At 36.7% G+C, this 57,671-nt stretch carries 66 protein-coding genes, 1 pseudogene, 1 riboswitch and 1 other annotated feature (2 of these 69 cut by a window edge); of the genes and pseudogenes, 56 read left to right on the top strand and 11 right to left on the bottom strand.

What is annotated here, in order from left to right:
- The 6 genes from T479_RS15890 to T479_RS15870 form a co-directional block, all read left to right on the top strand.
- A protein-coding gene (locus T479_RS15890; protein WP_025220195.1) for an SH3 domain-containing protein crosses the window boundary here: on the top strand, positions 1 to 109 show its 3' end. The gene continues 1,100 nt to the left of window position 1, outside the view; only the last 109 of its 1,209 coding nucleotides appear in the window; its start codon lies beyond the left edge, outside the window; the stop codon is at positions 107 to 109.
- 169 nt (positions 110 to 278) lie between these two features.
- Positions 279 to 995, top strand: a complete 717-nt coding sequence (locus tag T479_RS15885; protein WP_025220194.1) for a hypothetical protein — start codon at positions 279 to 281, stop codon at positions 993 to 995.
- 15 nt (positions 996 to 1,010) lie between these two features.
- A complete protein-coding gene (locus tag T479_RS23795; RefSeq protein ID WP_158497899.1) occupies positions 1,011 to 1,178 on the top strand; it encodes a hypothetical protein in 168 nt (55 codons plus the stop codon).
- Positions 1,179 to 1,407: 229 nt separating this feature from the next.
- On the top strand, positions 1,408 to 1,785 hold the full coding sequence (locus tag T479_RS15880) for an SET domain-containing protein (protein WP_024363222.1): 378 nt from the start codon (positions 1,408 to 1,410) through the stop codon (positions 1,783 to 1,785).
- A gap of 570 nt (positions 1,786 to 2,355) precedes the next feature.
- Positions 2,356 to 2,559 (top strand): cold-shock protein, encoded by a 204-nt coding sequence (locus tag T479_RS15875; RefSeq protein ID WP_024363221.1) that lies wholly within the window; start codon positions 2,356 to 2,358, stop codon positions 2,557 to 2,559.
- A 395-nt stretch (positions 2,560 to 2,954) separates the two neighbouring features.
- Positions 2,955 to 3,368: a YugN family protein gene (locus T479_RS15870; RefSeq protein WP_025220193.1), complete on the top strand. Its 414-nt coding sequence runs from the start codon at positions 2,955 to 2,957 to the stop codon at positions 3,366 to 3,368.
- A gap of 136 nt (positions 3,369 to 3,504) precedes the next feature.
- Here the strand turns inward: T479_RS15870 and T479_RS15865 are convergent, their stop codons facing one another.
- Positions 3,505 to 3,918 (bottom strand): NUDIX hydrolase, encoded by a 414-nt coding sequence (locus T479_RS15865; RefSeq protein ID WP_025220192.1) that lies wholly within the window; start codon positions 3,916 to 3,918, stop codon positions 3,505 to 3,507.
- A 243-nt stretch (positions 3,919 to 4,161) separates the two neighbouring features.
- On the opposite strand from T479_RS15865, the gene T479_RS15860 reads away from it, so the two are divergent.
- Positions 4,162 to 4,584 (top strand): universal stress protein, encoded by a 423-nt coding sequence (locus T479_RS15860; RefSeq protein WP_025220191.1) that lies wholly within the window; start codon positions 4,162 to 4,164, stop codon positions 4,582 to 4,584.
- Between the two features lie 144 nt (positions 4,585 to 4,728).
- Here T479_RS15860 and qoxD read toward each other — a convergent pair whose 3' ends face one another.
- The 6 genes from qoxD to T479_RS15830 all read right to left on the bottom strand — a co-directional run bounded on the left by qoxD (position 4,729) and on the right by T479_RS15830 (position 11,015).
- Positions 4,729 to 5,010 (bottom strand): cytochrome aa3 quinol oxidase subunit IV, encoded by a 282-nt coding sequence (gene qoxD, locus T479_RS15855; RefSeq protein ID WP_024363218.1) that lies wholly within the window; start codon positions 5,008 to 5,010, stop codon positions 4,729 to 4,731.
- Positions 5,010 to 5,609 carry a cytochrome aa3 quinol oxidase subunit III gene (qoxC, locus tag T479_RS15850; protein WP_024363217.1) on the bottom strand — a complete coding sequence of 200 codons (600 nt, stop codon included), beginning with the start codon at positions 5,607 to 5,609 and terminating at the stop codon, positions 5,010 to 5,012. Before qoxC ends, qoxD begins: the two co-directional genes overlap by 1 nt.
- Before the next feature lies 1 nt (position 5,610).
- The gene (qoxB, locus tag T479_RS15845) at positions 5,611 to 7,554 is read right to left on the bottom strand and encodes a cytochrome aa3 quinol oxidase subunit I (RefSeq protein ID WP_024363216.1); all 1,944 of its coding nucleotides are present in this window, start codon (positions 7,552 to 7,554) and stop codon (positions 5,611 to 5,613) included.
- 27 nt (positions 7,555 to 7,581) lie between these two features.
- Positions 7,582 to 8,520 (bottom strand): cytochrome aa3 quinol oxidase subunit II, encoded by a 939-nt coding sequence (qoxA, locus tag T479_RS15840; RefSeq protein WP_024363215.1) that lies wholly within the window; start codon positions 8,518 to 8,520, stop codon positions 7,582 to 7,584.
- Between the two features lie 768 nt (positions 8,521 to 9,288).
- Positions 9,289 to 10,131 (bottom strand): DUF2785 domain-containing protein, encoded by an 843-nt coding sequence (locus T479_RS15835; protein ID WP_025220190.1) that lies wholly within the window; start codon positions 10,129 to 10,131, stop codon positions 9,289 to 9,291.
- Between the two features lie 416 nt (positions 10,132 to 10,547).
- Positions 10,548 to 11,015, bottom strand: a complete 468-nt coding sequence (locus T479_RS15830) for a hypothetical protein (protein WP_025220189.1) — start codon at positions 11,013 to 11,015, stop codon at positions 10,548 to 10,550.
- A 180-nt stretch (positions 11,016 to 11,195) separates the two neighbouring features.
- On the opposite strand from T479_RS15830, the gene T479_RS15825 reads away from it, so the two are divergent.
- The 24 genes and pseudogenes from T479_RS15825 to T479_RS15710 form a co-directional block, all read left to right on the top strand.
- Positions 11,196 to 12,185, top strand: a complete 990-nt coding sequence (locus T479_RS15825) for a DUF3196 family protein (RefSeq protein ID WP_025220188.1) — start codon at positions 11,196 to 11,198, stop codon at positions 12,183 to 12,185.
- A gap of 273 nt (positions 12,186 to 12,458) precedes the next feature.
- The gene (gene tig, locus T479_RS15820) at positions 12,459 to 13,748 is read left to right on the top strand and encodes a trigger factor (RefSeq protein WP_024363211.1); all 1,290 of its coding nucleotides are present in this window, start codon (positions 12,459 to 12,461) and stop codon (positions 13,746 to 13,748) included.
- Between the two features lie 602 nt (positions 13,749 to 14,350).
- On the top strand, positions 14,351 to 15,622 hold the full coding sequence (gene clpX / locus T479_RS15815; RefSeq protein WP_024363210.1) for an ATP-dependent protease ATP-binding subunit ClpX: 1,272 nt from the start codon (positions 14,351 to 14,353) through the stop codon (positions 15,620 to 15,622).
- Positions 15,623 to 15,854: 232 nt separating this feature from the next.
- Entirely contained in the window at positions 15,855 to 18,179 is a 2,325-nt protein-coding gene (gene lon / locus T479_RS15810; protein ID WP_024363209.1) for an endopeptidase La, read from the top strand.
- Positions 18,180 to 18,183: 4 nt separating this feature from the next.
- On the top strand, positions 18,184 to 18,765 hold the full coding sequence (gene yihA / locus T479_RS15805) for a ribosome biogenesis GTP-binding protein YihA/YsxC (RefSeq protein WP_025220187.1): 582 nt from the start codon (positions 18,184 to 18,186) through the stop codon (positions 18,763 to 18,765).
- A 198-nt stretch (positions 18,766 to 18,963) separates the two neighbouring features.
- Entirely contained in the window at positions 18,964 to 19,137 is a 174-nt protein-coding gene (locus tag T479_RS23315; protein ID WP_080653334.1) for a YjfB family protein, read from the top strand.
- A gap of 162 nt (positions 19,138 to 19,299) precedes the next feature.
- Positions 19,300 to 20,955 carry a hypothetical protein gene (locus T479_RS15800; protein ID WP_227665367.1) on the top strand — a complete coding sequence of 552 codons (1,656 nt, stop codon included), beginning with the start codon at positions 19,300 to 19,302 and terminating at the stop codon, positions 20,953 to 20,955.
- Between the two features lie 78 nt (positions 20,956 to 21,033).
- Positions 21,034 to 22,482: an S-layer homology domain-containing protein gene (locus T479_RS15795; protein WP_025220185.1), complete on the top strand. Its 1,449-nt coding sequence runs from the start codon at positions 21,034 to 21,036 to the stop codon at positions 22,480 to 22,482.
- Positions 22,483 to 22,499: 17 nt separating this feature from the next.
- On the top strand, positions 22,500 to 25,430 hold the full coding sequence (locus T479_RS15790; protein ID WP_025220184.1) for a VWA domain-containing protein: 2,931 nt from the start codon (positions 22,500 to 22,502) through the stop codon (positions 25,428 to 25,430).
- Positions 25,431 to 25,771: 341 nt separating this feature from the next.
- Positions 25,772 to 27,136 (top strand): glutamyl-tRNA reductase, encoded by a 1,365-nt coding sequence (gene hemA / locus T479_RS15785; protein WP_024363204.1) that lies wholly within the window; start codon positions 25,772 to 25,774, stop codon positions 27,134 to 27,136.
- 222 nt (positions 27,137 to 27,358) lie between these two features.
- Positions 27,359 to 28,186 (top strand): cytochrome c biogenesis protein CcsA, encoded by an 828-nt coding sequence (gene ccsA / locus T479_RS15780; protein WP_024363203.1) that lies wholly within the window; start codon positions 27,359 to 27,361, stop codon positions 28,184 to 28,186.
- Positions 28,187 to 28,204: 18 nt separating this feature from the next.
- A complete protein-coding gene (hemC, locus tag T479_RS15775; RefSeq protein ID WP_024363202.1) occupies positions 28,205 to 29,137 on the top strand; it encodes a hydroxymethylbilane synthase in 933 nt (310 codons plus the stop codon).
- Complete coding sequence (locus tag T479_RS15770; protein ID WP_024363201.1) at positions 29,127 to 29,888, top strand: uroporphyrinogen-III synthase; 762 nt, start codon at positions 29,127 to 29,129, stop codon at positions 29,886 to 29,888. The genes hemC and T479_RS15770 overlap by 11 nt, the downstream gene beginning before the upstream one ends.
- Positions 29,885 to 30,865, top strand: a complete 981-nt coding sequence (gene hemB / locus T479_RS15765; RefSeq protein ID WP_024363200.1) for a porphobilinogen synthase — start codon at positions 29,885 to 29,887, stop codon at positions 30,863 to 30,865. Before T479_RS15770 ends, hemB begins: the two co-directional genes overlap by 4 nt.
- Positions 30,865 to 32,157: a glutamate-1-semialdehyde 2,1-aminomutase gene (gene hemL, locus T479_RS15760; RefSeq protein ID WP_025220183.1), complete on the top strand. Its 1,293-nt coding sequence runs from the start codon at positions 30,865 to 30,867 to the stop codon at positions 32,155 to 32,157. The genes hemB and hemL overlap by 1 nt, the downstream gene beginning before the upstream one ends.
- A 124-nt stretch (positions 32,158 to 32,281) precedes the next feature.
- Positions 32,282 to 32,728: an SRPBCC family protein gene (locus T479_RS15755; protein WP_024363198.1), complete on the top strand. Its 447-nt coding sequence runs from the start codon at positions 32,282 to 32,284 to the stop codon at positions 32,726 to 32,728.
- 141 nt (positions 32,729 to 32,869) lie between these two features.
- On the top strand, positions 32,870 to 33,550 hold the full coding sequence (locus T479_RS15750; RefSeq protein WP_029747283.1) for a hypothetical protein: 681 nt from the start codon (positions 32,870 to 32,872) through the stop codon (positions 33,548 to 33,550).
- 281 nt (positions 33,551 to 33,831) lie between these two features.
- Positions 33,832 to 34,153: a binding site (T-box leader), on the top strand.
- Between the two features lie 179 nt (positions 34,154 to 34,332).
- Complete coding sequence (locus T479_RS15740) at positions 34,333 to 36,978, top strand: valine--tRNA ligase (RefSeq protein ID WP_025220182.1); 2,646 nt, start codon at positions 34,333 to 34,335, stop codon at positions 36,976 to 36,978.
- Positions 36,979 to 37,102: 124 nt separating this feature from the next.
- A riboswitch (cyclic di-GMP riboswitch) is annotated at positions 37,103 to 37,204 on the top strand.
- An 87-nt stretch (positions 37,205 to 37,291) separates the two neighbouring features.
- Positions 37,292 to 37,693 (top strand): hypothetical protein, encoded by a 402-nt coding sequence (locus T479_RS15735; RefSeq protein WP_024363195.1) that lies wholly within the window; start codon positions 37,292 to 37,294, stop codon positions 37,691 to 37,693.
- 141 nt (positions 37,694 to 37,834) lie between these two features.
- Positions 37,835 to 39,127 carry a bifunctional folylpolyglutamate synthase/dihydrofolate synthase gene (locus T479_RS15730; protein WP_025220181.1) on the top strand — a complete coding sequence of 431 codons (1,293 nt, stop codon included), beginning with the start codon at positions 37,835 to 37,837 and terminating at the stop codon, positions 39,125 to 39,127.
- Positions 39,124 to 40,389, top strand: coding sequence for a bifunctional folylpolyglutamate synthase/dihydrofolate synthase (locus T479_RS15725; RefSeq protein WP_024363193.1), 1,266 nt, complete (start codon positions 39,124 to 39,126; stop codon positions 40,387 to 40,389). Before T479_RS15730 ends, T479_RS15725 begins: the two co-directional genes overlap by 4 nt.
- Positions 40,390 to 40,804: 415 nt before the next feature.
- Complete coding sequence (locus T479_RS15720) at positions 40,805 to 41,449, top strand: hypothetical protein (RefSeq protein WP_024363192.1); 645 nt, start codon at positions 40,805 to 40,807, stop codon at positions 41,447 to 41,449.
- A gap of 98 nt (positions 41,450 to 41,547) precedes the next feature.
- Positions 41,548 to 42,141, top strand: a complete 594-nt coding sequence (locus T479_RS15715; RefSeq protein ID WP_025220180.1) for a Maf family protein — start codon at positions 41,548 to 41,550, stop codon at positions 42,139 to 42,141.
- A 32-nt stretch (positions 42,142 to 42,173) separates the two neighbouring features.
- Positions 42,174 to 42,554: pseudogene (locus T479_RS15710) on the top strand (UPF0758 domain-containing protein); the annotation flags it as partial.
- 39 nt (positions 42,555 to 42,593) lie between these two features.
- Here T479_RS15710 and T479_RS15705 read toward each other — a convergent pair.
- The 3 genes from T479_RS15705 to T479_RS15695 all read right to left on the bottom strand — a co-directional run bounded on the left by T479_RS15705 (position 42,594) and on the right by T479_RS15695 (position 45,172).
- On the bottom strand, positions 42,594 to 44,024 hold the full coding sequence (locus T479_RS15705; RefSeq protein WP_025220179.1) for a recombinase family protein: 1,431 nt from the start codon (positions 44,022 to 44,024) through the stop codon (positions 42,594 to 42,596).
- Between the two features lie 97 nt (positions 44,025 to 44,121).
- Positions 44,122 to 44,454 carry a hypothetical protein gene (locus tag T479_RS15700; RefSeq protein WP_025220178.1) on the bottom strand — a complete coding sequence of 111 codons (333 nt, stop codon included), beginning with the start codon at positions 44,452 to 44,454 and terminating at the stop codon, positions 44,122 to 44,124.
- Positions 44,455 to 44,533: 79 nt separating this feature from the next.
- Positions 44,534 to 45,172 carry a helix-turn-helix domain-containing protein gene (locus tag T479_RS15695; protein ID WP_025220177.1) on the bottom strand — a complete coding sequence of 213 codons (639 nt, stop codon included), beginning with the start codon at positions 45,170 to 45,172 and terminating at the stop codon, positions 44,534 to 44,536.
- 220 nt (positions 45,173 to 45,392) lie between these two features.
- On the opposite strand from T479_RS15695, the gene T479_RS15690 reads away from it, so the two are divergent.
- Both T479_RS15690 and T479_RS23790 read left to right on the top strand, forming a co-directional pair.
- Positions 45,393 to 45,611, top strand: coding sequence for a helix-turn-helix domain-containing protein (locus T479_RS15690; RefSeq protein ID WP_025220176.1), 219 nt, complete (start codon positions 45,393 to 45,395; stop codon positions 45,609 to 45,611).
- A gap of 126 nt (positions 45,612 to 45,737) precedes the next feature.
- The gene (locus T479_RS23790; RefSeq protein ID WP_158497898.1) at positions 45,738 to 45,911 is read left to right on the top strand and encodes a hypothetical protein; all 174 of its coding nucleotides are present in this window, start codon (positions 45,738 to 45,740) and stop codon (positions 45,909 to 45,911) included.
- Here the strand turns inward: T479_RS23790 and T479_RS15685 are convergent.
- Positions 45,904 to 46,413: a hypothetical protein gene (locus T479_RS15685; RefSeq protein ID WP_025220175.1), complete on the bottom strand. Its 510-nt coding sequence runs from the start codon at positions 46,411 to 46,413 to the stop codon at positions 45,904 to 45,906. The two genes, T479_RS23790 and T479_RS15685, sit on opposite strands and share 8 nt — an antisense overlap.
- A 60-nt stretch (positions 46,414 to 46,473) precedes the next feature.
- On the opposite strand from T479_RS15685, the gene T479_RS15680 reads away from it, so the two are divergent.
- The 23 genes from T479_RS15680 to T479_RS15580 all read left to right on the top strand — a co-directional run.
- Complete coding sequence (locus T479_RS15680) at positions 46,474 to 47,196, top strand: ORF6C domain-containing protein (RefSeq protein ID WP_025220174.1); 723 nt, start codon at positions 46,474 to 46,476, stop codon at positions 47,194 to 47,196.
- Positions 47,193 to 47,354: a hypothetical protein gene (locus T479_RS23785; protein ID WP_158497897.1), complete on the top strand. Its 162-nt coding sequence runs from the start codon at positions 47,193 to 47,195 to the stop codon at positions 47,352 to 47,354. The genes T479_RS15680 and T479_RS23785 overlap by 4 nt, the downstream gene beginning before the upstream one ends.
- A gap of 46 nt (positions 47,355 to 47,400) precedes the next feature.
- Positions 47,401 to 48,231 (top strand): AP2/ERF family transcription factor, encoded by an 831-nt coding sequence (locus T479_RS22955; protein WP_025220173.1) that lies wholly within the window; start codon positions 47,401 to 47,403, stop codon positions 48,229 to 48,231.
- 28 nt (positions 48,232 to 48,259) lie between these two features.
- Positions 48,260 to 48,679 (top strand): hypothetical protein, encoded by a 420-nt coding sequence (locus T479_RS15670; protein WP_025220172.1) that lies wholly within the window; start codon positions 48,260 to 48,262, stop codon positions 48,677 to 48,679.
- Positions 48,663 to 48,815 (top strand): hypothetical protein, encoded by a 153-nt coding sequence (locus T479_RS23780; RefSeq protein WP_158497896.1) that lies wholly within the window; start codon positions 48,663 to 48,665, stop codon positions 48,813 to 48,815. Before T479_RS15670 ends, T479_RS23780 begins: the two co-directional genes overlap by 17 nt.
- Entirely contained in the window at positions 48,799 to 49,158 is a 360-nt protein-coding gene (locus T479_RS15665; protein ID WP_025220171.1) for a hypothetical protein, read from the top strand. Before T479_RS23780 ends, T479_RS15665 begins: the two co-directional genes overlap by 17 nt.
- Positions 49,155 to 49,427, top strand: a complete 273-nt coding sequence (locus T479_RS15660) for an AbrB/MazE/SpoVT family DNA-binding domain-containing protein (RefSeq protein WP_025220170.1) — start codon at positions 49,155 to 49,157, stop codon at positions 49,425 to 49,427. The genes T479_RS15665 and T479_RS15660 overlap by 4 nt, the downstream gene beginning before the upstream one ends.
- An 8-nt stretch (positions 49,428 to 49,435) precedes the next feature.
- Positions 49,436 to 49,627, top strand: a complete 192-nt coding sequence (locus T479_RS15655) for a hypothetical protein (RefSeq protein WP_025220169.1) — start codon at positions 49,436 to 49,438, stop codon at positions 49,625 to 49,627.
- Positions 49,624 to 50,340: a hypothetical protein gene (locus tag T479_RS15650; RefSeq protein WP_025220168.1), complete on the top strand. Its 717-nt coding sequence runs from the start codon at positions 49,624 to 49,626 to the stop codon at positions 50,338 to 50,340. Before T479_RS15655 ends, T479_RS15650 begins: the two co-directional genes overlap by 4 nt.
- On the top strand, positions 50,337 to 50,837 hold the full coding sequence (locus T479_RS15645; RefSeq protein WP_025220167.1) for a siphovirus Gp157 family protein: 501 nt from the start codon (positions 50,337 to 50,339) through the stop codon (positions 50,835 to 50,837). The genes T479_RS15650 and T479_RS15645 overlap by 4 nt, the downstream gene beginning before the upstream one ends.
- A gap of 14 nt (positions 50,838 to 50,851) precedes the next feature.
- Complete coding sequence (locus T479_RS15640) at positions 50,852 to 51,481, top strand: ERF family protein (protein WP_025220166.1); 630 nt, start codon at positions 50,852 to 50,854, stop codon at positions 51,479 to 51,481.
- Between the two features lie 11 nt (positions 51,482 to 51,492).
- Positions 51,493 to 52,338, top strand: coding sequence for a putative phage replisome organizer (locus T479_RS15635; RefSeq protein ID WP_025220165.1), 846 nt, complete (start codon positions 51,493 to 51,495; stop codon positions 52,336 to 52,338).
- Positions 52,338 to 53,573 (top strand): replicative DNA helicase, encoded by a 1,236-nt coding sequence (locus T479_RS15630; RefSeq protein WP_025220164.1) that lies wholly within the window; start codon positions 52,338 to 52,340, stop codon positions 53,571 to 53,573. The genes T479_RS15635 and T479_RS15630 overlap by 1 nt, the downstream gene beginning before the upstream one ends.
- Positions 53,560 to 53,994: a hypothetical protein gene (locus T479_RS15625; protein WP_025220163.1), complete on the top strand. Its 435-nt coding sequence runs from the start codon at positions 53,560 to 53,562 to the stop codon at positions 53,992 to 53,994. The genes T479_RS15630 and T479_RS15625 overlap by 14 nt, the downstream gene beginning before the upstream one ends.
- Before the next feature lie 6 nt (positions 53,995 to 54,000).
- A complete protein-coding gene (gene ssb, locus T479_RS15620; protein WP_025220162.1) occupies positions 54,001 to 54,510 on the top strand; it encodes a single-stranded DNA-binding protein in 510 nt (169 codons plus the stop codon).
- Between the two features lie 25 nt (positions 54,511 to 54,535).
- A complete protein-coding gene (locus T479_RS15615; RefSeq protein ID WP_025220161.1) occupies positions 54,536 to 55,069 on the top strand; it encodes an NUMOD4 domain-containing protein in 534 nt (177 codons plus the stop codon).
- Between the two features lie 12 nt (positions 55,070 to 55,081).
- The gene (locus tag T479_RS15610; RefSeq protein ID WP_025220160.1) at positions 55,082 to 55,507 is read left to right on the top strand and encodes a DUF1064 domain-containing protein; all 426 of its coding nucleotides are present in this window, start codon (positions 55,082 to 55,084) and stop codon (positions 55,505 to 55,507) included.
- Positions 55,508 to 55,523: 16 nt separating this feature from the next.
- Positions 55,524 to 55,931: a hypothetical protein gene (locus T479_RS15605; RefSeq protein WP_025220159.1), complete on the top strand. Its 408-nt coding sequence runs from the start codon at positions 55,524 to 55,526 to the stop codon at positions 55,929 to 55,931.
- Positions 55,932 to 56,003: 72 nt separating this feature from the next.
- On the top strand, positions 56,004 to 56,213 hold the full coding sequence (locus T479_RS15600) for a hypothetical protein (RefSeq protein ID WP_025220158.1): 210 nt from the start codon (positions 56,004 to 56,006) through the stop codon (positions 56,211 to 56,213).
- A gap of 81 nt (positions 56,214 to 56,294) precedes the next feature.
- Positions 56,295 to 56,690, top strand: coding sequence for a hypothetical protein (locus T479_RS15595; RefSeq protein WP_025220157.1), 396 nt, complete (start codon positions 56,295 to 56,297; stop codon positions 56,688 to 56,690).
- Positions 56,691 to 57,047 (top strand): hypothetical protein, encoded by a 357-nt coding sequence (locus tag T479_RS22950; protein WP_025220156.1) that lies wholly within the window; start codon positions 56,691 to 56,693, stop codon positions 57,045 to 57,047.
- Complete coding sequence (locus T479_RS22945) at positions 57,044 to 57,571, top strand: nucleoside triphosphate pyrophosphohydrolase family protein (RefSeq protein ID WP_025220155.1); 528 nt, start codon at positions 57,044 to 57,046, stop codon at positions 57,569 to 57,571. Before T479_RS22950 ends, T479_RS22945 begins: the two co-directional genes overlap by 4 nt.
- Positions 57,572 to 57,585: 14 nt before the next feature.
- A protein-coding gene (locus T479_RS15580) for a class I SAM-dependent methyltransferase (protein ID WP_025220154.1) crosses the window boundary here: on the top strand, positions 57,586 to 57,671 show its beginning. It continues 370 nt past the right edge of the window; only the first 86 of its 456 coding nucleotides appear in the window; its start codon is at positions 57,586 to 57,588; its stop codon lies beyond the right edge, outside the window.

Here is a 57,671-nt window from a genome sequence, read left to right as displayed (position 1 = left end):
AAATATAACAGGTAGTTATGAAACATTTAACAATGTAGTAATCGCAGGCGATTATATTATTGCTAAAGGATTAGTGAAGGGTCGTTACGATTATTGGGTTCAATTGTAACGTGGTCTATTAAGAAAGTCTGTATAAAAATTTATTGATTTAAAAGAAGTATTTCTGTATTGAACGAAAACGCTCTTTTAGTAAAAAGTTGAATTAACAAAAAAATTGAAATATTCCGCAAATAGAATATATAATAATATCAAATATTTTATGGGAGGGATTTTTTTATATGAAACAAAAAATATGTATTTTGTTATCATTAAATTTATTGCTTTCCACATTCTTACCAATGTTTAGCTATGTTGGAAACGCAGAGGCTAATAGTAGTTTTGAGAATAGTATGGAGTTAATCAATCAAGAAATAGAAGAAGTTTTAAATAATCTAAACTTTATTGAAACAAGTGAATTAAAAACTATATTTTCAATTATTGAAGATGACGGAATTCTTTATGAATATGAAAGTTTAGTCTTGAATGAGAATACAAGAGATGAAAAAATAGCTGTAAGTAAATACTTAATCGAGAATGGAGTTAGAACAAAAACAGTAGAGTATTCAGAAGAAGCTGTGTATGATAATCAACCAAACAATATGATTAGGGTAAAAAGAGCAACTTGTCATGGGAAAACTAGTGGCGAAATAACTTGGGCAGGAACTAGAGCTTCTTTATATCTAGATTCATGTATTACAAAGAAAATAACAGATATTATTGATGGAGCTCATGGAGCTACAGCTGCTATTGCTGGTATTGGTGCAATAATTAGAAGAACACATCAACTTGCAAGATTTGTGCCTTATGCCTCAGCTATTGCTGGATTTCTATGGTTTGCTGGAGCTGGATTTAAAGCGATATCAGGCAATGGACAATACGGAGTAGGATATCATATGGCAAGAAATCCTTTAACAGGGAACATCTATGAGCTGGTAGGAATACCTTGGAGACAGTAAGGGTGTAGAAAATAAATGATATATCGATTTTTATTGATAATGGCGACATTAATCTTTATAGTCAATTTATATGTCCTTCCAACATTTTTCTTCATTGAACCAGATCGTACAGGTACTTTTATTGGCTTAATAATCATAGTGGTTATACTTCATCATCTATTAAAAAACAATGCTAAAAATTGATTTGACAAACTATATTTCGTGTAGCGCATTTGAATGGTGATGTGCTGCACGATTTTTTTCCAATGAAAATAGCTACCAGAAGCATTAGATTACCTAATTTTTTGTCTTTTAAAAGACCGTAAATGGTTTAAATTGAAAAAAATTGCCCAAAAGATTAAAAAAATGAGCTCATGGACTAAATTAATGGTACAGTTGTAAGTATATTTTAATAGTGAGTAGGAGAACGAATATGATAGAAATTAAAACATCTCCATTAAGTGATGGAGAATTCAATAGAGGGGTATTTGCTACGTGCGATATCCAAAAAGGAGAGCTGTTGCATGAAGCACCAGTCATTTCTTATCCAAATGAACAGCATCAATACATCGAGCAAACATTGCTTGCTGATTATGCTTTTGAATATGGTATAGGTCAATCTGCAATTCTTCTTGGTTATGGGATGTTGTTTAACCATTCTTATGAACCAAATGCAACTTATGAGATTAATTTTAGAAACCAGACATTTGATTTCTTTGCTTTCAAAGACATTAAGGCTGGGGAAGAAATATGTATTAATTATAATGGTGATGTAGATAATCAAGACCAATTATGGTTTAATGAGAAATAATAAAGAGTGAACAGAAGCTGGGACAAAAGAGAAAAGGTGTTAGATTGATTGCAGTCAATCTAACACCTTTTTTGCTGCGCCATTGTTTGTTCGCTACAGCGGTGCTTTCCGCTCAGCACCGTAAGCCGCAACCCTCGCTAACGCGCGGAATGCCCGCGTCTTACATTGTGTGCTGTTCTGAGCAGGAGTCACCACCTCCGCTACCAACAACTAGTGAACCCTTCTATTGTTTTATTTATTGCAAAAGCAAGAATAGCTAAGTTCTTCATATAGCAAAAATGTATGAACACCTTTCCTCTGTACCTTAAATTTTTTTAGTTATGTCCCAGCCTCTTTTGAAAAGATTTAAAAGAAGATGAATAAAGAAATTGAAAGTTGTTTATACTAGCACTAGACAAAAGAAATTTTGTAGTATATAATGAAATTAATAAGATCGTTTGCGAAGAAACAATGAATTCACATGTTACAAAGAGTAATCGTGTTATTTGTTCGGTACTTTTTGTAATATGTGAATTTTTTTCTTTTGAGGAAATCGGATATTATTAAATACAATTAATGGAGGTCATTTAAATGACACAACAAGGTACAGTAAAATGGTTTAACGCAGAAAAAGGTTTTGGTTTCATCGAAGTAGAAGGCGGAAACGATGTATTCGCTCACTTCTCAGCTATCCAAGGTGACGGTTTCAAATCACTTGACGAAGGTCAAAAAGTGGAATTCTCTGTAGAAGAAGGCCAACGTGGACCTCAAGCTACAAACATCGTTAAACTTTAATTTTTATTAAACTGACGATAGGCATCTTCAACGATGCTTAAGACTGTAGGCAAACCCAAAGCAATTTGGGATTTGTCTACAGTTTTTTTATTTCAGTGTCTTTTGAGATGACTGACAATAAACCTATTCATTGAAGCTTTCTAACAGCATGTATACGCTCTTCTAAACGTTGAATGATTCTTTCCCTTTATATGAAGAGAAAAGGTAATAGGGAGCGTAGAGAAGCGCTTAAAACATATCTGTACTTCTGGAAATGGTTTTATGCAAACAGAGAACTTAACTTTGCTTAAATAAATCGAGTTTAGAATAAAGAAATAAAAAACACTATGAATAAACTTGTTTGTATTTCGTGTCTTTAGGATAGACTGCAATCAACAGCAAAGGAGGGTATCTAATTGTTACAAATTGAATCTAATATCGTCGGAAAAGAAATAAGCTTTGGTTACTTACGTGATCATATTGAAAGACATGGTTTTACAATTGGAGGCAATTGGGAGTATCACAAAGGAAGTTTTGATACGATTTTATCGAGTGAGGGTGGAGAAACCATCTATTTGCGAGTGCCTTTTATTGTAACGCAAGGTGAACTAGATTTTTATGATGCACAAATTCGCTTTCAAAACCCATTCGTTATTAAACATGTAACGAATGTCGGATTGGATTATGATGAGGGCTCTTTGCTAGATGCAACGGGAGCGAGCCAATTCCAAACACCGCTTGATAAGGATGGCTATATACATGATAAAAGTAAATGGATAGAAGTTGGCGAAAAGGTAGTGACTGATAAAGTTCTCCCTTATTTTCACTAGTCTTTACACCAATTGTTTTACGCTAGTCACACTTTTAAAAAGTAGTGGCTTTTATTATGCCTATGAACTTAGTGACAAATCTTCTTAAAATAGTTTTTTAATTTATAGTGGTCATGTATCGTTAAATGCCAGCTTGTTAGATTGTACCTTGGTCGTAGTAGAGCGCGTGATTTTCATAAAGTTTGTCAATTCCTTCTCTATAATAAGGCATTCTACTGTTAGCAATTTCAATAGGTACCCATTCGATGTTGGTTATTTCATTGGGCAATGCTATTTCTTCAACCCCACTTATAATTTGCGCTTCAAAAGTGAAAAATAAAGCGTGATGATTCCTGCTTGTTAATTTTGATTCATTTACCGCGAGTAATTTACCTACTTCTACTAGATAACCTGTTTCTTCATGGACTTCACGGATTGTAGCTTCTATCAGCGTTTCATCTGTTTCCACTTTTCCACCAGGAAGCGACCAATGCCCTTCATGATTATGAACCATTAATATATGATAATCGACATTTTTAATTAATGCATAGACGACTTTAACTTCTTCCATTAGCCTCTCCTTGTCTATCTTCGTATAGTTAAATACATACATAATAGCGTATTGGAACATATTTGGAAAGGGCATATTGTGAATGGGTTATTTCGAGTCTTGGCTGAATCGAGATATAGTAGTAGACGGTCAATATCTTTATTTTACTAGTTATGCTACAGATAGAAGGGGGGATCCATTTTCTTTATGATATAATGATTGAGAAAACTCTGAATGTGTAAGAAAAGATGAGGGGGATTAATGATGGCTACGAATTATAAAAGAATCGCTGTAGCAATAGATTTTTCTGAACAGTCGTTGAAAGCGTGTGAGCGTGCGGTAAAATTGGCAAAAGAATATGGCGCAACATTACAACTAGTGAATGTGATTGATACGAAGTCGTTTGGTGCTATCACTGCATATGACTTAAAGTATGCAGAGAAATTGAAAGCGGAACATCTTACTAAAATCGAAAAGTTAAGATTAGAGGCTCAAACAGCCGGCGTAACAGAGGTATTGGCTGTTGTAGAAACGGGTTCACCAAAAAGCATTCTTACGCAACTGCCTACTGTAGACTTAATTGTATGTGGTGCAACAGGCTTAAATCAGTTAGAAAAAATGGTCATCGGTTCAGTAGCGGAGCGTATTGTCCGTTTAGCTACATGTGATGTGCTAATCGTTCGCTAATACGAACTTAATGAACGTATAACAGCCTAGAGCAAGTTCACTATTTTTAAACAAACTAAAGCCAGTTTCGATATTTTCGAGACTGGCTTTTTTGTTGTACTTTAAAAGCCGAGAAAATGAGGATCATTTTCTCGGCCATTTTTATTAGTAACCCCAGATCATTGCAAATAATGTACCAAGGATTGTCACAACAGCTACGAATACTGAATATAGAATTGTTGTATATAACGTTTTCTTATCCTCAGATTCACCGATGTGCATGAATAATACTAATTGAACAGTTGCTTGCGCAAGTGCAGTCACTACTAGGATTGCAAATGCCATATTGTAAGACATATCAAATTTCACAACTGCTAAAGCGATAATTGTTAATAATAGTGAGAAGCCGAAGCCCATCACATGTTGTTTTGGGAATAGTTCCTTCATCAGCTAATCAGTCCTTTCAAGTAGACGAAGCTGAAGATGAAAATCCAAACTACGTCTAGGAAGTGCCAGTACAGTGAGAAGATAAACGCTTTGTTAGCCGTTTGTGGGTTTAAGCCACGTTTTGCTACTTGGATTAAAATTGCAACGCCCCAGAAGAGACCAAATGTTACGTGGGCACCGTGCGTACCAAGTAAAGTCATTAATGAAGATAAAAATGCACTTGTTGTAATTGTTGCACCTTCATGAACATAAGTGACGAACTCGTCAATCTCAATAACTAAGAAGCCAAGACCTAAGATAAGTGTAATGATGAAGAATGTCATCATTGCTTTTTTGTTGCCAAGGCGCATAGCATGAACGCCAAGACCGATTGTAAAACTACTTGCTAGAAGTAGGAATGTTTCTAGTAATACTGGTGTTAACTCGAAAATCTCAGCACCATTCGGGCCACTGCCTGTACGATTGTGAAGCACAAAGTAAACAGCAAAGAGTGTAGCGAATAACATGATTTCGGCGCCAAGGAAAACCCAGAATCCAAAAATCTTTAAGCGGTTTTCTTCTGTACTATATTCTAATGGAAGTGAAGAATCGATTTTCATATTATTTATCACCTCTCAAACTTTTTTCAGTTTCCATAATTTCTTCAACTGAAATGTAACGACCATGATCATCTTCAAATGAACGATGAGCCATGAAGCCAAATACAACAAGCATGCTGATGATGGCTGGAATCCAAAGACTAAATACTGCGAAGAATGCTGCTAGGAATAAGAAACCACTTGTCCAGAAAGGCGTACCTGTGTTGTTAGGCATGTGGATTTTCTCGATTTTACCTGCAGTAATATCGCGACCTTCTTTTTTCGCAAACCAGAACTCATCTAAACGTGTAATTGTTGGTACTACTGCAAAGTTGTATTCAGGAACTGGAGAATGAGTAGCCCATTCTAATGAACGACCATCCCACACATCTGCTTTTTCGTTACGTGGCATATGTTTCCAGCTGTAGTAAATGTTATAGCAAATTAACGCAAAGCCGACTGCAAGTCCAAGTGCACCGATGAACGATAGCAAGTTAAGTGGACCGTAACCAGTAGATTCAGAGTAAGTGTACATACGACGAGCGTAACCATCTAAACCTAAAATGAATAGAGGGAAGAACGCTACGTTGAAGCTGATAGCGATAAACCAGAAACCAGCTTTCCCTAATTTCTCATTTAAACGGAAACCGAACATTTTTGGCCACCAGAAGTGGTAACCTGCAAGTACACCAAATACTGTACCTGGAATTAATACATAGTGGAAGTGGGCAACTAAGAACATCGTATTATGATATTGATAGTCGGCACTTGCCATTGCGAGCATTACACCTGTAACCCCACCGATTGTGAAAATCGGGATAAAGCCAAGTGCATAAAGCATTGGGGTAGTAAATTGAATCTTACCGTGCCTCATTGTGAGCAACCAGTTGAACATCTTAACCCCGGTTGGAACAGCAATCGCCATTGTTGTAATAGAGAATACACTGTTTACCATAACGCCGTGACCCATTGTATAGAAGTGGTGGGCCCATACTAAGAATGATAGTAATGAAATAACAACCATACTCATTACCATTGATTTGTAACCGTATAAGTTTTTACGAGCAAATGTTGCAATGACTTCAGAGAAAATACCGAAGGCAGGAAGAATAACGATGTAAACTTCAGGATGTCCCCAAACCCAGAATAGGTTGGCCCAAAGCATGTCCATACCGCCATCTGTCATCGCAAAGAATTTTGTACCGAATTGACGGTCTAACATCATTAATGCAAGTGCTACAGTTAATACTGGGAATGCAAATACGATAATAACGTTTGTAATTAAAATTGACCAAGTAAACATTGGCATTTTCATTAAAGTCATACCAGGAGCACGCATTTTAAAGATAGTCGTGATGAAGTTAACACCAGTCAATAACGTACCAATACCTGATAATTGTAGTGCTAAAGAATAATAGTTGTTCCCAACAGTTGGACTAAATTCTGTACCCGCTAATGGGAAATAAGCTGTCCAACCTGAATCTGGTGAACCACCAATAATGAATGATAGGTTCAGTAAACCACAACCTGCTGCGAATGCCCAGAAGCTGACAGCGTTTAGACGTGGGAACGCAACGTCACGTGCACCGATTTGTAATGGAATAACGATGTTCATTAAACCGATAACAAATGGCATCGCCATGAATAAAATCATGATTAAACCGTGCGTAGTGAAAATCTCATTATAGTGTTGTGCATCAAGTAGTCCGTTATCAGGGACTGCTGTTTGTGCACGCATTAAAAGTGCGTCGATACCACCGCGGAATAGCATTAAAAGTGCAACGGCGATATACATAATACCGATTTTTTTATGATCGACTGTTGATAGCCAGTTTTTATAGAAGTAGCCCCATTTTTTAAAATACGTAAGGCCTGCTACGACAACTACTGCACCAACTACGATACTAATAGCTGCGCCTAAAATCATCGGTTCTTGCAGTGGATGGAATAATTCTTCCATACTCATAGGATGCGCTCCTTTCAAATTTGGAAATTAGTGTGAATGTGTTTCGGCATCTTTTTTGGAATGGTCCATATTTTCATGGTTCATATCTTCGTCAGACATGTCCATGTCACCATGGTCCATACCTCCCATATCCATATCACCATGTGCCATTGGTGCAGGGCTGAAATCTAAGTGAGTAGAAGAGTAGCTTGAACGACCTACATGTTCAGCTGCTAATAATTCTTTGAATTTTTCTTCAGTTAATGGTTTTTCGTTCGCTTTTACGTCTTTAACCCATTGATCGAAGTCTGCTTGTGTCATAGATTGTGCTTCAAATTCCATTTCCGCAAATCCACGACCATTAAAGTTTGAGTTACGTCCCATGAATGAGCCAACTTCATCAGCTGCAAGGTGAATAGTTGTTAACATGTCACTCATCGCATATTTTTGACCCGCTAACTGTGGAATCCAGAAACTTGTAATTGGTCCGAATGAATACAGTTTGAATTCAATAGGACGATCTGTTGGAATGTTTACATAGTTCACAGTTTCAATACCTTGCTCTGGATAGCTGAAGTGCCATTTCCAGTTTGAAGATGCTGCATAGATAACTAGTGGTTCTTTATTGTCATAACCTTCTGGTGTTGTTTCTACCGTACTAGTAGTTTTTACAGTAACAATTGCTAGGAATGCTACGATAATAATAGGAATAACTGTCCATGTAATTTCTAGTACATGACTACCTTCTTCATGAGGTGGCTCATAATCGGCAGAAGCTTTTGATGCACGGTATTTTGTTAGCATAAATGCAAAAAGCACATACACGACTAGTAAAATAACTGCCATTGTAATAATGGATAAAATAATTGTGTTTGATAATGTTTGAGCATTTGGTCCTTTTGGATTGAAAACAGTTAATGGTTCACAACCAGAAAGGATTGCGATAGCGCCAAATGCTAATAACATTAAGCTAAATTTTTTATTCATGTTTGACTCCTTTCTATAAAACGGCTATTCATAAATTTCATGTGTAGTAGTATTGATTCACATTTATAAATAGTGGGTATTGAGGTCACCTCTTTTATCTGATGTACCAATCAAATACGTTTGCATTAACAATGACAATGGCATGGTTCAATATGAAGCATTAAGTCTAGTAAATGATTGGTCTTTTGCAAGCGTTCACAAACATGATGATGTATGCACCATAAAATGGACAATTCTTCAATGTAGATGGTCGCATCATGTCTTTGTTTGCATATAGGATTATACGCCCGCAGCACCAGAAAAAAAAATATTTAATTATAGAACTGATAATGAATAGGGGGTGATTATGAACATTTTTTGAACAAAAAAAGCTATTTTACTATTGGTATTTTAAGGTTTTGTTAAATTAACACTGTATAAACGTTGAAAATACTGCGTTTGTCGTATTTAACTAAGTAAACAAATTTTTTGTGAAAATTATCATTTCACATTTTAGACGATGTTTTGTAATAAAGTCCATGATGCGACTGTGTTTTTGATACATTTTAGTTGCGTTTTATCTAAAAAAGGAGTATAAGAAAAGTCGGTTTTAGGTACCTGGAAGGATAAATTTTCTATGTAAGGGATGATTATAAAGGGGTATATTGGAACATTGTTGAAATTATGTTAACATAATTAAACGATTTGAAAAATTAACAAATATTAGTATATTAATATTAGTATTCGAAAAAAAGAACATCCAAATGCGTTGGATGTTCTGTCCTTCATTTAGGAACCGAGCTTCAACCACTTTGCAATTTGCAAATACAGTGTGTTTTGAAGTTTTGGTGCTAGGTTATTCATTTTTAACGCGAAATACAAAGTCTTCATTGCGTTCAATGTACAAGTACGCCCACTAAAAAAGCGTTGATTATAGCCTTGTGTTACTAAATGCAATTCGAATTTATCAAAAACTTGCTCTACCCATTCGGATAGTGCTTCCTCAGAATAATTCCTTGCTAATAATGCTTCAATTATATTGACTAAGCGTTCTTCCTCGTCGTTGATAAAAACAACATCTTTCCAAGTTACTAGTTTGAATGCATGTAAAATAGAAGGAGCGTGTTGCAAATCAAATTTCGGATGTTTAATTGTTATTGCCGCTAAATCTGCTCCGTGTGCAACACTGTGTGCCCAGCCTTTACCTTCTATATAACCTCTTGTATCATTTTCAAGTAACAAATAACGCCCTATTTTTTTAAAGAAAAATTGTAAGCTTGCGTCATCTAAAATAAGGAGTTCACTATCTTTTGCCAAAATGCTCGCTACTAGTAAAGCTGAAAAAGAGCGGGTGAAAACACTATCCGTCATTTGCTCTCCAATGTTAGCGTATAAGAAATCTTCACCGGTTGCCGTGTCAAATAAATATTGTAGTTGCTGAGCGCTTAGTAAATTATCACTCAATAAGTCGATAAATATTCTATAGATAAGGTGATCGCGAAGTTCTGCGTCTGTTGAACCGATATGCGCTAACATTTCCTTTAGTAGCCATTCGCCCTCCTTGTTAAAAAATGCTTGTCGTGCTGATAGGGTCATAGATGAAAATGTTTGTAATGCTTCTTTAATCTCCATGATGAATGCCTCCAAAAATAAATCTCTCGTTCATTATACATTTTTACTCAAGAAATTTGTCTGTAGCGAATTATTTAATGGATACTTTCACAATAGGAATACCGCAATCTATAGAAAGCTGATATGATAATAGCGCAAAGGCTGGACAACCATCGTTGATGCACGACAAAAAGACATACTTGTAGTATGCCCAAGGCTCGGTTAAATGTAGTTTTAATGTATAAGACAGGAGTTTAGCTCGTCCTAACGTTTATGATGTTATTTTCATTGCAAGTTTCTCCCTATGTGAGAGCGTAGTTTAAGGTTCCTCGTATGTTTCACTTTATGGGAGAGGGGAAACGCTATTGTAGGCAAAAGTCAAACAACCCTATTATCACTTTATACTCGATATACATAAACGGAATTAGTTTTGCTTCCTATAAAATAACAGCCGATTTGATGCCGAGTGGCCATTCAATCATTGTATTTTGATTTGTTTTTAATTCCATAAGGATACTAGCATTTTTGATGGCATCTAAAAGCCACTCACTATAATAGAGAGTGGGATGAGGATGCTGTAAAATACGTTTCATATCATTAGTGTCAATTTGCAAAAGTTTATAGTTGCATTCAATATGAACGCTTTGGGGAATAATAAAAAGTGACGCTTGATGTTGATGGCCAATAGAGATGGAGCCAGGAATATTCCCATGCATACTTGTAATATGTGTCGTTGCTTCTTTTGTAAATGTATTTAATTTTGTCTGTGTAAAAAATTCAAAGTCAATTGAATAATCTTGTAGCGGACCGTGTGCTGTCGTAATTGATATAACTTTAATAGATAATTCCTCAAAAACGGGGGAGATGCGACTATCAAATTCCATGATTGTATCCATTAATGGCATGTATTACACTCCTTGTGAACAACTTGTATTGGTCTTGCTGACAATGAATATAGCGATGTCTGTTATGAATGAAAAAATATGGGTATTATTAATTATAATTCAATTTATTACAAAATATGAATAGAAATTCAATAGTTTTTGTTAAAAATAAACAATTAGTAAATCTAAAGAGGTGAGAAAATGACAAAGCATAAGCGTCATGTTATTAAACATGACAATATTGTTGTTTTTCCTGGTGCCATCCAAACATTAATTCGAGAGGGTCATATGTTTGCGGAAAAATACCAATATGAAGATGCGGTCGCATGCTTTGAAAAGGCGTTTTTATATGAAAGTGGAGATGAAAAAGCCTTATGTGCCTATGCCTATGCTTTATATGAGCTGAAGGGCTATGTGAAGGCAAAAGAAGTGTGTGAACAACTGCTAGCTCTAGGCACCTCAATGTATGTGGAAGTAATGGAACTATACATTACAATATGTATGCAATTGAAGGAATACCATCAAGTGGAGTCCATAATAACTACTTTGATAGAAGAAAAAGTACTTCCTGAAGCACAACTAGAAAAATTCGAACGCTTAAAAAGTATAAATAGTGAAGTGGCTAAAAAGTTTCAACAAAGAGAGGCTGTACAAGAACTTATTGAAGAACAAGAATATGACTTGGAGAAGTTTAGTGCACTAACACCAAATGAACAATCGTTGCGACTGCATCGTTTAATGGATACGAATGTACGACAATTAAAAAAAACCTTAAAGGCTATTATCGAATGTGCTGATATCCACCCATTTGTGCAAAGTCTTGCGTTAATATTACTTGTTGAGCAAGAAGTTTCGATTGATATCATCGTTTCAAAATTTAAACAAACAAAAACGGTCAATCCAATACATCTGGCACTGCCAAATCAATTAAAACAATATAATGACATAAAAAAAATCATCGAATCTAAATTAGAACAAGACCCATCAACGTTGGAAATGGTACAATATTTAATGGCTAAGCATGCTATTGTTACTTATCCATTTGAATGGTTTCCTTTTGAAGCCGATGATATTGCATATAGCTATATAGATTTTGTACAATCGATGCTTGGTAAGGTTCAGGAAATGGACTATGAAATCATTGACTTTTTACAAATGTTAGAAAAACTAACAGAACTCCATGAAGTATGAAATAAGTTGAAACTATACGCATCTATGATATACTAAAATGGTTGTCAAAATCGTAGTTACGAATAAATTGTCTAACATTTAAAATTGATCAACCCAATCCTCTACTTCACATGAGTAGGCGGATTTAATGTCAATGGCTTTAACTTTCTAGTAGGGTATGAAAACTTGAGCTAAATGTTAAGTCGCTGGCATATGTTGCGGATTTTTCAAACAAATCCGGACGCAATTACGTCAAGCGTGATTGAAATTAGATTATTTTGGAGGTATTTATACATGTCAGCAAAATGGGAAAAACAAGAAGGTAATATCGGTACTCTAACAATTGAAGTACCAGCTGCAGAAGTAGACGCAGCGATGGACCAAGCATTCAAAAAAGTTGTAAAACAAATTAACGTACCAGGTTTCCGTAAAGGTAAAATGCCTCGTAAAATGTTTGAACAACGTTTTGGAATTGAATCTTTATACCAAGATGCTTTAGAAATCATCGTTCCAGATTCTTATGCAAAAGCAATCGACGAAGCGGGTATTATGCCAGTTGATTACCCAGAAATTTCTGGTACAGAAAACTTCGTACATGGTCAAGATTTCTCATTCACTGCACAAGTAACAGTGAAACCAGAACCAAAACTAGGCGACTACAAAGGCTTAGAAGTTACAAAACTTCCAGTTGAAGTAACAGACGAAGAAGTTGAAGCGCAAATCCAAGAGCAATTAGCTCGTAAAGCTGAACTTGAAATCAAAGAAGATGAAGCGATCGTAGAAGGCGACACAGCGGTAATTGACTTTGAAGGTTTTGTAGGTGAAGAAGCGTTTGAAGGCGGAAAAGGCGAAGATTACCCATTAGAAATCGGTTCAGGCTCATTTATTCCTGGATTTGAAGAGCAATTAGTAGGTGTGAAAGCTGGCGAAGCAAAAGACGTTGTTGTAACTTTCCCAGAAGAATACCACGCTGCTGAATTAGCTGGTAAAGAAGCTACTTTCAAAGTGACTGTAAAAGAAGTAAAAACAAAAGTACTTCCAGAGCTAAACGATGAGTTTGCAAAAGAATTAGACCCAGAAGTTGAAGGCGTAGAAGCATTACGTGCAAAAATTAAAGAACAAACAGCATCACAAAAACAAGCTGAATCAGACGCTACACTTCGTGATGAATTAGTAGAAAAAGCTGCTGACAATGCAGAGTTTGAAGTACCAGCTGGAATGGTTAACTCTGAAACAGATCGCATGTTACAAGAGTTCGGTCAACGTTTACAAACGCAAGGTATGAACCTAGAGCTATACTACCAATTCTCTGGTCAATCAGAAGAAGATTTACGTGGTCAAATGAAAGAAGAAGCTGAAAGCCGTGTACGTGTTTCATTAACACTTGAAGCAATTGCTGACGCTGAAAAAATTGAAGCTACTGAAGCTGACATCGAAGCTGAATTAGAAAAAATGGCAGCTCAATTCAATATGACGAAAGAACAAATTACTGGTGCACTAGGCGGTACTGCTGTTCTTGAAAATGATATCAAAATCCAAAAAACAGTTGAATTTTTAGTAGAAAACGCTAAAATTACTGAATAAGATTTTTTAACGTAACTAGATAGAAAAATTAAGAAAACAAGGTACGGCGTTAAACCGTGCCTTGTTTTATCACACATAGCTTTTTAGTTTAGACTAAAGGGGCCCCAACCTCTCAAGGTCGAGGAATGAAAAAATCCAATTTTTACTAACTGTTATGCTTTTGGAGGCAACTTTAGTTAATATCTTATACATAGTATTGTTGTTTAATTTTTTACACGATGCTAAACTTTAACTTCATTGTAGTAAAGCCGACAAGTAGCAGTAGTATAGTGTCTCCGTTAAAATGGAAGAAGAACGCACTTAGGTTTTACGACTGAGGGAGCTAAAACCTCGAAAATGAAGCTGAAAAATCAGACAGTTGTCATGGGTTCGTCTGAAAGCTCGCATCAACACGAATTATTTGCAGAACAGCAAGTAGAGAGCCATTAATGTTTTTGCGCAAATGCTGCAATTACTTAGCTAACTGGTCAATCGTTTGAATAGACTTGAAAATAATTCAAAATTTAGATGCATTTGCGCCATGACGTAAATGTTGCAATCAATTTATTTGATAATGATTCAATAATCTTGTAAGATTGTAGCTTGAATAGGGGTGAAACATATTGTTCAAATTTAATGATGAAAAAGGCAATTTAAAATGCTCATTCTGTGGGAAGCCGCAGGAACAAGTACGTAAATTAGTTGCAGGTCCTGGTGTTTATATTTGTGATGAATGTATCGAACTTTGTTCAGAAATCGTTGTAGAAGAACTAGGTGTTGAGGAAGAAATCGATTTCCAAGATATTCCGAAACCGAAAGAAATCTTATCGATTTTAAATGAGTATGTTATTGGACAAGAGCGTGCTAAAAAAGCCTTAGCGGTTGCGGTTTACAATCACTACAAACGCATCAATACAAACAGTAAAATTGATGATGTAGAATTAGCAAAATCGAACATTGTGTTAATCGGCCCAACTGGTAGCGGTAAAACATTATTAGCTCAAACATTAGCACGTATATTAAACGTTCCATTCGCAATTGCAGACGCTACTTCTTTGACAGAAGCTGGTTATGTGGGTGAAGACGTTGAAAATATCTTATTAAAATTAATCCAATCAGCAGATTATGATATCGAACGTGCAGAAAAAGGGATCATCTATATTGATGAAATCGATAAAGTTGCACGTAAATCAGAAAATCCATCGATTACACGTGATGTGTCTGGAGAAGGTGTCCAACAGGCATTGCTAAAAATTTTAGAAGGTACTGTTGCAAGTGTGCCTCCTCAAGGCGGACGTAAACATCCACACCAAGAGTTTTTACAAATTGATACAACAAATATTTTATTTATCGTAGGCGGAGCATTTGATGGTATTGAATCCATCATTAAACGTCGTCAAGGTGAAAAAGTGATTGGTTTCGGTTCAGATCCTAATAAAGTTGAAGTGGACGAAGGTTCATTAATGTCGAAATTAATTCCTGAAGATTTGTTGAAATTTGGTCTAATTCCAGAATTCATCGGTCGTTTGCCAGTACTTGCAAGCCTAGAACAATTGAATGAGGCTGCACTTGTACAAATTTTGACGGAACCAAAAAATGCGCTAGCGAAGCAATATCAAAAAATGCTTGAACTAGATGGTGTTGAGCTTGAGTTTGATGAAGGTGCCCTTTCTGAAATTGCAAAGGAAGCAATTGAGCGTAAAACAGGTGCACGTGGTCTTCGTTCAATTATTGAGTCAACAATGCTTGAAGTAATGTACGAATTACCTTCACGTGATGACGTGAAAAAATGTATCATTACGGCAAAAACAATTACGGATAAAGAGAAACCGAAATTGCTTCTTGAAGATGGCACTGAACTCGATGAAGGTAGCGACACAAAAACTTCAGCATAATAAACAGACAAAGCTGTCTATTGTTATGAGAAAAAGAGTAACTTAGCTGACTTCGATTGTGCAATGTTCGCACATATCGAGAGTCAGCTTTTTATTCATACATAAAGCCGGCGACTGTAAATAGATGAAATTTTTGGCTCGTTTGAATAGATAGTGTGAATCGGTTTTTTAAACACATACTAGAAGCGCGGGATTGTGAACAAGAAAATTTTTGACGGAGGTGAATACCCGCATGGTAACAATTCAAAAAACAACAAATGTACCATTATTGCCTTTACGTGGACTTTTAGTATACCCGTCGATGGTGTTACATATTGATGTGGGTAGAAATCGTTCTGTAGCGGCGCTTGAACAAGCAATGTTAGAGGACCAATTGATTTTATTGGTGACACAAAAAGAAATGCACGATGAACAGCCAGAAGAACAGGATTTATATCAAGTCGGTACGATGGCGTATGTAAAGCAAATGCTTAAATTGCCAAACGGCACACTACGTATTTTAGTTGAAGGTGTTGCGCGTGCAACTTGGTCTAATTATCAAGCATTAGAGAAATTTACAGTTGTTGATATTGATGTAAAAGAGGATAAAGTTGAGAAAGATGTGGAAACGCAAGCCTTAATGCGTACATTGTTAACGTATTTTGAAAGATACGCTAAATCCTCCAACAAAATCACGACAGAAACGATTAATACAGTGGCTGATATTGAAGAACCAAGCCGCCTTGCTGATATTATAGCCTCGCATTTACCAATCAAAATTGCGGATAAACAAGAAGTTTTAGAAATGTTAAATGTTAAAAAACGTTTAGATCATTTAATTATTCGCTTGCATGATGAACAAGAGGTGCTGGACCTTGAAAAGAAGATTAATACGAAAGTAAAGCAATCGATGGAGCGTACGCAAAAAGAATATTACTTACGCGAACAAATGAAAGCTATTCAAACAGAGCTAGGGGATCGAGAAGGAAAAACTGGTGAAGTTGCGGAATTGCGTAAACAAATCGATGAAACAGGCATGCCTGATTCGACAAAAGAAGCGGCATTAAAAGAGCTTGATCGATATGAAAAATTGCCGAGTGCTAGCGCGGAAAGTGGTGTTATTCGCAATTACATTGACTGGTTAGTATCCTTACCTTGGACAAAGGCAACCGAGGATCGAATGAATATTACGCATGCTGAGGAAATTTTAAACCGCGATCATGATGGGTTAGATAAAGTAAAGGAACGTGTACTAGAATATTTAGCTGTGCGTCAGTTAAAAAATTCATTACGTGGTCCAATTCTTTGTTTAGCTGGCCCTCCAGGTGTAGGTAAAACTTCATTGGCACGTTCAATTGCAGAAAGTTTAGATCGCAAATTTATTCGAATTTCTTTAGGTGGCGTGCGCGATGAATCTGAAATTCGCGGACATCGTCGTACGTATGTTGGTGCTATGCCAGGTCGTATTATTCAAGGGATGAAAAAAGCAGGTACGATTAATCCGGTGTTTTTACTTGATGAAATCGACAAAATGTCTAATGATTTCCGAGGAGACCCTGCAGCGGCAATGCTAGAAGTGTTGGACCCTGCGCAAAACAACACATTTAGCGACCATTACATTGAAGAACCATACGATTTATCTAACGTTTTATTCATTGCGACAGCCAATGATTTAAGTACAATTCCTGGGCCTTTGTTGGACCGTATGGAAGTTATCTCAATTGCTGGCTATACAGAAATTGAAAAGGCTCAAATTACAAAAAATCATTTGATACCAAAGCAATTAAAAGAACACGGCTTGAAGAAAACACAAGTTGTTATCAAAGATGAAGCGGTGCTGGATATCATCCGCTATTATACGCGTGAGGCGGGGGTTCGTGGCTTAGAGCGTCAAATCGCAACGCTATGCCGTAAAATCGCTAAAGTTATTGTGTCTGGGGAAAAGAAACGTGTTACTGTAAGTTCAAAATCGGTTATCGAATACCTTGGAAAACACCGTTTCCGCTATGGACAAGCAGAAGAGGAAAATCAGATTGGTGTGGCAACTGGGCTAGCGTATACAACCGTTGGTGGTGATACGTTGCAAATCGAGGTTTCTTTAACTCCTGGTAAAGGAAAAATACAGCTAACGGGGAAACTCGGAGATGTTATGAAGGAATCGGCACAAACTGCATTGTCCTATGTACGTACAAAAATAGAAGAACTTCATGTGGATTCGGAATATTTCGAGACACATGATATCCACATTCATGTACCAGAAGGCGCAGTACCAAAGGATGGCCCTTCAGCAGGTATTACGATGGCAACAGCAATAGTTTCTGCGATTTTACATCGCCCGATTCGTCGTGAAGTAGGCATGACAGGTGAAATTACATTACGTGGTCGCGTCCTACCAATTGGCGGTTTGAAAGAAAAAACATTAAGTGCACACCGAGCAGGCTTAACAACGATCATTTGTCCAAAAGATAATGAACGTGATATTGAAGATATTCCTGAAAGTGTACGCGAAAATTTAACATTTAAACTAGTGTCATCTGCTGATGAAGTATTAGCAATTGCACTAGACGGAGGTTTTTAAAGAAATGAAAGTCCATAATGTCGAAATGGTCATAAGTGCAGTAAGACCGGACCAATACCCAGAAGATGGACTGCCAGAATTTGCATTAGCAGGTCGCTCAAATGTTGGGAAATCATCTTTCATTAACAGAATGATTGGACGTAAAGCGTTAGCTCGTATTTCTTCTAAACCTGGGAAGACACAAACGCTAAATTTTTACAAAATCGAAGAACAACTGTTTTTCGTCGATGTTCCGGGATATGGTTATGCCAAAGTTTCAAAAACCGAGCGTGAAGCTTGGGGGAAAATGATTGAACGTTACATTACGGGCCGTGAAGAATTAAAAGCGGTCGTTCAAATTGTAGACTTACGTCATCCTCCAACTGCTGATGATTGTATGATGTATGATTTTTTAAAACATTACAGTATTCCTTGTATCGTTATTGCAACGAAGGCAGATAAAATTCCAAAAGGTAAGTGGGATAAGCATAAAAAAGTTGTCAAGGAAACATTAGATATGGATAAAAATGATCCGCTCATTGTGTTCTCTTCAGAAAAAGGCATCGGTTTTGAAGAAGCTTGGCAAACAATTGAAAATAAAATGTAAACTAAAAACATCTATTGCGTCTTATGTAGCACAGTAGATGTTTTTTTGTTTTTATGTGCAAGCATTTCGTCGTTATTATTTTTCATGAAAAGCGCTTTGACACTTTTAATTACTAGCATGAAAGTTATGGACAAATATAAGAAAATTGCTTGATGAACGCTAAAATTAGCCGATAAATAAAATAGGAGGTGGACTAGAATGGATATTGCAGCTTTATCTATCGCAATGAATCAATCAAATCTTATGCAAAATGTCTCTTTAGCTGTTACAAAGCAAGCGATGGAGATGCAACAGCAAAACACTGAACAGTTAGTTGAAATGTTAGATGCTCCACATCCAACAGCCGGACATACAATTGATATCCAAGTATGATGTTGGCAGGGTAGCTTGAAATTGGAAGCTACCTCTTCCTTTATGTCTATGGTAGATTCGAAAAAATAGAAAAACATGTGAAAATGTAACTTTTTGAATAAGAAAAACTACCAATAATACGATATACTATTGATAAATAACAATTTTATAAGGAGGCGGGAATTGTTGAAGAAGATTCCATACATATTGATCGTTCTATGTTTAATGGTATTTAGTTTACCATCATTACCAACTGTTCAGGCCGCACAGTTAGTAACAGGAACCTTCGTAGATGTAACTTATTCAGAATATACGAATGCAAGTGGGCAAGTAGAAAAACAGCTAAGTAAAATCACTTTAGAAAATGCGAGTGGTCGCCAAGTCACATACAATATTAGCAATAGTGCCCGCCTGTACATCAATAATACGGAAACAACGATTGAAGGTTTTAAACTAGGTATGAAAGTAGAAGCTGAAATCTCGCTGCGTAGTGTAGTGGAACTTCGTGGTACTTCCAATACTACTGAGGAAACGACAACAGTCGCACAAAATCCTAAAACGATAGCTGGCGTAATCACAAGCATTGATCCTAATGGTATGTTCATTATGGTAAAGCCAGATGTCGGTAAAGAAACTACATATTATTTGAATAAGGATACAGCGTTTCAAAAAGCTTCCTCATCAGTTGATATTAGTGGACTGTATGTAGGAGATCGTGTAAAGCTTCATCTGAAAAATACAAGTACTTCGATTGTGACAAAAGTAGATATTAGTGAGACAGGAACATTAGTTGAAAATCTTTACAAAGGTGAAATACAATCGGTTAATATCAATGCGAACAAATTAACGGTTAAAAATCAAAATGCCTTTGTGAACTGGCAATTTGGTACAGCGTCAACAACTGCACTATCTACAATGAGTTTTTCTACAAAGGTTCCTATTTACGTTGGAAATACGAAAATAGAAAAAGGTCAGTTGAAAAATTATATTGGTAGTGAAGCATATTACGCGACAGTGAAGCAATTTGGTAAAGAGGTTATTGAGAAGATTGTTGTATTGAAAAATAATGAACGTACGTACTATGAGCCAATGATTGCAGTCGATACAGATTACCAATTATTAAAGCTGAAAAATGCGGGCACGCTGTACTTCCATGATGGATCAATTTTAATTCGCAATGGCCGTTTTGTTCAACCAACAGGATTATTAGCATATGGTACTGCGTTTGTTATTACTGACGGTACTGCTCGTGATCATTATGCACAAGTGGTGGATGTAACAAGCGATAGCTTTATGTCACCAAACTTAGCATCACATGAATTATATTATGGACGTTTAACTCAAGCGGATGGCTATTTAATTGAAATTGATGATGCAATGAAAATCGAATCAAATGTGTTCAAGAAAACAGATAAGACTGTACTATCTGTGAGTAATACGACAAAGGCAAAGGTTGATGATGGTAATAAAACATATAGTGTAATGCCAGATATTGAACTGTATTTATCAGAAGGGGATTACGGTTACTTCTATGTGAACAACGGGCATGTACAAGCTCTTCACATGTTAAATAATGCAAAACCAGTTGCTCCATTAATGCTAGTAGGTAAACTTCAGTCAGTAAAATCGACATATCCAGCTACTATTAATGTGAAAAGTGTGAGTCAATGGCAAAATGGTCGTTGGTATGAGGCAGGCCAAATGGTTGATATGAATATTGATCAAGCGACGCTTATTAAAGCAGGGAAAGTTATTCAACCATCTGATTTGAAACCTTCCGATCGTTTAGTCGTACTATCTGACCGCTTTGTAAAGGCACATTTCATTCTAGTAGATTAATAAGATGGAAGCTATCTCTCTATGTAGGGATAGCTTCATCTGTGCATATGCAAGGGAAGAAAGAGAGGGAAAAAACAGATGCGAAAACATGTATTGAAAGTGCTGTTAGCGTTAATGATGGTGTTCGTTATGGGGATCAGCATACTAGCAGATGCTTCTGCCACATCGGTGGAAACAACTGGTGCGGTAAAAAATGAATATACATACGAAGAAGCCGTGTTCATTACTGGAACACCCATTATTTTTAAAGGGACGAGTAAAGATATTAAAATTACTCAAAAAGAATCAAAAGGGAAATTAACAGAAACGTATAGTTTAAAATTAACAGCAAGTAATGGCGCGACATTAACAAGAAATATAGCTTATGAATCAGATGTTGTTAACTATGCTACGATTGGGCAAAAGACATCGAATGGTGTTGTGAAAAAGTACTCTGAGAAAATTGTAGTCGGCAAAATAACGTATACATTAGCAGACTACCAGTTTTCACAAGGAACTGTAACAGATAACCGCGCAGCATCTGATTATTATTCAGGAAATGTTATTTCAAGAAAAACATATACATTTCAGACAGGCTCTGGTAAGAACGCAAAAACAAATACAGTAATAATAGAAACGGATAGTCGTCATGCAGGGTACGAAAATTTCTGGGGAGCAACCGAAACGCAAATTACTGAATCTGTTTATTCGTACAGTGATGGCACAACAAGCCATGTGAAAAATCGCCTATCAACGAGCAAATCACGCGTGCTCAATTATGAGGAAAATCCAGGCAGTTTAGCAAGCTTTGATGGAGGCTATGCGGTCGTTAGTGAAAAGGACGTAATTTCAGAATATACGTATGATTTAGCTTCTGGACAAAAAGGCAAAGTGGATTTAAATACAGAATTTACGCCGACAATCGAACGTCTTATTATTCCGAAATTCCGTGATTTATCGAATCACTATGCAAAAGCTGCTATCGAAAAACTATACTCATTAGGGATCTATTCCGATACAAGTAATTTCTTTTCACCAAATACGCCGATGAAACGAATTGACTTTACTATCGCCATTGGTAAAGCAGTTGACCTGCGTGTTATGGAAGAAAAGAATACGAAAAAAACATCTACAAGTGTCTTTAAAGATGTTAAACGTACGATGAAAGATTATGCCTATATTGAATCGGCAGTCAACAAAGGCATTATTAAAGGTGTGACACCAGATTATTTTAAACCAGATAATGCGATTACACGTGCGCAAGCTGCCGCAATTTTTGTCCGTGCATTAGGGCTTGAAAACAAAGCGCCAGATCCTGGCTATGTTACAAAATTTAAAGATGATGCACAAATTCCTAACTATTCAAGAGATGGTATTTATATCGTCCATGAGCTTGGTCTTATGACAGGCGACCCTGTAACGGGCCGATTTAATCCAAACCAACCATTAACTCGTGCCCAAGCATCTGCTGTGCTTGAGCGATTCTTAAACTATTTAGAGAATGATTTAAAACAAAACTACCGAGATGATATATTATTCTTTAACTAATGAAAGGACTGAAAGGAATGCAATATGCGAAAAAGGCATTGCTATTATTGGCCTGTTTTGTACTAGCCTTTATGACTGTAACACCAATGGTCTCACTAGCTGCTACAACGATTCAAGATGTGCCGACAACTGATAGTAAATACAAAGCTATTTCTTGGGCAGTTGATAATGATTTATTAGCATTAAATGGTGCGAATAACTTTTTGCCAAACGAGCAAGTAACAGAGCGAGAGCTTGTCACAATGTTTGCAAAGCTTGATAAAAACTATGCGTTATCATATAACGAAAGTGTTGCCTATAATTTTTATAGTGATTTATATTTGCCATTCGAAGGTACACATGTAATGGCAAATCGTTCAAAAGCCATTACACGAGGTCACTTTGCACGTATATATGCTGCATTTAAAGGTTTAGATTTAGATGAACCACAGGCAGTACAATATTTATATACAAATGATATTTCAACTGGCAATACAGGCAAAAAAACATTTGCTGATTTTAATCCCTCTACGAAACTATCTCGTGGTGATGCAGCCGAGTTTTTATATCGTAGTGTACAAAACGGTTCCTTTGCTGTCCTAGGTTTGAAAAAATCTGCAGCAGGTCGTGATAATGATAAAGTAACTTTACCAGCAGGCTTTATGGGTTCGAATAGCGGAGAGTTTGAAGAACCGAAGGATAATGATAGTGATTTTACAGGTCCTGACTATGTCAATAATGCTCTGCAAAGTATTGAAGTTGAAAAACCAGATTTAATTGCAAACGGTGAGGATATGACGCCGATTACAGTATCTTTAAAGGCATGTAACGGTGACCCGATTGCTGATGATAAGTCCTATACGTTCCGTGTAACGTCTTCAGAGGGAGCTGATATTGTCAATTCAGCTGGTGAAGCTGTTCGCAACGTTCAATCGGACGGTTCAACTGTAACAGCGTTTGTTAAAGCGAAAAAGCTTACAAAATCAGTACGTGATACGATTAGTTTTGAACTTATTAACAACACAGATTCTAGCATGAAGTGTCTGGTTGGAGAAAAATTAAATGCACACGTGCGTTACGCACCACAGCCAGAATTACGCATTGACTTTAAAGTGTATGACCCAACGAATACAGATGACAATGGTACTATAACACCGCCTTATGTACAATATGAAAAGCCACCGGAGTTTTTCACTGAAAATGTAATTGATGTTTACGGTCCCGTGCCATTAAATCCTGATGCAGATGAAAAGCGTTTTAGTATTGGACAACAAACAAATGTTACCAATTCTCTAGGCGTTGTACAAAATATGTATTTACAATATGGTGGCGCCGATCCGAAGTATCCTGCTCTTGGATATGAGAATGCGATTTTACAATTTGAAAACTATAATATCTCTGTATATTTATTTGAAAAAATATTGAACGAGCGTTTAAAAGATTCTGTGACGACACCAGCGAAGACTGAGATTATGTATATGATTTCAGAGGATGGTCGTCCAATTTATCGAATCCAAGGAATCGATGATAATATTGCTTCACAAGTGGAAAATATCAATCCAGTAGGTACGATTATTCAGTTAATGAGTCCAAAATATATGCCAGAAGAAAAGAATTTAACATTAGAGCATTATGATAGTGTTATGAAAATTTATGCTATATTAACGGGCTTAAGTAATTATGAACGTACCGTATTATTAAAATACCAAGGCGGTAAATTACTAGGACAAGTAGAAGCTTATAAAAAACGTGTTGAGGCGTTAAAAGAAAGTGCAGATGCTGCGGCAAGACCATCTGGTAAGGACCGATATACACAAGTTATGGTAACGTTAGTTCGTCCAGGTGGAGAACCAATTACGGATTATCAAGGAACGGTAAAAATCAAATTTGATGGTGTAGAAAAAACGGCATCCTTTGTCACAAATACTTCGGATTATTTGAATAATACAGGTGGGCCAGGGACTGCAGTCGCTTACTTTGACTCGATTATTTATGGGAAATCTAAAATAGAAGCTACTCTTGTCAATAAAGTTGACCCACGTTATGCAACAATATTGAAGTCTATTACAGATAAAACGATTACAAAAGAAATTTTTACAAATCCTTACTTTAGTAAAAATGCTTGTAGTTTAGCAACTGAAGTCGCATATGTAGTTGATTACTCTTCTTCTATGAAACGTATCGACCAAACGAATTATCGCGGTACAAAAATGATGGAAGTAATCAATCAAATTCAGGCGAAAAATAATATTGTCATTGAAACGAACACAAGTGCAACTGTATTAGGTGAAGGCAGTACAGATAATGTCTTAAAGAAAGACCTGTATCGTACATCGACGGATAAGGGAGCTACAGATATTTTTACAGGTATAGAATTAGCTCTTACTAAATTCTCAAATGATACAAAAACTTCTAAATCCATTATTGTCGTATCTGATGGAAAAACAAGTAAATCAAAAATGACAAAAGTAATTAATGATGCGAAAAAGAAAGGCATTAAAATTTACACTGTAAGTATGGGTAAGAAAAACCAAATTAATGAGGCAATTCTGACACAAATGGCTACGGAAACAGGTGGCACATATTATCATGCAATTGATAATTACCAGTTCCATCAGGTCGCTCAAAAAATAATTGATGCGATTCTATGTAAAACTGCGCCTTCAAGCTGTATCAACCCTGATGATTTATTTGAGGAAGCGACAGTATCCATCCGGAAAGGATATATTACGATGAATGCAAGAATTGATAGTAATTGTCCAAATGTTGCAAATGTCGTTGTTCGTTATTCCTCTGTCAGCGGTGATGTTCAATTTGATCTTAAAAAGCGCAGCGATAGTGTGTTTATGTTGACGAAAAATGTCCAAACTATGGTTGACTTTAAAGTCAATGGCGACATCGAGTTTTTAGCTTATGATAAAGACGGAAAAATAATTTCGCAAAAAACTGTTAAAATTACAAATTCATAAAAGTGCTCAATGAGGAGCAATTCGACTGTAGACGACTAGATGCAAGTTTTAGTTTGTCTACAGTTTTTTCTATTGTGTAAAAGAGTTCAATGCCATTTTTAGAGAAAGCTTCTAGCAGACCATTCTATTTTTGAACTTTCTTTGACATAGCGAAACTGCATTACTCGTATGCAGTTTTTAAATTTGATACAATACGTATAATTTGTTAAACTTAGTTTATAATAATTCTAAAGTAGAAAATGAATTATAGTTCTTCATGACATGTTCACAAATAATAGATGAACTATTGTCGAACTGTGCTATAATGAGATTTGTGAATTAGAACGTGTGAGGTGTTATTCATGCATACCATCGTAGTAGGCTTGAATTATAAATCAGCGCCAGTTGAAATTAGGGAAAAGCTATCTTTCGTAGAAAGCGAGTTACCGCAAGCAATGGAAGCGCTGCAAAAACAAAAAAGCATATTGGAAAATGTTATCGTTTCAACTTGTAATCGAACAGAAATATATGCAGTCGTCGATCAATTGCATACTGGACGTCACTTTGTGAAGCAATTTTTAGCAAATTGGTTCAACTTGCCTGTGGAGACTTTTTCTTCTTACTTAACGATTCGAGAAGAAGATGAGGCATTAGAACATTTATTTAAAGTTACAGCTGGAATTGATTCAATGGTGCTTGGTGAAACACAAATTTTAGGACAAGTGAAAAAAAGCTTCTTAAATGGACAAGAGATTGGGACGACAGGTACGGTCTACAATCAGTTATTTAAACAAGCAGTTACATTTGCGAAGCGAGCACATAGTGAAACAGCTATTGGGGAGAATGCGGTATCTGTTTCTTATGCAGCAGTAGAATTAGCAAAGAAAATTTTTGGATCTTTACAACGCAAGCACGTCGCTATTTTAGGGGCAGGTAAAATGGGTGAACTTGCTATCGAGAACTTGTATGGTAACGGCGTAGGAAAAGTGACGGTTATTAATCGTACTTTTGAAAAAGCTGAAAGTTTAGCAGCCAAGTTCCAAGGTGAAGCGAAGTCAATGAGGGAATTACAATGCTCACTACTTGAAGCGGATATTTTAATTACGTCCACAGGTGCGACAGATTTTGTCATTGATTATGAGCTAATGCAACTTGTTGAACGTTTGCGTAAAGGTAAACCACTGTTTATGGTCGATATTGCGGTACCCCGTGATATTGATCCACGTGTTGGTGATTTGCCAAACGTATTCTTATATGATATCGATGATTTACAAGGTATTGTTGAAGCTAACTTGGCAGAGCGCGAACGTGCGGCAGCGGAAATTACGCAAATGATTGATAAAGAAGTTGTTCAATTTAAAGATTGGTTTGCAACGCTTGGTGTCGTGCCAGTCATTTCAGCTTTACGTAAAAAAGCAAACCAAATTCAACAAGAAACAATGATCAGTATTGAAAATAAAATGCCAGAGTTAACGGATCGAGAACGTAAGATTTTAAGTAAGCATACAAAATCAATTATTAATCAATTGTTAAAAGAGCCAATTTTACAAGCTAAGGAAATGGCAAATTCACCAAAAGCAAATGAACAGTTACGTTTATTCCAACAAATTTTTGGCATAGAGGATGCTGTGGAAGATGAAGTGGATATGATGAGCAAGCAAGAGCTTGAGCGTAAAGAACGTTTACGATCATCGCAAACACCTACTGAACCAAAGTACTCTTTCTAAGATGTCTAGACATTCGAGCTCCACAATCGCTTGAGGCTCACGATTTGAGTCATGTAGCAAATTTTTGCTTTTTGCATGGTTTTGCTGACGTGTGCGAACTTGAAATTACATGAGGCGTTTTCGTATCTGTATGGTAAACTAAAGATACGAAAACGTCTTTTTTAGGCTGGGATACTGTTTATAGTAGCTTTAGCACTTTTTGAAATAAAGAAGGGATGTCCATTGGCTGATTTGACAATGACAAGGCTCTATGAAGTGATGATCGTCTTGTATGCGATCAGTCTAGTGTTTTACTTTACTGATTACTTTTATAAACAAGTACGTGCAAGGCGGATTGCTTTTTGGCTTGTTTCATTTGTATGGGTGATTCAAAGTGCCATTATTATACTAACTTTTATCGAAACAAAGCGTTTCCCGATTTTATCTTTATATGAAGGAATTCTGTTCTATTCTTGGTTGTTAGTAACATTATCGATTATTCTCCATTGTATAGCGAGAGTCGATTTACCAGTATTTATTATCAATATATTAGGATTTTTATTTGCTAGTATTTTTACATTTATGCCGAAAAGGCCAACAGGAGCAGTAGGGGATACATTAATTTCGGAAATGCTCTTTATCCATATTTCATTTGCGATATTATCGTATGCTGCTTTCACGTTAACTTTTGTATTTGCGATATTATATTTAGTTTTATATCGCTTATTAAAAAAGAAAAAATGGTCACAATTATGGACACGTTTGCCATCATTACAGCAAACGAGCAATTGGATGAACGTATCATTTTTTATAGGGATTCCAATGTTATTCATAAGTTTAATATTAGGCTTTGAATGGGCATTATTAAGATTAGAGAGTTTATCTATCTTTGATGCGAAGATAATAGGGTCCTTTATCATTTTAGTATTATATTGCTGTATTTTATATGTGAATCGTAAAAGTAAGCTGACGGGCACTAATTATGCGTGGGTTCATATTTATGCTTATTTATTAGTTGTCGTAAATTTCTTTTTAGGAAGTAGCTTATCTCGATTCCATTTATGGTATTAGAAGAAAGGTTGGAGACTGTTGAGAAAAATTATTGTAGGTTCTAGGAGAAGTAAATTAGCATTAACGCAAACAAATTGGTTTATCAATGAGCTAAAGGCAGCAGGTGTGCCGTTTGAATTTGAAGTAAAAGAAATTGTTACTAAAGGCGATCAAATTTTAGATGTTCAACTTTCTAAAGTTGGTGGTAAAGGACTTTTTGTAAAAGAAATTGAACAGGCGCTTTTTGACAAGGAAATTGATTTTGCGGTTCATTCGATGAAAGATATGCCTGCCGTACTACCAGAAGGTTTAGTAATTGGTTGTATTCCACCTCGTGAGGATGCGCGCGATGCATTTATTTCTAAAGGTCATGTGAAATTTGCAGATCTTCCTGCAGGAGCAGTAGTGGGGACAAGCTCTCTTCGACGAAGTGCTCAACTCTTAACATTACGTCCTGATATTGAAATTAAATGGATTCGCGGAAATGTCGATACACGTTTAGCAAAACTTGAAACAGACGAATATGATGCGATTATTTTAGCGGCCGCAGGTTTAAAGAGATTGGGTTGGAGCGATGATGTCGTAACAGAGTTTTTATCAGTGGAAGACTGTCTTCCAGCTGTAGCACAAGGGTCTTTAGGGATTGAATGTCGACAAGACGATGCTGAATTATTAGCTGAACTAGCAAAATTAACTGACAGTGCTACATGGAAAGAAGCACATGCAGAGCGTGCTTTCTTAGCTGCTATGGATGGTGGTTGCCAAGTGCCTATCGCAGGTTATGCCAAGTATAATGGGGAAGAAATTACACTAACAGGGTTAGTTGCCGCACCAGATGCAGCAGTTATTTATAAAGAGACGGTAGTAGGTACTGATGCCGAAGCAATTGGTAATGAACTAGCTGACATGTTAACGAAACAAGGTGCCTATGATTTAATTCAACGTGTTAAGGCAGAGCAAGATGCTAAATAATTTACCTTTGCAGGGTAAAACAATTATTTTAACTGGAACGTCTAAAACAGCAACAGTTGGAGACGATATTTCCGCTTTAGGTGGTCAGGCAGTTTTTGCCCCATTGATAGAAACTTGCGAAATTATTGATCCAAAAGATGATGCGCAATTAGCATTTGCACGTCAATTTAACTGGCTAATCTTTACGAGTCAAAATGCGGTAGATGCTTTTGCTAGTAAGATGAATCGTTGTCATTTAAGTGCAAGCCATTTTCAAGGGAAAATTGCATCGATTGGAACGAAAACGACTGCGGCATTAGAAAAGTTAGGCTTTCAAGTTAGCTTTATGCCTTCAATATTTAGTGCCGATGTCTTTGTTAAAGAGTTTCCTATTGTTGCAGGGCACAATCCAACATGTTTATTTATTCGTGGGGAAAAAGCGAAAACAACATTAAAGGATGGGCTGCCCTTCAAATTAAATGAATGGACGGTTTATGAAACGATTGAGCGCCACGACCAAAAACAAGTAATTATCGATTGTATCCAGCAACATTCAGATGTTACAGTCATTTTTGCAAGTCCTTCGGCTGTAGATGTCTATGCAAAGGATATAGCTACAGTCGTTGGATGGAAAGCGGTACGTGTGGCGGCAATCGGGCACATTACAGAAGCAGCTATTGTAAACCACGGTGCTACTGTAGACATTATGCCGAGTATTTATACTATGCAAGCAGTCATCGAGGAATTAACGAAAGTAGAGGAAAGAACATGACAAATTTACAATTTCAAAGACATCGTCGTTTACGCGCAAATGCAATGATACGATCTATGGTAAAAGAAACTTACTTACACAAAGAGGACTTAATTTATCCTATTTTCGTGATAGAAGGCGAAGATATTAAGAATGAAGTTCAGTCAATGCCAGGTGTTTTTCAATTTTCATTAGATAATCTAGGTGCTGAAGTAGATGAAGTGGTTGCTTTAGGTATCCCAGCTGTTATTTTATTTGGTTTACCAGCAGAAAAAGATGAAGTGGGGACAGGTGCTTTCCACGATCATGGAATTGTTCAAGAAGCGACACGCCTTATTAAAGAGCGTCACCCAGAGCTGTTAGTGATTGCTGATACATGTCTGTGTGAGTTTACAGACCATGGTCATTGTGGCTTGATTGAGGGCGATCAAATTTTAAATGACGCTTCTTTAGATGTTTTAGCACGTACTGCTGTTTCACAAGCAAAAGCAGGTGCAGATATTATTGCACCGTCAAATATGATGGATGGTTTTGTTGCTGCAATACGTACTGGTCTTGACGCAGCGGGCTTTGAAAATGTACCAATTATGTCCTATGCCGTAAAATATGCATCAAGCTATTACGGCCCTTTCCGTGATGCGGCTGATGGAGCACCACAATTTGGTGATCGTAAATCATACCAAATGGACCCATCCAATCGTATGGAAGCTTTCCGTGAAGCAGAATCTGATATTGAAGAAGGTGCGGATTTCTTAATCGTGAAGCCTGCCCTAAGCTATTTAGATATTATTCGAGATATGAAAAATAACTATACATTACCGATTGTTGCGTATAACGTTTCTGGTGAATATGCAATGATTAAAGCTGCAGCTATCAATGGTTGGATTGAAGAGAAAAAAGTAGTGCTTGAAACATTGCTAGGTATGAAACGAGCAGGCTCGGATCTAATTATCACTTATCATGCTAAAGATGTAGCACGTTGGTTGGAGGAGAAATAATGGCGCGTTCTTACGAAAAATCAAAACAAGCATATGCAGAAGCTATCAACTTAATGCCGGGTGGGGTTAGTAGTCCCGTACGTGCATTTAAATCAGTAAATATGGATCCTATATTTATGGAATCTGGTCATGGTGCAATAATTACAGACATCGATGGCAATGAATATATTGACTATGTACTATCATGGGGCCCTTTAATTTTAGGGCATACTCATCCGGAAGTTGTAAAAGCCATTGCTGAAACTGCAGCGAAAGGTTCTTCTTTTGGAGCTCCTAGTTATACAGAAAATCGTTTAGCTAAGCTAGTATTAGAACGTTTACCTGGCATGGAGATGATTCGCTTTGTATCATCAGGGACAGAAGCAACAATGTCTGCATTACGTGTAGCACGTGGTGTAACAGGTCGTGATAAAATTTTGAAATTTGAAGGCTCTTATCATGGTCATGGTGATTCATTATTGATAAAAGCTGGTTCAGGTGTGGCGACATTAGGCCTACCTGATAGCCCTGGTGTACCTGCGGATATTGCGCGTAATACATTAACGGTGGCTTACAATGATTTAGAAGGTGCTAAACAAGTATTTGAAAAATTTGGTGCAGAGCTTGCGGCAGTAATTGTTGAGCCAGTGGCAGGGAATATGGGCGTTGTCCCACCACAGCCAGGTTTCCTAGAAGGCTTACGTGAATTAACAACAAAGCATGGTGCGCTGCTAATCTTTGATGAGGTTATGACAGGCTTCCGCGTTGACTATGGCTGTGCGCAAGGTTACTTTGCTGTAACACCAGATATGACAACGCTAGGGAAAGTAATTGGTGGCGGTCTACCTGTAGGTGCTTTCGCGGGTAAGAAGGAAGTTATGGAGCAAGTAGCACCAGCTGGTCCAATTTATCAAGCTGGTACATTATCAGGTAATCCATTAGCAATGACAGCAGGCTATGAAACGTTATCCCGACTTGATGAAAACTCCTATGAGTATTTCAAAAAGTTAGGAGACCAACTAGAAGCAGGATTTAGAGCTGCAGCTACAAAGTATAATATTCCACATACGGTGAATCGCGCTGGCTCGATGATTGGTTTCTTCTTTACAAATGAAGATGTAATCGATTTTGCTTCAGCGAAAACGTCTGATTTACAATTATTTGCGGAATACTTCCGTTTAATGGCTGAAGAAGGTATTTTCTTACCGCCTTCCCAATTTGAAGGATTGTTTATTTCTACTGCACATACAGAGGAACATATCGCGAAAACGGTCGATGCTTTCCATAAAGTGTTTGCCCAATTAGCAAAATAAGTTATCTAAAGCCATCCATTGGGGTGGCTTTTTTTTGTCAAAATTAAAACTTTCAGCATAGCCAAATAGTGGGCGTTTTAGTTTATAATAGAGCTATTCAGAAAAGAAAGTAGTGGTTTTAAAAATGGCAACAGGCACACATACAGTAGAAGTACCCGTAGCAATTGAACATGTTTGGGAATTCGTTAGTGACATGGAAAAATGGGCAAAGCTTGTCCCAGGTTATAATGCACATACGATGATAGACGATAAACACTCTACGTGGACATTTAAAGGTAATGTTGGTGTACTGAAAAAAACGGTAGAAGTAGAGATTACAATTTTAGAGTGGGCAGCACCTTCAAAGGTAACTTTTGAATTAAAAGGCCTATCAGATAATTTTACAGGAAATGGCTATTTCTTAGCTGAAAGCATTGATGCAAACAATACAAAAATGACAGGCTTTTTAGAAGTTACAGCAGGAGGCTTAGCTGGTCCTGTATTAAATCCAATCTTCAAGCCAATCGTTCCAAAAGCTACACAAATGTTGACAGATCGCGTAGCAAATAAAATTAAAATGGTAAACGTTTAAGCGTAAAAGCATGCCTGATTTTTATTCAGGCATGCTTTTTTTATGGTAAAAATCTTGTAACCATCGTTGTCTAGCATACATTTCGATTGCAATTCATATGATGCTAAGGGAGGGATTATTATCGAACAGAAAACTTGGAATATGCGTGAAACATTTTGTTTTCCGGGATATGGTTGCCCAACAGAAATTGCGGCTGTGCAGATAAAGCCACAATGGCAATCGATGCAATTAGAAGACTCGTTAAGATTAAATGGTATTTATCATATCACAGCGCATGTACGCTTTGATTTTCAAGACATGCAAACATTCATGGATGCCGAAGATTTAATCAGTATTGATGCACTCGATATTCAAGGAGATACTGGCTATTTTGAATATGCAGTCCCATTAAATGTTGATTTACCAAAAGAGGCAGCGATTGAGGACTTAATGGTGAAAGACATTCGTCCAATACTGTCCAATCAAATGTGTCAACTTGAATGGACAGTGACGAGTACATTTCGTAGTGAAGCATTACCAATGCCAGCAGTAGAAAAAATCGATGCTGTTGAGGAACAGGTTGTTGTAGCCAAGACGCAACTTCCAATAGAGGAGTCTACGTTTATTGAGCAAACTGTCCAAGTAATGAAACCGACACCTGTAGAAGCATCAGCCAAAGCTAAACAATCGGTACCGGCGGAACAAAAAATTGTGCTTAGAGAATCTTCCAGTCACTCTGCTGTGCGCGAATCAAGTTCCTGGAATGAAGTAGAAACAATGATTTGGGATTTAACAGAAGACTATACTCCGCTCAAAGTTCGTGTATCAAATGATATCTTTTAAAAGTAAATAGCATAGAAGTAGTAAAAGTAATAAGATGATAAGATCGCCAGAAGTTGGGATGATGATAACACGGATAAACTGAAAACCACAAATCGGTACAATAATTGTTCTACAATAAAATCGGAATTGTCGTAGCCAAGGTGGTAAAAGCCAAGGGTTATACTTACGTCGTCGCATATGAATAGTCACTTCCTTTTCTATTTACTTTTTAAGACTAGCTGAAATTAACTAAATCACTTGAAAAAATAGATGAATTTGCGGTACAATGTGGAAAGCTGAATATGGATGCTATGACAGGGAAGAGTAAATTATTTGTGCATTTATAGAGAGGAAACGGTAGCTGAAAAGTTTCTATTTGTACGTAATCGAACGTAGCTCTCGAGCAGCTTTAGTGAACTAATAGTAGTTAAAGCCGGTTAAACACCGTTAACGAATTGAGAGCCAGTTGTAATAAGCTTAAGACATCCAGCATGAATCCTTACTTCTAATGTATAAGGGCATTTAAAGTGCACTAATATGAGAAATAGTGATGTGCGAGAGTGCTTATCTTACTCTGCTGGAATTAAAGGTGGTACCGCGAACTTAAACTCCTTCGTCCTTTTGTTGACGATAGGAGTTTTTTTATTTGCTAAAAAGATGTATGCATTTTATTAGCGAATAATCCAAAGGCATTTGTCACTGATTTATTTGGTGTGAATACACTGGTAAATCAAGACGAGTAATTATGAAGCTTGCCTAAGCGCATAAATGTCAAAAATTATTTCACAACAGGAGGAGTCAATATGACAGAAAACATTTCAATGCCGACGAAATACGATCCGCAGTCTATTGAAACGGGTCGCTATGAATGGTGGCTACAAGGTAAATTTTTCGAAGCACAACCTGAAAGCGGGAAGGAACCCTATTCAATCGTCATTCCACCACCGAACGTAACAGGAAAATTGCATCTTGGTCATGCATGGGATACAACATTACAAGATATTTTAATTCGTATGAAGCGTATGCAAGGTTATGATGCACTTTGGTTACCAGGAATGGACCATGCAGGTATTGCTACACAAGCAAAAGTAGAAGCAAAACTACGTGAAGATAATATTACACGTTATGATTTGGGACGTGAAAAATTCCTAGAAAAAACTTGGGAATGGAAAGAGGAGTACGCTGGGCATATTCGCGCGCAATGGGCGAAGCTTGGCCTTGCATTAGACTACTCTCGTGAACGTTTTACACTCGATAAAGGTTTATCGGATGCCGTTAAAACGGTTTTCGTGCAATTATATGAAAAAGGCTTAATTTATCGTGGGGAGCGTATCATTAACTGGGACCCAGCAGCAAAAACAGCCTTATCGGATATTGAAGTTATCTATCAGGATGTACAAGGTGCATTCTATCATATGAAGTACCCATTAGCAGATGGTTCTGGCTATGTGGAAGTTGCAACGACACGTCCTGAAACAATGCTTGGGGACTCTGGTGTAGCAGTTCACCCGAAAGATGAGCGTTACCAACATTTAATCGGTAAAACGGTTATTTTACCAATCGTGGGCCGTGAAATTCCTATCGTAGCAGATGATTACGTTGATATGGAATTCGGTACAGGTGTAGTAAAAATGACACCAGCTCATGACCCGAACGACTTTGAAGTTGGTAATCGTCATAACTTAGAACGTATTCTGGTAATGAACGAAGATGGCACAATGAATGAACTTGCGGGTAAATACAATGGTATGGATCGTTTTGAATGCCGTAAGCAAATTGTTGCCGATTTACAAGAAGCAGGTGTCCTAATCAATATTGAAGAGCATATGCACTCTGTAGGACATTCTGAACGTTCTGGTGCAGTTGTAGAACCTTATCTTTCCGCACAATGGTTCGTTAAAATGCAACCACTTGCTGATGCCTCTTTAGAACTGCAAAAAGACGAGGAAGGTAAAGTTCACTTCGTTCCATCACGTTTTGAAAACACATATTCTCGTTGGATGGAAAATATCCGTGACTGGTGTATCTCTCGCCAATTATGGTGGGGACACCAAATTCCTGCATGGTATCACAATGAAACAGGTGAAATTTACGTAGGTAAAGAAGCGCCTGCAGACGCAGAAAATTGGACACAGGATGAAGATGTGTTAGATACATGGTTCTCATCAGCACTATGGCCATTTTCTACAATGGGTTGGCCTGACGAGGCAAATGAAGAATATCAACGTTACTATCCAACAAGTACGCTTGTAACAGGATACGATATTATTTTCTTCTGGGTATCTCGTATGATTTTCCAAGGTATTGAATTTACTGGACAACGCCCATTCAAAGATGTATTAATCCACGGATTGGTACGTGATGGCGAAGGACGTAAGATGAGTAAATCACTTGGTAATGGTGTGGACCCAATGGATGTTATTGAGAAATACGGAGCGGATTCACTGCGTTATTTCTTAGCAACAGGTTCATCTCCAGGCCAAGATTTACGATATACAACGGAAAAAGTAGAATCTGTTTGGAACTTTGCTAATAAAATTTGGAATGCTTCCCGTTTCGCACTTATGAACATGGATGGAATGACATATGATGAAATCGACTTAACTGGTGAAAAATCAGTAGCCGATAAATGGATTTTAACGCGCTTGAATGAAACAATTGAACGTGTGACTTCATTAGCAGAACGTTATGAGTTTGGTGAAGTAGGTCGTGAACTATATAATTTCATTTGGGATGATTTCTGTTCTTGGTATATTGAAATGGCGAAACTACCGCTGAATGGTGAAGATGAGGCTGCTAAGAAAACAACTCGATCTATACTGGCTTACGTATTAGACCAAACAATGCGTCTATTACATCCGTTTATGCCATTCATCACAGAAGAAATTTGGCAACATTTACCTCATGAAGGTGAGTCAATTACAGTGGCAGCATGGCCTACTGTGCGTACGGATCTTCACTTTGCTGAAGAAGCAGACAATATGAAGCTCCTTATGGATATTATACGTTCGGTGCGTAATATTCGTGCGGAAGTTAACACACCTATGAGCAAAAAAGTACCGTTGTTCATTTCTGCTAAAGATAGTGCAACAGTTGCTACTCTTGAAGCGAATAAAGCCTACTTAGAAAAATTCTGTAATCCTGAGCCGTTAACAATTGGTGAAGGCTTAGAGGCTCCGAGTCAATCAATGACGGCAGTAGTAACGGGAGCAGAGCTATTCTTACCGCTTGTAGGTCTTATCAATCTAGAAGAAGAAATCGCTCGTCTAGAAAAAGAACTAGAAAAGTGGGCGAAAGAAGTGAAGCTTGTCACTGGTAAGCTGTCCAATGAAAAATTTGTTTCAAAGGCTCCAGAAGCATTAGTAAATGCCGAACGCGAAAAATTAGCGGATTATGAAGAGAAACATGCAGTGGTATTAAAACGTTTAGAAGAATTAAAAAACATGTAATAGCATAGTGATTTGAAGAAACAGCAGATGGCGAAATAGTCATTTGCTGTTTTTCTTTTTATGCATCAAAAGTTATGTATTGAGTTAGGAAAAAATATATAGTATTATCTATTTTAGTTAGTATAATAGATAAAGGCAAACTACCCGAAAGGGTAGGACGCAAAGCCTAGGGTCTAAGGTGAAGAGAAATGAGTATTTTTCAAACTATGATCGCCTGGTTACCATTAAATGAAATTTTTATTTAATTTTATGGCCATTCTATGTTGAGTAGAATGGTCTTTTACTTTGAATGCAAGAATAACGGAGGTTTATTATGTCAGGAAATATTGGAACAATTGTAGTGAAAGTAAACAAAGCTTGTGATGATTTAGATTTTGTGAGCGCTAGGGGAATTATAGAAGCAAATCTTTTAAAGTTATCGGAGGCTAAATATTATCGACTATTAAATGCAAGTGGACGGGTTCTTATTAAGCATATTTTAGCGGATAATAAGGGGCAAAAAGATACGAAGATTTCATTAACACGTACAGATTTACTAGTGATAAATAAGATTAATGAGTATTGTTCAAATTTTGATATTTCGATGCTGAAAAGAACATTAAAAAATTCGTTAGAACTAGTGCAAAGATCGGATGTTATGCCACTCTTAAATAATGATGCAAAAATAATTTTAGATGATATGGGAGCGCTATTAGGCATCCATCAATTACAATAATTTGTTGTTTATTTGAAAAAAATTAGTTAAAAACACACAAATGATCACTCCTACAGTGGTTTTCTGTGTGTTTTTAAATTTGTATCAGAATTGTTTGTGTGCCAGTCACCCTTTATACTGTAGTGAAAGGGAGTGTTTCTTTTGTTTACTACGATAAAAGCATGTACAGATTTTATTTTTACATTAAAGGCGGTTGATCATAAACGTGAACCTTTAGTCATGATGCGTGAAGTATTGGCGCGTTTAGGGGACCCGCATAACAAGTTGCGCGCTATCCATTTGGCAGGTTCCAATGGCAAGGGGTCCACCGTAAATGTACTGAGAGAAATGCTAGAGAATGCAGGATATCGGGTTGGTGCTTTTACTTCACCACATTTAACACGTGTCAATGAACGTATGACCATCAATGGAAAACAAATTCCGGACGAGCAATTTTTACAGTATATGAATAACGTAGCTTCAATCATTGAGGCAAATTATAATGGGGACTATCCAAGCTTTTTTGAGGTCGTCACACTTATTATGTTCCAATATTTCGCACATGAAGAAGTGGATTTTGCGTTAATTGAAACTGGGCTCGGTGGAAGACTTGATGCGACCAATGTCATAACACCACTTGTATCCATTATTACAACGATTTCTTTAGAGCATACGGCCTTTTTAGGCGATACATATGCGAAGATTGCTTTTGAGAAGGCAGGTATTATTAAAGAAGGTGTACCCGTAGTGGTTGGTGTTAAAAATAAAGAAGCACTTGCTACGATTCAAAAGGTTGCACATGAACGTCATGCTAGCTGTCTTGTTCTAGGGCATGATTTTAACGTGATTGCACAGGAGCAGGAGATGGGCATGCAATCATTTCATTATCACAATGCGCATCTTGACCTCACAGACATTCAATTAAAAATGGCAGGAGCGCATCAAATCGCTAATGCGAGTCTGGCTATCACAACGATGGATTTATTACGTGAAAAAGGGCTTATTCATTTATCCGAAGAGTCAATGCGCCAAGCGCTACAACACGCACAGTGGGCAGGTCGCTTTGAACAGTTCCCTAATAATATTGTATTAGATGGTGCTCATAACTCAGAAGGAACTGCCGCATTGATTCGAACATTACAGAAGGTCTATCCAAATCAACACTATCGATTTATTTATGCAGCTCTTTCTGATAAAGACCATGCCAATAGTATTGCGTTAATGGATGCAGTAGCAACTTCTATATCTTTTACACAAATTGGACTACCCAATGCCATGCCAGCTGAACAGTTAGCGATGTTATCAACGCATCAAGACAAACGATATAACAAAAATTGGAAATATATAGTAAGTGAAGTCATACAACATAAGGACCAACAAGATATTGTTGTGATTACAGGTTCGCTGTATTTTATAGCTGAAGTTCGCCAATGGATACAGGAGGGAGCACAATGATTCCTCAGTTCGATGATTATAAGAAAAAATGGGCTTTAACTAGTGATGATGTAATTAAGCCAGGGCTTACAGCGATTGAAGAAGCATTGGCACTTGTAGGGAATCCTGAAAGAACATTGCAAATTGTGCACCTTGCAGGCACGAATGGCAAAGGCTCAACATTAACATTTTTAGAGTCAATTGCGCAGGAACATGGCTTAAAAGTAGGCAAGTTCATGTCTCCATGCATTTTGAATGTGCATGACCAAATTCAAGTAATGCAACAACCTATTTCAGCACTAGAGATGGATCGCGTTTTTCATCAAATGAAGAATGCGGGGCTTAGCGGTAAACTAACGGATTTCGAACTTTTAACTGTCGCAGCGTTTTTGCATTTTGTCCATTGTGATGTCGATATTGCATTAATCGAAGCGGGTATGGGGGGCTTACTAGATAGTACGAATGTAGTGCAACCTATTGTCTCGATTATTCCGAGTATAGCGCTAGAGCATACAAAATTTTTAGGTCCAACTATTGAAAGCATTGCGCAGCATAAAGCAGGGATTATTAAACAGCATCGACCAGTTGTAATCGGGGATTTACCTTGTGAAGCAAAGAACATTATTGAGAGAGAAGCTAATGCAAAGCAAGCACCTGTTCTAGAGCTGAACAATCAATTCCATATTGTGCGGATGCATGACTATGAGAACTATAAAAATGAGACTATGGACTTACATATCACAAATCTTACACGTCATATGAAAGGACCTCATCAAGCGAATAATATGGCATTAGCCATTACGGCATTTTTAGAAGTTGCGACTGCGCTAAATGTAGCAATCAACGTGGCAAGTATACGCCAAGGTATTGAAATGGCAAGCATTTTAGGACGATTTGAAGAGGTGTTGCCATATATTATTTTTGACGGTGCGCATAATCCAGCTAGTGCAGAAAAATTGGTAGAAACGGTTCGCCAAGCGTTTCCTAATGAGTCTATTACCTTTGTTGTCGGCATATTAGGTGATAAGGATGTAAAAGGAGTTTTGCAGTACTTAGAGCAAATTAGTGAGACATTTTATTTTGTTGATTTTGATAATCCGCGTGCGATGTCAGCACAAGATATGTTGGCATTATGTCATGCCCCGCAAAAAGCAATTTTGCAAAATACAATTCCATTTTTACAACAGCAATCAGAGAAGAAGTGTAGAACAATCGTAACCGGCTCTTTATATTTATTAACAGAAGTGCGCGGTAGCTTGCTTGACGGAAGCGGACATAGGTAGTGACAACTGTTTTTCCACTCCTGCGTGCGATTTAGATAGGGGATTGCTAGAAGGATAAGGATAGTTACTTGAGCAACGGCTTGTCAATTGCTTTCAGGATGTTACAAAATCGCCATGAAAATTATAGGTTTCATTAGAAAGGTAAAGTCAACTCATTAATGGGTTGACTTTTTTATTTTTTTATCACTTATGTAAGTTCATGCCAACAATCACACTCTAGTGAGGCGTAGGCAAACACTTTATATAACAAGGTAAAAAATATAATGTGGAACCTCACCAATTTCTATTAATGGTAATGCATTAAATTAGCATTTAAGCATACTCTCTAACATATACTTATATGAAATAACAGCTGATAACAGTGTCGTCTTTTTTTATGTTCGTTTTGATAGTTGAAGGAAGAGGTGATGAAGGTATGAAAATAGTTAGTCATGTAGTGAGAAAACAAGTAGTGCGTGCAATGCTAATTGGTGGTATTGTCGGGCTTTTTGGTGTTGCAGTTTTTTTAGGTGTTCTCCAAGCTAGTACCCAATTTTCTTTAAAAAAGGAAAGTGAAGTAGCGAAAAACGAAACTGAAACAGAGGCAGACTCCGCAACAATTCCGACAACAGGCGGTACTGCAAACTCAACTATGTTTTTTGCAAGTCAAGCGGGCGTATTTTCTAATTATGCAAGTGCAAGTGCATTTGTCTCTGAACATCCGTCATTGCAAGAAAGTGCAATTGTAGAAGTAGAGGGCAAGTTTTATGTATGGACAAGTATAGTGAACGAAGAAAGTGAGTTAGTGTTTTTAAAGGACCCACCAACATTTAAAAAAGTGTTTAGTGTTAGTGGTGAAAGTTGCAAGGAGGCGACAATTGCTGAAGTGATAAAAGTATTAGCTGATAAAAATACGACAAAATTAAATTTTAAAGAGGCAACGAAGGATTCCACTCTTCCTGCTGATTGGCAAAGTATTGGCAAGGCAGCAACCTCTATTTCTAGTGATTTAAGTATCGTGCGTCTCCAAATTTTTGCACATTATAAGTCCAAAAATGCTTGTCTTCAAACGAAATTCTAAGTCGAATAGTTAGCTATATGAATGTTATCTTGATTTTTTGAAAATTTTCAAAAACCGTATTCTCCGTTATGATAGAGAGAAGGAGGAATGGTGAAATCATGTTTGAAACAAATCATAAATTAGTACTTGCTTCTGCATCACCACGACGAAAGGAACTGCTTGCTATGTTGGACCTTCCGTTTGATATTGTAACAAGTGATGTAGAAGAGACAAGTGTAAAAGCAACAACTATGCAGGATTATGTAACAGGTGTGGCACTGCTAAAAACACGAGATGTAGCTAAGAAAGTGCCAGCAGCAACGATTATTGGCGCAGATACAATCGTCGTTTTTAACAATGCGTTACTGCATAAGCCAAAAACACGGGAGGAAGCTATTTCACACTTATCTCGGTTATCAGGCAAGCGTCATACGGTGATGACAGCAGTTGCCATCATTGAGCCGAATGGTATAGAAACAACATTTGTAGAAGAAACAGCAGTTGTATTCCATACTTTATCACAGGAGCTTATAGAAGCTTATGTAGCATCTGGAGACCCTTATGATAAAGCGGGCGGTTATGGTATTCAAACAGCTGGAACCCTTTTAGTTAAACGAATTGAAGGAGATTATAACAATGTTGTCGGCTTACCACTTGCAGCGTTGTTTGCGCAAATGATAGCGAAGCATATTATTCAATTTGCGAAGGAGTGAAGCTATTGCCAACAGATGTTTTACCAAAAACGATGATTCGTGACGTCAATATGGCAGATCGACCACGTGAAAGACTACTTCGTCAAGGTGCAATGAGCTTATCGAATCAGGAGCTATTAGCTATTTTACTAAGGACAGGTACGAAGGAAGAATCAGTTCTTGCACTTGCGAATCGTGTATTAAGTACATTTGAACGTTTACACCATTTAAAACATGCAACTATTGAAGAAATGATTGCCATTAAAGGGATAGGGGAGGTAAAGGCAATTCAAATTTTAGCTGCCATAGAGCTTGGCCGGCGCTTGTCTCAAAAGCAAAATGATGACAAGTTTACCGTTCGTTCTCCGCAAGATGCCGCAGCATACCTTATGCCAGATATGACCTCTCTAAGTCAAGAACATTTTGTCGTAGTGAACTTTACATAAATACGAAAAAATAATAGCAGAGTGAGACTAGTAAAATCTTACTTCTGCTATTCGTATTTTTTGGTTTCTATAACCTTTAGCTTTAGTACGTTCAATTATTTCGATTCTAACACTTTCAATAAAGGTTTGGACAAACGTTCTTTTTTCTTCTTGCGTTAGTTTTTCAAAGTTATCATTGAATTTTTTTGCGATTTCCTTATTTCTTTCCATATCCAATGCAGTTATTGATGGCTCTTCTAATTGTTCTAACTCATTTTTTAATTCACTATACCGTATACGAGATTCATCCATCCTATTTTTAAATTCCTCGTCTGTGATTAAGTCAGAAGCCCATGCGCGTTGGTATTTCTCGCGTTGATTTTCAATTTGTCTTATCTCTTTTTTTATAATTTCAGATTCATTCTCTACACTAGCTTCATTACTTGAAGACGAGGGAAGAGGTAAATTTTCCATGTATTTTAACAAAGCCTCGTTTATTTTGGATTCCTGCACATTAAATGCTGTTCTTCCCGGATTGTTTAAGGCGCAAGGTTGGCAACGGTATGAATTACTAGTTGCGGTCACGTTATCTGTTTTTCGCGTCCATACTTTACGTTCAGACGTACAGTGATTACCACAATCTGGACAAAGGATTTTCATTTGATAAATATAGTGACTGGTAACATTACGTTTTTTGTAATTTTGTCTAGAAGTAATAATGCGTTGTAATTGTTCAAATTCATCTTTTGTCATAATTCCTTCGTGAGTATTTTCGTAAATTACACCTTTCCAATACATGGCTCCATAAAGTGCAGGGTTGTGCATCAAGTCTAACAATGTTCTTATATGCCATTGGTAGCCTCTTTTAGGTTTATATTGAGTTGAGTTCATGTATAGCGCTAATTGTCTAAAAGACATCCCTTCACGAACCTTCTGCACCATTATTTTAACGGCTTCAATTTGTTCTTGGTGGATATGCAATTTATGGTGTTCATCTTTGTAAAACCCATAAGGAGGTTGAGCAGCCCATTCGCCTTGTCTGGCTTTTTCTATTTGCCCCATTACTACCCTTTCGCCTAAGTTGGCACTCTCCCATTCAGCTATTGCAGCAACAATAGTTATAAACATTCTGCCCATTGCTGTAGATGTATCATATATTTCAGTAGCAGAACGAAATATACAGTTAACTCTATCTAATTCATCGAGAATTTTGTGTAAGTCACGCACGGATCTAGTTAATCTATCCAATCGGTACACTAACAATACTTTTATATGGCCATCTTTAATATCTTTCATTAGTTTTTTTAATTGAGGACGATTTGTATCACGACCTGAAATACCTTCATCTACATAAAATTTATGTTCTTGCCAGTTTTGAGCAATGCAAAATGCTTTTAGACGTTCTCGTTGAGCAGAGATAGAATAACCTTCATTAGCCTGTTCTTCAGTTGACACACGGATATAAATTCCTACCGTCATGTAAAATACCTCCGATGATTTTGATTGTAGTAAATGAGCACAAATATTCATAGCAAGCAATTTTTTGCTTTAGTAGATAAAAATTTCTCATTAAACTTCATTTATCAGTATGTGCGTTTTCCTCTGAATAAAAATAATTATCAAGTATTTGATGATGAATATGAACGATTGGACTATCACCAAGAGTAAATAAATAGACATTCTCTCTGTAAGTTTTAAGAAAATCCTCAATTAAATATTTAATAATCATTTGAGGAACCTCATTGAATAATAAATGAGATACACTTACTCTGTTTTGTAGAGAAGCGTATACATGTATAACTTTGTATTCATCATTAAGGAGATATATTTTTAAAGTACAATCACGACCAGCTTTTATAAGTTCTATTGTATCTTCCAATTGTTCAGATGTTATGTCTATTAATTTCATTATTATCACTCCTTAATATAAATAAAGAGCAAGACGGATGAGTCTGCTCTATTTTCTGTAATGCTTAAACGTTTAAGTATTAATCTAAATTAACAATATAAGTGACTACTTTACCATGTAGCCTTAAATCTTCATTAACTTTTTCAACAGTGTGGTCTGTAAATATTGGGTCTGAAGAATTTGGTCTGAATATGAATTTATCGTCAGCTTCATAAAAAAACTTGACTGAATAATCATAACCGTTACTGTAAACAACGATATCTCCGTTTTTTAAATCTCCTACAGAACAACTTTTCACTGCTATTAATGAATCATGTGGGATAGTTTTGTTCATTGATTCACCGTTTACTCTCATAAAGAAAATATCTTCACAACCAGCGTATTTACCAAGAAGTTCATCCGGTATTGTAATGGTCTCGATTTCATCTACACACTCAACATCTATTGGTAATCCAGCAGATATTTTCACGGTAGGTAAAAAACGGTAAGTATAATCATTACCCTCTTTTAGTGCTGTTGTATCTTCTTCTAACAAATTTTCAACGGTAATACCTAGAGTGCGACATAATTTAATTACATTATCAATTGAAGAATTTACTAGATTATTTTCAATCATAGATCGTACTGTCGTATATGGCACTCCAGATTCTCTTGAAATAGAGGAAACATTAAATCCTCTCTCCCTCATAAAATTGGTTAATTTCTCACCTCTTTGCAATTATCTCACCACCTTTCTAATATTGTGTTACGGAATATCGTAACTTATGTATAAATAGTATCATTTAAAATACTGAAAGTAAACATTTAAATGCGACTAATCGTAGTTTTTGTTGTATTTATCGTTGACGCATTACGACACATCGTATATATTTAATTCAAGAGTTACGACACATCGTAATTCTATTAAATATATGTTCTAAAGAGTGAGGTGAAACAGAATGAACAAGCCTTATCCGAATTTAGAAGCTGAAATGGCAAGATGCGGAATTAAACAAAAAGATATCGCTGGGTTGCTAAAAAAACGAACTGCGACTATTTCAGAAAAGATGAATGGAAAATCAAAATTCGATATAGATGAAGCTTACGCTATAAAAAAAGCGTTTTTCCCAAATTGTATGCTGGATTACTTGTTCAGCAGAGAAGCAGTAGTCGCATGAAATTCAAAATCAATTAGTAATGAATGTTAAAGCGCTGTGATACCGAGCCAATGACGGTATGAATTATTCGGACTTATAGCTGATGTGACGGTAGCAACGTTAATGAGGATTAAAGGAGTGAGTAGTGTGGAGGATAATAAAAAATCCTCACAGGTTGTTGGCGCAACGAGTGAGGCGAAAATCTTATTGTTACTTAATGTCATTGAACAAGGTGTCCAATCCATTTTGATCAGAGATAAATATATCCGTGTTTTATTAACTGTTCAAATTCTATTAATTCTTTCATTTCTATTTAACTGAAATTCTTAATAACTGCATCAATTAATTGTCTAAGCTCTGTAGCATAAGCAGAAATTAGTATAGTTGCTGTCCAAGTTAAGCAACTTACTAAAAAAGAAGGTACGTTATTAAACTCTCGGTTAAACAAGAAACCTAAAATTGCACCTGGTAAAAAGAAAATATCCTTGATGAGATATTTAGGATGTAAGTATTTTTTAGCCCAATAATAGTTATCGTCAAAGGCTTCGCAAAGCCTAATATAAGCATCTCTAATTTTTTCTTCATTTCCAAAATCATCATATGAAGGTGAGAAGAAGTATAAACCGCCTATTAAATCATTGCTTAAGGGTCGATTTTTAGCAATTTGTTCAAATGCTAAAGCTTTCTCATCATGACCATTGGCGTGTTTATAAGAATTATAAAGACCTAACAAGTAATTAATTTTAGTATTTCTCCAAAGTCTACTTACAGGTTTTCGTAAGTATAAAAAGATTATCAAAATTGCAACTAAGAATATTTTCATATCTATCACCTGCCTTTCTATCCAAATTGTAACAAAGGTAGGCGAAAGGAGGAAATCAATTTGAATTTAACAGTCATTGAACTACGTGGTAAACGTGTTTTAACAACAGCGCAGCTTGCTGAAAATTACGAAACCAACAATCGAAGAATTTCAGAAAACTTCAATCGCAACAAAGAGCGATTCAAAGAAAATAAACACTTCTTTTTATTAGAAGGTGAGTATTTAAAGGAATTTGGTGAGCAATACGCAAATTGCGTATCGGTTGAAAAAGTATCCAAACTCTACCTTTGGACAGAAAAAGGTGCATGGTTACACGCAAAATCATTAAACACTGATAAAGCATGGGAAGCATACGAGTTACTTGTGGATGAGTATTACAAAGTCATAGAACAACCACAATTCAGCAGTTTAGAAATTGCGTTACAAGCTGCTTTGCAACATGAACAAGCTATCAAAGAAATCAAAACAGATGTGGACTATCTAAAAGGCAGTATGCGAATTGATTCACTTCAACAACAAGAGATACAACAGGCTGCTAAACAATCTGTTGTACAAGCTTTAGCTGGTAAAGATTCGGTTGCTTATCAAGAGATTAGTAAAAAGGTATTTTCAGCATTTTGGAATGAGTTCAAACATTATTTCAAGGTTCCGCGTTATGGTGATATACCAAAAGTTAAATACGGAGAGGCTTTAAGATTTATCCAGTTATGGAGGCCCTCCACAATATTACAGATTGAAATCGACAGTTGTAATAGCCAAATGGTTTGGAGTGATAATCGGTGAAAACTATGCCATCAATTGAAACTCAAAAACGTATGCATGCATTCTTCATGAAAACGTCAGCGCCTCGTATCCTTAAAGAAATAAAGGAACAAGAGGCCAAACAGAAGGAGGCGCAGAATGAACACAACCAACAAACAATGGTTAGCGATGTCGGATGAGGAAAAGCAAGTAGCACTTAATAAAAAAGCGAAAGGTTGATATCAAGTGGTAAAAGAAATCCCATTGCAAAATGGAATGGTTGCTCTTGTGGATGACGAGGATTATGAACGTTGCACTGAACATATTTGGTCTGTGAGGACTAATAGGGAAAGTAAATTAGTGGTGTCTAGCAATTCTGCAATACCTAAGACTTTAGGAGCTTTTATTTTTCAAAATACCGATGAAAAGAAAGTTGTGTTTCAAAAAAATATGAACAGGCAGTTAGATTTCACTAAAGAAAATTTGACTTTGGGTTCTTTAATTGAAATAGCTTCACGGGGGCGTGGACGAGGTGGAACTTCTAAATATAAAGGAGTTTATTGGAATAGAGGAACTAACAGTTGGCGCTCAAGGTTTACACACAATGGGAAAAATTACGAAGTGGGCTTATTTCAAACTGAAGATAATGCAGCCAAAGCTTACAACGATAAAGTTAAAGAAGTTAAAGGAGACAAGGCTTACATCAACATAATTGGTGAGAATAATAATGTTGAAGAGATAAAAGTCGAGAAACAGAATCAATTGAGGCGCCATAAAGGTGTTACAGGTTTTATAGGAGTGGCTTGTGTAGCTAAAAGCAAAAAGTTTCAAGCTTCAATTGTTCACAATAAAAAACGTATCCATTTAGGGACTTATCACACGAAAGAGGAAGCAGCCAAATCATATGACCAAAAAGCGTATGAACTACATGGTGACAAAGCGATATTGAACTTCCCTGAATTAATAGATGAATATAAAAAAGCTTTAAAAGAGATGAAACCAATAACCATTAAACCGGTTCCAGTTGCATTAGTCAGCCAAGCAATTAACAAAGCAATATCAGCACGTCAAAAATAAAACTATCAATCTATTGGAGGTTACTAGAATGAAAGCAATATTAAATGTTAAAGGTACGAAGTTATCAGTGATTGGTCTAAATATCAATGAGGACAAATTCACAAGTGTACAAGTTTTAGATGCAGAAGGTAAAGTAACAACACATTACGACAGCAAGTATGCACCGTATGTTCCAGAAGGTGCGAGTGTAATTAATCTCAAAGAAGCACTCGAATTTCCTGATGCTAATAAGGAGATTGTGGAGGACCTAAATCAGTTACTTGTAGATTCTCGAGATCATCTAAAGGACTTAGGAGAACAAATTATCCAAGAAGTATTGGTCCATGATGGATTACCTTTCGGAGACAGTGCACTTCCTAATCTAGTAAAAGAATACAAGGAACATAGAGATTACATTGACGGTGTTGAATCAGCGTTGGAGGTTGTAAAACGTGACAACTATGCTTAAGCAATTACAGCGTAATGCAGTCATTGAACAGTTGAAAAAGAATGGCATCCACAGGATTGATGGACAACCGCTAGAAGATGCCTTATACACAACGTTACTTAAAACATTGGCGCTTAAACGTGCAGCTGATAATTGAGGGAGGTGAAAGTAATGGAGAAAAGAGTTTTCACAAAGGATATGGCATCAAAACTGCGGAAGTCATTGAATGTCCAGATTGTGCATTTGAATTCGGTACGATTCATGAACAATCAGATATGCCAGGGTTATATATTTGTCCGAATTGCCAAGAGGATAACCTAGAAGCTGACATTTATCATTTGAAAGAAGAAAACAAACGTTTACGTAAAGCACTTGAATATTACGCTGACACAAAACATTACGAACCATATTGTATTCCAGTGGGGGATTATGCGTCTGACGTTACGGAAGACAATGGTGAAATTGCTCGTCAAGCATTACAAGGAGGAGAAATCAAATGAAAGCAATAGGTCTTGTTCGTAGAATTGATGATTTAGGTCGTGTAGTTATTCCAAAAGAAATCCGTAGGACTTTAGGAATTGAAGATGGCAATCCGTTAGAAATCTTTGTAGAAGGCGATCAAATCATTATAAAAAAACACATGGCTAATATGACATGCGCTGTAACGGGTGAAGTATCAGACAACAATTTCAGTTTACTAGGTGGAAAATTAGTTTTAAGTCCAGAGGGTGCTAAAAAGTTAATTGCTGAAATCGAGCAATCCAAGTAGGTGATTTCATGCGTATAGGCTACACACACGCTGATGTATACGACCGTGAATCAGAATACTGGCAAGACATTGAGGATGCACAACAAGCCCAAATGGAGGCACAAAAAAACTTGTCAAAGGGTGCAACCAATGACAAGCAGATACAAAAAATAAATCAAAATCAAATCACTGGTATTTTACCACAGGAGGATGCGAAATGACAAAGTTTATTGAGCAACGTGTAGAGGTTTTAGAAAACGAAGTAGCTGAATTAAAGCTAATAGTCCATGAATTACGTGCTAAGAAATCAATTGAGCCTTCCACAACTAATACTGTGGAGGACAAACCACAAATGGCAAAACTAGTAGATGGTCAGTGGCAACCTACTACGTATGAAGAACTTGCTGAAATGATGTCATTAACACCAAATCAACAACGTGCTCAGATTATCGAGAAGGCGAAGAAGTTTGTTGAGGAAAATTTGGCTAATGGAAGAACTAGTAATCGCACTGCGGAAAAAGGTAATAGCACATATCGTGATAATTATTATGAAGTAGATTTCTTTGTAAAAGAAGGGAAAGTAACAGCTGTTGTGTATTGGTTGGTATCTAACGAAAAAAGAATTGCTGAACCATCTAATGTTGGTCGTGCAAAATGTTCACCAAATGACGTATTTAACGAACACATTGGCAAAGCCATTGCACTAGGACGAGCGCTTGGTCTTGATGTAAGTGAGTTTGAACAGGCGGTGCAACCTGATAAACCAGTAATAGGAATGATGTTTGTGGGATGTGAAGGTGATGTTAGAGAAATTGCCACACGAGGACATTACACAGAGTCGTCTATGAAATCAGCTATTGATTCCAAATATGTTGTAGACTGTCCAATTCAAATCATCAACGACACTAACGCTATTTATGAGGTGGAATCATGAGTATATACACTCTCAAAGAACTAAATGAGATGATGTATAACCTTCAGCAATTAATACTGGATGGTGCAGATGAAGAAGAATTAAAAGGCTACATGGACACTATTTCACTTGAACGTGAAGCCAAATTGGAAGGTTATGCAATGGTCATTAAGAATTTAGAAAATGAAAATGCTGGTATTAAAGCAGAAGAAGAACGTTTTGCTAAACGTAGAAAGTATAACGAAAATGCAATCGCTCGGATGAAAGAACGTATGGCTGAAACTTTAGAAACAGTTGAGCCAGATGCAAAAGGTGTGAAGCGATTGAAAACAGAGAAATTCACATTCAGTTTCCGTAAATCAACATCTGTACAAATCGAAAATGATGCTGCTATCCCTCCACAGTTTATCAAGGTGGAGAAAACTATCAGCCGTGCTGAACTAGCAAAAGCATTAAAAGCAGGTAAGCAAATTGAAGGTGCTCAACTTGTTGAAAATCAATCGTTGCAAATTAAATAACTGGGGGTGCGCATATGCAAAAATCAGAATCTATTGCTGAGTTAGCTAAGGCATTAGCTGCATTTCATTTAGAAGTCAAGCAACCACTAAAAGATAAGGCGAATCCGTTTTTTAAGTCAAAATATGTACCTCTTGAAAACGTAGTGGAAGCCATAACAGATATAGCACCAAAACATGGATTGTCGTTTATGCAGTATCCAATAAATCAAGAAAACAAAGTTGGAATTGTAACAATTTTAATACATTCAAGTGGCGAGTACATCGAGACAGAACCGATTTTCGCACAGCCAGCTAAAAATGATCCACAGGCAACAGGAAGTGTTATCACGTATTTAAAGAGATACAGTTTATCAGCTGTGTTCGGGATTACATCAGATGAAGATGATGATGGAAACAGCGCAACATTCGGTGCTTCTCAACAAAAACAACAATCACAACCAAAAGCGGATTTACCTAAAATGATTTCAGCAGCACAATTCAAGGCGATAGGTGCTAAGACAAGTAATATATCAAAAAAAGACGGTGTAGATCAAAAGCAAGTTTATCAAAGTGCTGCAGCACATTTAAAAATTGATAAATCTACAAAAGAATTAACTTCCCATGAAGCTAGCAGAATAATCGAGTACCTTGCGACATTGGAGTAGGTGATACAAAAATGGCAGACATCACTTGGATAAAAATAAAAACGGATATGTTTGATAACGAGAAAATCAAGCTAATTGAACGGTTGCCCGAAGGTGACATGATTCTAATCATTTGGATAAAGCTACTCACTTATGCAGGTAAGGCGAACTATAACGGCTATATCATGCTAAGTGAAAATATCCCGATGAACATTGAGGAAATGGCAATCATTTTTAACAGACCATTAGAAAAAGTAAGGTATGCAATCGAAGTTCTGCAACGGTACAAAATGTTAGAAGTAAACGAGCAAGAAGTGGTTCTAATTAGCAACTGGGAGAAGCATCAAAACATCGATGGAATGCAAAAGATTCGTGAACAAAATCGCTTGCGAAAGCAGAGACAGCGCGAAAAAACAAGGAGTCAGGAGCTTCTTGAAATGGCAGAAGAAAGTCACGTGACAGTCACGCAATGTCACGCAACAGATATAGATAAAGATATAGATAAAGAATATATATTGTCGGGTAACAAACCCGACTCTATTCCTTACAAAGAAATTATCGATTATCTAAATAAAAAAGCTAATAAGAAATACAAACACACATCACAGAAAACACAAACCTTAATCAAAGCTAGGTTTAAAGAGAAATTCACCCTAGATGATTTCAAAACAGTTATCGATACAAAAACAGCTCAATGGTTAATGGATCCTAAGATGTCAGTATATTTACGTCCAGAGACATTATTCGGGACTAAATTCGAAGGATACCTAAATGAGCAAAACAATATTGTTCAATCGACAACATTACAAAATCAAAGCCCTGTACAGACAACAATGTACAAGCCAATCAACTCCGATATGACAAGAGGTGAAGGTTAATGCTTACAGAAGAAGCCGTGTTAGGTACATTGCTAAAGTTTCCTCACTTACTGGCTGATACAGACTTAAAGCCAAGCTATTTCCAGTATGTTGAGAATCGTAATGTATTACAGGCCATGAAAGAACTGAATGCAAAGGGTCAGGTTGTTGACTTAATAACCATGTTGACACAAGGTAGGCCCGAAGAATTTGGTGGTGCCGGTAAGCTTAATAAAATTCAAAATCTCGCAAACGAAGAAAAGTTTGATAGTTACGTTGAAATCTTACTAGATAAATGGCGGGAACGTGAAAAGTTAAACATTTTAGAAGTGGCAAAGCATGAAAATTGGAATCTCGAAAAAATTACAAATGAATTAAACAGTTTGGTATCAAACAACACAGACGATCACAACAGCATTAATGACTTGATTATGCAAGTTGCAGAAGATCCTTGGAAGCCTATGCAGGGAACGAAGGGGATAAATACAGGCTTAGAAGTTTTACAGACTGCTACAAACGGTTTTCAAAATGCAGACTTAATTATCTTAGCTGCAAGGCCATCAATGGGTAAAACAGACGTAATGTTACATTTCGCAAAGCAAGCCGGATGGCAAGGAGCAATACCGATAGTTTTCAGTTTAGAAATGCCTGCAGCAAAATTGCGAGATCGAATGATTGCATCGACTGGCAGTTACAACCGTAACAAGATGAAAAATTTATACGAGCGCTTAACTGATGGCCAAAAGGAAACGTGGATGAAGGTTATAGCCCAAGTTTCTAAAACAAATGTTGAAATTTTTGATAAGAGTGGACAAACAATTTCAGAAATTCGGATGAAGGTTAGGAAAGTACGCAATCAATATCCTGATAAGCAGCTCATTATATTCATCGATTACTTAACGCTTATTAAGCCGTCCGATGATTCAAAAAGCATGCATTTATCTATTTCCGAAATTTCAAAGGCATTGAAGGCCATTGCAAAAGAATTTAATTGTCCAGTTATCTCCTTGGCTCAATTATCGAGAAATGTTGAAAAACGCCCTGATAAACGTCCGATGCTATCAGATTTACGTGAGTCTGGAAGTATCGAAGAAGATGCCGACGTTGTTATATTTCTGTATCGTGATGCGTATTACAGCAAAAATGATGATGACGATTCATTGGAAATCATCATAGCGAAAAATCGTGAAGGTGAAGTGGGCACAGTAAACGCGAAATTCAACAGATGGACAGGTGTAGTAAGTGACGTTCAATGAATTACTACTAGAAGCGATTAAGTGTGATGATGAACTACTTGCATACTCGGTTTACTGGCTCATAAAGAACAATGTCGTAAATGGAGCTGATAGGACCAACAATATCAATTGGAATCTAGTAAATCATGAAGAAGTGAAGCAAATGCGTAACCGCAATGAACTGAATTTGCAAACTATCAAAGTTTACACGGTTCCACTTGGTAACAAGCAACACATGATTATCTTTGCTCAAAGCGAAGCATCAGCAAAAGGACATGTCTATACAGAGCTTGGGAGAATCCCAACAAAGATATTTGATATTTCAAACAAGATGGATATGAGCTTTTGGTTTCCCGAACAACAGAAAAACAAATCATTACGTCAGATGAGAGAAGAAACGTTAATCTTCCCAGCAACGGCAATGATATTTACGAAAGGATGATAGAACATGATTAACCGAGTTGTATTGGTCGGCAGGCTAGTAGCTGATCCAGAGTTACGGTATACACCGAACGGAATTGCCTCATGTAAGTTCCGAGTGGCTGTCAATCGACCATTTAAAAATGAAGGTGAACAACAGGCAGACTTTATCTCATGTGTAGCTTGGAGAAAGCAAGCCGAGAATCTAGCAAACTTTCAACGAAAAGGGAATTTAATTGGTGTTGAAGGTCGGATTCAAACAGGAAGCTATGAAGGGCAAGATGGTAAGCGAGTATACACTACTGACGTTGTTGCCGATAGTATTCAATTCTTAGAGTCAAATAAAGGCTCAGATGGCGCGCAGAACGGCTCGAACGTAAGTTCTGATACAAATAGAGGGGGAAGTCCTCAAAACGTTTCAGAGGGCTATAAACAGCCTCAAAACACACAGCTGAATTATACAAGGGTAGATGAAGATCCATTTGCAAATAGTAGAGGGCCGGTTGGAGTTTCGGAGGATGACCTCCCTTTTGATTAAAAGAAAAGAAAGGATGTGAGAAGAAATGGAATGGCGAGACATACCAGGCTACGAAGGTATCTATGAAGCTAGTAATACAGGACAAATTCGTTCGAAAGATGAAAAGGTCACGCATTCCGTTAAACACGGGCGTAGGGTTTGGAAAGGTAGAGTACTAAAACAAAAAGTAGGTAAAGACAAAAGTTGTCGAGTATCTCTTTATAAAGATAAAAAAGAAAAAACATGGCTGGTACATCGTTTGATTGCAAAAACATTCATTCCTGAAGTTGAGGGTAAGGACTATATCAATCATATCGATGGTAATAGGTTAAATAATGACGTTACTAACCTTGAATGGTGCAATCACAAAGAAAATAATAATCATGCTTTTGATACAGGACTAATTAAAACTGCAAAAAAGGTGATTTTAGTCCACAAAGAAACTCATGAACCTATTTATTTTAGGAGTATGAGTAGAGCGAGCACATTTCTTGGATATAGAGACACATATCTAGCTAACCATGTGTATGAAGGGAAATCTGAAATAGATGATTATGAGATTTTCCTAAAAGCAAAATAGTCGAGGTGCTAAATGATAACTAAAACTAGAAGCAAATATAACAACAAGAAAGTCACGGTAGACGGTATTACATTTGATAGCAAGATTGAAGCAAGTTATTACGGCTATTTAAAGCAATTAGAGCAACAGGGTATTATTAGCGAGTTCTTAATGCAGAAGGAGTACATCGTATTTGAGGGTTACACAAAGGACGGAAAAAAAGTGTTGCCTATCAAATACAAGGCAGATTTCGAAGTGCATTATCCTGACAATCGAATTGAAGTCATTGATATTAAAGGATTTGAAACAGCTGATTTCAAGCTTAAGAAAAAGCTATTTGAGTACCGTTATCCATTTAAATTAAAGTTATTAACTTTCTCAAAAATTGATGGTGGCTGGATTGAATTAGATGCTTTAAAAAAAGCAAGAGCAGAACGCAAAAAACAAAAATTGGGCTAATAAAGGAGAAATTCAAATGACAAACATTCAACTAAACGTTTTATTCAAAAAGATGCAAAAGGATGACAAAAAAGAGGTCTTAATGTTCCATGTTCTAAGTGATGAACTACCGCATGCTGACGAACTTCTTAAACTACCAGGTACGATTGCTATTTTAAAAGTTCAAGATCAAGATGGCGTAGGAGCAGAGTTTGTATCGATTCAACGTGATGATAAGAAAACGGTACTTAAATTTAATGTAAAACGTGATTCCAAAAAGGTTTATGAGCTTTATAAATACGCTGGGAACAACGTTAAATTAGAAATCCAACCATCTCAAATGTCCATCGATGAATTTTACGAATCTAAGGAAGATGAGGAAGACAATTCTATCCCTGATAACCAAATGAACATAGATGAAGTCAACCAGCAATTGACAGAATAAACAATTGAATAGAGGGCTCTAATTATTGGGGCTCTCTTTTTTATACCCAAAAACAGCAAATGAGGTGGGAAAATGACTGTAAATTCAACTTGGAGTTCAAAGGGCAACGAGCTTTTGAGATGTCCAGTAGAAGGCTGTAATCACATTGGTCAAGTAATTACAAAAGTTCATTGTAGATCTGAACACGATATGACTAAGGATGAAGTAAAAGAAAAATTCGGGTATCCGAAACGTGTAATTATGTTGAAGCCTAGTCAGATTGCAGGAGGATTTAAGAAGTAAGCATAATCATAACTTACGATTTCGAAGAGATTCAGCAGTATTTAAACGAGGGCTGGATTGAGAGAGGGGTGTGTAATATACATGGATGCAGATTTACTCAATAAACGTAAAGAAGTATTGCGAGAAATTGATAAATTATTGGTGCTTTGCAAATGTAATAACAATAACTCGAAAAAGACAACGTGTGTTCATTGCAAGAAGGTTGAACAGCATGGGAAGAAACTTAATCGGTTGTTAGGTAAACGAAATAACAAAGTTCTTGAAGAGTATTATTTATTTCAATCAGATGATGAACAATTAACTTTTGAAAACAAAGCAAACCTGACTGTCAAAGAATATTTGTACTATAAATCTAAAAATATGCTAGACAAGGATATTGCCAAGAAAATAGGGGTTTCTCCACCTACTTTATCTAATTGGAAAACGAAAAATAATATTAAAAACCCACCAACTAGACTAAAGAGAGGAGCCGTATAAATGTCAATTGAAGATGAAATTTTAGCTAATCCAGTGTTACGAGAACTTGGTGAATTATTGCAATCGGAGAGAGCGAAAGAAGTACTTATAAATCAAACTGCAAAAGGTTTAGCTAAGTACAGAAAAACAGTAGATATTAATGATTACTCATTAGTTGAATGGATTGACCATGCTATTGAAGAAGCTATGGATATGATGGTTTATTACAATTGCATAATAAAAAAATTGATTGATTCTGGCATCAAAGAAAATGATTTAATCGTTCAGCTATTCAAATCCGAGTTATTAGAAATGACGCATAAGGTTGATTTTCTAGTAAATTTCAGAAATAAAAAATTGGAGAGTGTTAAACAATGAATCTAAATAAATTTCAAGAGTTATCAAAACGAACAATGCCATTTCAAGGTGTACCGAAAAACCATATTCATAAAGAACATGGCATAACTAATTATGCTTTAGGCTTGATTGGTGAGTGTGTCGAGGTATTGAGTGCTGCTAATGATCGTGAAGCAATTCTAAAGGAAATTGGTGATGTATCGCATTACGCATTTGGACTTTTAACCTTCCTAGGAGAAATATACGAACCACTTGCTAATTATACTGTGGAAGGCACAAGAGAAAGCATAATAGACAAAATCATCATCCTATCCGGTGAGATTTCAGAACAAGTGAAAAAATTCGTGTTCCATAGACATGAATTAAATTCAAGTAAGGTTGTTTTAGCATTAAAAATGTTAATTAAAAATTTGATTGCATTAGCTGGATTTTACGATTCATCACTAGAACAAATTTGCGAAATGAACATTGATAAATTGAAAATGCGTTATCCAGATAAATTCAATGTTGAGGATAGTAAAAAGCGCGTGGATACGGTGCAGTAGAAAGGGTGAGTGGAATGCAACGAGTCTTAGATGCCTGTTGCGGCAGCAGGATGTTTTGGTTCGATAAGCAAAATGAGGATGCGTTATACATGGATATTCG

Origin of the sequence: Lysinibacillus sphaericus (genome assembly GCF_000600105.1) — a bacterium.
In the GTDB taxonomy this organism is placed as follows: domain Bacteria; phylum Bacillota; class Bacilli; order Bacillales_A; family Planococcaceae; genus Lysinibacillus; species Lysinibacillus sphaericus.
The sequence above is the reverse complement of the archived record's forward strand: the minus strand, read 5'-3'. Positions and strand labels throughout refer to the sequence as shown.

Excerpts from the sequence above, each read along its gene's own strand:
- T479_RS15885 (WP_025220194.1), top strand. The coding sequence starts at position 279 with ATGAAACAAAAAATATGTATTTTGTTATCATTAAATTTATTGCTTTCC.
- T479_RS23795 (WP_158497899.1), top strand. The coding sequence starts at position 1,011 with ATGATATATCGATTTTTATTGATAATGGCGACATTAATCTTTATAGTC.
- T479_RS15880 (WP_024363222.1), top strand. The coding sequence starts at position 1,408 with ATGATAGAAATTAAAACATCTCCATTAAGTGATGGAGAATTCAATAGA.
- T479_RS15875 (WP_024363221.1), top strand. The coding sequence starts at position 2,356 with ATGACACAACAAGGTACAGTAAAATGGTTTAACGCAGAAAAAGGTTTT.
- T479_RS15865 (WP_025220192.1), bottom strand. The coding sequence starts at position 3,918 with ATGGAAGAAGTTAAAGTCGTCTATGCATTAATTAAAAATGTCGATTAT.
- T479_RS15860 (WP_025220191.1), top strand. The coding sequence starts at position 4,162 with ATGGCTACGAATTATAAAAGAATCGCTGTAGCAATAGATTTTTCTGAA.
- qoxD (WP_024363218.1), bottom strand. The coding sequence starts at position 5,010 with ATGAAGGAACTATTCCCAAAACAACATGTGATGGGCTTCGGCTTCTCA.
- qoxC (WP_024363217.1), bottom strand. The coding sequence starts at position 5,609 with ATGAAAATCGATTCTTCACTTCCATTAGAATATAGTACAGAAGAAAAC.
- qoxB (WP_024363216.1), bottom strand. The coding sequence starts at position 7,554 with ATGAGTATGGAAGAATTATTCCATCCACTGCAAGAACCGATGATTTTA.
- qoxA (WP_024363215.1), bottom strand. The coding sequence starts at position 8,520 with ATGAATAAAAAATTTAGCTTAATGTTATTAGCATTTGGCGCTATCGCA.
- T479_RS15835 (WP_025220190.1), bottom strand. The coding sequence starts at position 10,131 with ATGGAGATTAAAGAAGCATTACAAACATTTTCATCTATGACCCTATCA.
- T479_RS15830 (WP_025220189.1), bottom strand. The coding sequence starts at position 11,015 with ATGCCATTAATGGATACAATCATGGAATTTGATAGTCGCATCTCCCCC.
- T479_RS15825 (WP_025220188.1), top strand. The coding sequence starts at position 11,196 with ATGACAAAGCATAAGCGTCATGTTATTAAACATGACAATATTGTTGTT.
- tig (WP_024363211.1), top strand. The coding sequence starts at position 12,459 with ATGTCAGCAAAATGGGAAAAACAAGAAGGTAATATCGGTACTCTAACA.
- lon (WP_024363209.1), top strand. The coding sequence starts at position 15,855 with ATGGTAACAATTCAAAAAACAACAAATGTACCATTATTGCCTTTACGT.
- yihA (WP_025220187.1), top strand. The coding sequence starts at position 18,184 with ATGAAAGTCCATAATGTCGAAATGGTCATAAGTGCAGTAAGACCGGAC.
- T479_RS23315 (WP_080653334.1), top strand. The coding sequence starts at position 18,964 with ATGGATATTGCAGCTTTATCTATCGCAATGAATCAATCAAATCTTATG.
- T479_RS15795 (WP_025220185.1), top strand. The coding sequence starts at position 21,034 with ATGCGAAAACATGTATTGAAAGTGCTGTTAGCGTTAATGATGGTGTTC.
- T479_RS15790 (WP_025220184.1), top strand. The coding sequence starts at position 22,500 with ATGCAATATGCGAAAAAGGCATTGCTATTATTGGCCTGTTTTGTACTA.
- hemA (WP_024363204.1), top strand. The coding sequence starts at position 25,772 with ATGCATACCATCGTAGTAGGCTTGAATTATAAATCAGCGCCAGTTGAA.
- T479_RS15770 (WP_024363201.1), top strand. The coding sequence starts at position 29,127 with ATGCTAAATAATTTACCTTTGCAGGGTAAAACAATTATTTTAACTGGA.
- hemB (WP_024363200.1), top strand. The coding sequence starts at position 29,885 with ATGACAAATTTACAATTTCAAAGACATCGTCGTTTACGCGCAAATGCA.
- hemL (WP_025220183.1), top strand. The coding sequence starts at position 30,865 with ATGGCGCGTTCTTACGAAAAATCAAAACAAGCATATGCAGAAGCTATC.
- T479_RS15755 (WP_024363198.1), top strand. The coding sequence starts at position 32,282 with ATGGCAACAGGCACACATACAGTAGAAGTACCCGTAGCAATTGAACAT.
- T479_RS15750 (WP_029747283.1), top strand. The coding sequence starts at position 32,870 with ATGCGTGAAACATTTTGTTTTCCGGGATATGGTTGCCCAACAGAAATT.
- T479_RS15740 (WP_025220182.1), top strand. The coding sequence starts at position 34,333 with ATGACAGAAAACATTTCAATGCCGACGAAATACGATCCGCAGTCTATT.
- T479_RS15735 (WP_024363195.1), top strand. The coding sequence starts at position 37,292 with ATGTCAGGAAATATTGGAACAATTGTAGTGAAAGTAAACAAAGCTTGT.
- T479_RS15725 (WP_024363193.1), top strand. The coding sequence starts at position 39,124 with ATGATTCCTCAGTTCGATGATTATAAGAAAAAATGGGCTTTAACTAGT.
- T479_RS15720 (WP_024363192.1), top strand. The coding sequence starts at position 40,805 with ATGAAAATAGTTAGTCATGTAGTGAGAAAACAAGTAGTGCGTGCAATG.
- T479_RS15715 (WP_025220180.1), top strand. The coding sequence starts at position 41,548 with ATGTTTGAAACAAATCATAAATTAGTACTTGCTTCTGCATCACCACGA.
- T479_RS15705 (WP_025220179.1), bottom strand. The coding sequence starts at position 44,024 with ATGACGGTAGGAATTTATATCCGTGTGTCAACTGAAGAACAGGCTAAT.
- T479_RS15700 (WP_025220178.1), bottom strand. The coding sequence starts at position 44,454 with ATGAAATTAATAGACATAACATCTGAACAATTGGAAGATACAATAGAA.
- T479_RS15690 (WP_025220176.1), top strand. The coding sequence starts at position 45,393 with ATGAACAAGCCTTATCCGAATTTAGAAGCTGAAATGGCAAGATGCGGA.
- T479_RS15685 (WP_025220175.1), bottom strand. The coding sequence starts at position 46,413 with ATGAAAATATTCTTAGTTGCAATTTTGATAATCTTTTTATACTTACGA.
- T479_RS15670 (WP_025220172.1), top strand. The coding sequence starts at position 48,260 with ATGAAAGCAATATTAAATGTTAAAGGTACGAAGTTATCAGTGATTGGT.
- T479_RS15660 (WP_025220170.1), top strand. The coding sequence starts at position 49,155 with ATGAAAGCAATAGGTCTTGTTCGTAGAATTGATGATTTAGGTCGTGTA.
- T479_RS15655 (WP_025220169.1), top strand. The coding sequence starts at position 49,436 with ATGCGTATAGGCTACACACACGCTGATGTATACGACCGTGAATCAGAA.
- T479_RS15650 (WP_025220168.1), top strand. The coding sequence starts at position 49,624 with ATGACAAAGTTTATTGAGCAACGTGTAGAGGTTTTAGAAAACGAAGTA.
- T479_RS15645 (WP_025220167.1), top strand. The coding sequence starts at position 50,337 with ATGAGTATATACACTCTCAAAGAACTAAATGAGATGATGTATAACCTT.
- T479_RS15640 (WP_025220166.1), top strand. The coding sequence starts at position 50,852 with ATGCAAAAATCAGAATCTATTGCTGAGTTAGCTAAGGCATTAGCTGCA.
- T479_RS15635 (WP_025220165.1), top strand. The coding sequence starts at position 51,493 with ATGGCAGACATCACTTGGATAAAAATAAAAACGGATATGTTTGATAAC.
- T479_RS15630 (WP_025220164.1), top strand. The coding sequence starts at position 52,338 with ATGCTTACAGAAGAAGCCGTGTTAGGTACATTGCTAAAGTTTCCTCAC.
- ssb (WP_025220162.1), top strand. The coding sequence starts at position 54,001 with ATGATTAACCGAGTTGTATTGGTCGGCAGGCTAGTAGCTGATCCAGAG.
- T479_RS15615 (WP_025220161.1), top strand. The coding sequence starts at position 54,536 with ATGGAATGGCGAGACATACCAGGCTACGAAGGTATCTATGAAGCTAGT.
- T479_RS15610 (WP_025220160.1), top strand. The coding sequence starts at position 55,082 with ATGATAACTAAAACTAGAAGCAAATATAACAACAAGAAAGTCACGGTA.
- T479_RS15605 (WP_025220159.1), top strand. The coding sequence starts at position 55,524 with ATGACAAACATTCAACTAAACGTTTTATTCAAAAAGATGCAAAAGGAT.
- T479_RS15600 (WP_025220158.1), top strand. The coding sequence starts at position 56,004 with ATGACTGTAAATTCAACTTGGAGTTCAAAGGGCAACGAGCTTTTGAGA.
- T479_RS15595 (WP_025220157.1), top strand. The coding sequence starts at position 56,295 with ATGGATGCAGATTTACTCAATAAACGTAAAGAAGTATTGCGAGAAATT.
- T479_RS22950 (WP_025220156.1), top strand. The coding sequence starts at position 56,691 with ATGTCAATTGAAGATGAAATTTTAGCTAATCCAGTGTTACGAGAACTT.
- T479_RS22945 (WP_025220155.1), top strand. The coding sequence starts at position 57,044 with ATGAATCTAAATAAATTTCAAGAGTTATCAAAACGAACAATGCCATTT.